This is a genomic window from Antribacter soli (assembly GCF_021568775.1).
GTDB lineage: Bacteria > Actinomycetota > Actinomycetes > Actinomycetales > Cellulomonadaceae > Antribacter > Antribacter soli.
In genome coordinates, this window is sequence record NZ_JAKGSG010000044.1 from 1 (window position 1) to 56,673 (window position 56,673).

Annotated in this window: 51 protein-coding genes and 1 other RNA gene (1 of these 52 only partly in view); 25 read left to right on the forward strand and 27 right to left on the reverse strand. The window is 72.0% G+C overall.

Going from position 1 to position 56,673, the window contains the following annotated elements; all coding sequences use genetic code 11:
- Positions 1–116: 116 nt before the first annotated feature.
- A complete protein-coding gene (locus L1785_RS16085; protein ID WP_236090298.1) occupies positions 117–710 on the reverse strand; it encodes a hypothetical protein in 594 nt (197 codons plus the stop codon).
- Positions 711–966: 256 nt separating this feature from the next.
- The gene (locus tag L1785_RS16090) at positions 967–1,566 is read right to left on the reverse strand and encodes a hypothetical protein (protein ID WP_236090299.1); all 600 of its coding nucleotides are present in this window, start codon (positions 1,564–1,566) and stop codon (positions 967–969) included.
- A gap of 202 nt (positions 1,567–1,768) precedes the next feature.
- Here L1785_RS16090 and L1785_RS16095 point away from each other — a divergent pair, with 202 nt between their 5' ends.
- Positions 1,769–2,839, forward strand: coding sequence for an AAA family ATPase (locus L1785_RS16095; RefSeq protein WP_236090300.1), 1,071 nt, complete (start codon positions 1,769–1,771; stop codon positions 2,837–2,839).
- A 52-nt stretch (positions 2,840–2,891) separates the two neighbouring features.
- Here the strand turns inward: L1785_RS16095 and L1785_RS16100 are convergent, their stop codons facing one another.
- The 3 genes from L1785_RS16100 to L1785_RS16110 form a co-directional block, all read right to left on the reverse strand.
- Positions 2,892–3,371 (reverse strand): SRPBCC family protein, encoded by a 480-nt coding sequence (locus L1785_RS16100; protein WP_236090301.1) that lies wholly within the window; start codon positions 3,369–3,371, stop codon positions 2,892–2,894.
- A gap of 244 nt (positions 3,372–3,615) precedes the next feature.
- Complete coding sequence (locus L1785_RS16105; protein ID WP_236090302.1) at positions 3,616–4,614, reverse strand: magnesium and cobalt transport protein CorA; 999 nt, start codon at positions 4,612–4,614, stop codon at positions 3,616–3,618.
- Between the two features lie 256 nt (positions 4,615–4,870).
- The gene (locus L1785_RS16110; protein WP_236090303.1) at positions 4,871–5,758 is read right to left on the reverse strand and encodes a hypothetical protein; all 888 of its coding nucleotides are present in this window, start codon (positions 5,756–5,758) and stop codon (positions 4,871–4,873) included.
- Positions 5,759–5,902: 144 nt separating this feature from the next.
- On the opposite strand from L1785_RS16110, the gene L1785_RS16115 reads away from it, so the two are divergent.
- A complete protein-coding gene (locus L1785_RS16115) occupies positions 5,903–6,526 on the forward strand; it encodes a VOC family protein (RefSeq protein ID WP_236090304.1) in 624 nt (207 codons plus the stop codon).
- A gap of 72 nt (positions 6,527–6,598) precedes the next feature.
- Here L1785_RS16115 and L1785_RS16120 read toward each other — a convergent pair whose 3' ends face one another.
- Complete coding sequence (locus tag L1785_RS16120; protein ID WP_236090305.1) at positions 6,599–8,068, reverse strand: family 43 glycosylhydrolase; 1,470 nt, start codon at positions 8,066–8,068, stop codon at positions 6,599–6,601.
- 12 nt (positions 8,069–8,080) lie between these two features.
- Positions 8,081–9,478, reverse strand: a complete 1,398-nt coding sequence (locus L1785_RS16125; RefSeq protein ID WP_236090306.1) for a glycoside hydrolase family 43 protein — start codon at positions 9,476–9,478, stop codon at positions 8,081–8,083.
- Positions 9,479–9,794: 316 nt separating this feature from the next.
- Here L1785_RS16125 and L1785_RS16130 point away from each other — a divergent pair, with 316 nt between their 5' ends.
- Positions 9,795–10,556 (forward strand): glycoside hydrolase family 43 protein, encoded by a 762-nt coding sequence (locus L1785_RS16130; protein ID WP_236090307.1) that lies wholly within the window; start codon positions 9,795–9,797, stop codon positions 10,554–10,556.
- A gap of 154 nt (positions 10,557–10,710) precedes the next feature.
- Here L1785_RS16130 and rnpB read toward each other — a convergent pair.
- Positions 10,711–11,089, reverse strand: an RNA gene (gene rnpB / locus L1785_RS16135) — RNase P RNA component class A.
- A 114-nt stretch (positions 11,090–11,203) separates the two neighbouring features.
- On the opposite strand from rnpB, the gene L1785_RS16140 reads away from it, so the two are divergent.
- From L1785_RS16140 to L1785_RS16155, 4 genes are all read left to right on the forward strand, one after another.
- The gene (locus tag L1785_RS16140; protein ID WP_236090308.1) at positions 11,204–12,019 is read left to right on the forward strand and encodes a YaaA family protein; all 816 of its coding nucleotides are present in this window, start codon (positions 11,204–11,206) and stop codon (positions 12,017–12,019) included.
- A 221-nt stretch (positions 12,020–12,240) separates the two neighbouring features.
- Entirely contained in the window at positions 12,241–13,488 is a 1,248-nt protein-coding gene (locus L1785_RS16145) for an MFS transporter (protein ID WP_236090309.1), read from the forward strand.
- A gap of 105 nt (positions 13,489–13,593) precedes the next feature.
- Complete coding sequence (locus tag L1785_RS16150; protein ID WP_236090310.1) at positions 13,594–13,899, forward strand: DUF3467 domain-containing protein; 306 nt, start codon at positions 13,594–13,596, stop codon at positions 13,897–13,899.
- 245 nt (positions 13,900–14,144) lie between these two features.
- Positions 14,145–14,525 carry an STAS domain-containing protein gene (locus tag L1785_RS16155; protein WP_236090311.1) on the forward strand — a complete coding sequence of 127 codons (381 nt, stop codon included), beginning with the start codon at positions 14,145–14,147 and terminating at the stop codon, positions 14,523–14,525.
- Positions 14,526–14,616: 91 nt separating this feature from the next.
- Here the strand turns inward: L1785_RS16155 and ppgK are convergent, their stop codons facing one another.
- Positions 14,617–15,375 carry a polyphosphate--glucose phosphotransferase gene (gene ppgK, locus L1785_RS16160; protein WP_236090312.1) on the reverse strand — a complete coding sequence of 253 codons (759 nt, stop codon included), beginning with the start codon at positions 15,373–15,375 and terminating at the stop codon, positions 14,617–14,619.
- 72 nt (positions 15,376–15,447) lie between these two features.
- On the opposite strand from ppgK, the gene L1785_RS16165 reads away from it, so the two are divergent.
- Positions 15,448–15,636, forward strand: a complete 189-nt coding sequence (locus L1785_RS16165) for an SPOR domain-containing protein (protein ID WP_236090313.1) — start codon at positions 15,448–15,450, stop codon at positions 15,634–15,636.
- Between the two features lie 45 nt (positions 15,637–15,681).
- Here the strand turns inward: L1785_RS16165 and panB are convergent, their stop codons facing one another.
- Positions 15,682–16,515, reverse strand: coding sequence for a 3-methyl-2-oxobutanoate hydroxymethyltransferase (gene panB, locus L1785_RS16170; RefSeq protein ID WP_236090314.1), 834 nt, complete (start codon positions 16,513–16,515; stop codon positions 15,682–15,684).
- Positions 16,516–16,661: 146 nt separating this feature from the next.
- Between panB and glnA (L1785_RS16175) the strand changes: the two genes are divergently transcribed.
- The 4 genes from glnA (L1785_RS16175) to L1785_RS16190 all read left to right on the forward strand — a co-directional run bounded on the left by glnA (L1785_RS16175) (position 16,662) and on the right by L1785_RS16190 (position 27,261).
- Entirely contained in the window at positions 16,662–17,999 is a 1,338-nt protein-coding gene (gene glnA, locus L1785_RS16175; protein WP_236090315.1) for a type I glutamate--ammonia ligase, read from the forward strand.
- A gap of 102 nt (positions 18,000–18,101) precedes the next feature.
- Complete coding sequence (locus L1785_RS16180; RefSeq protein ID WP_236090362.1) at positions 18,102–21,353, forward strand: bifunctional [glutamine synthetase] adenylyltransferase/[glutamine synthetase]-adenylyl-L-tyrosine phosphorylase; 3,252 nt, start codon at positions 18,102–18,104, stop codon at positions 21,351–21,353.
- Between the two features lie 240 nt (positions 21,354–21,593).
- A complete protein-coding gene (locus tag L1785_RS16185) occupies positions 21,594–24,341 on the forward strand; it encodes a VWA domain-containing protein (RefSeq protein WP_236090316.1) in 2,748 nt (915 codons plus the stop codon).
- Between the two features lie 148 nt (positions 24,342–24,489).
- Positions 24,490–27,261: a beta-L-arabinofuranosidase domain-containing protein gene (locus L1785_RS16190; RefSeq protein WP_236090317.1), complete on the forward strand. Its 2,772-nt coding sequence runs from the start codon at positions 24,490–24,492 to the stop codon at positions 27,259–27,261.
- 207 nt (positions 27,262–27,468) lie between these two features.
- On the opposite strand, the gene L1785_RS16195 is transcribed toward L1785_RS16190, so the two are convergent.
- The 3 genes from L1785_RS16195 to L1785_RS16205 form a co-directional block, all read right to left on the reverse strand.
- Entirely contained in the window at positions 27,469–28,389 is a 921-nt protein-coding gene (locus L1785_RS16195) for an expansin EXLX1 family cellulose-binding protein (protein WP_236090318.1), read from the reverse strand.
- Between the two features lie 197 nt (positions 28,390–28,586).
- Positions 28,587–28,874, reverse strand: coding sequence for a tyrosine-type recombinase/integrase (locus tag L1785_RS16200; protein WP_236090319.1), 288 nt, complete (start codon positions 28,872–28,874; stop codon positions 28,587–28,589).
- Between the two features lie 21 nt (positions 28,875–28,895).
- Positions 28,896–29,354: a hypothetical protein gene (locus L1785_RS16205; protein ID WP_236090320.1), complete on the reverse strand. Its 459-nt coding sequence runs from the start codon at positions 29,352–29,354 to the stop codon at positions 28,896–28,898.
- A gap of 237 nt (positions 29,355–29,591) precedes the next feature.
- Between L1785_RS16205 and L1785_RS16210 the strand changes: the two genes are divergently transcribed.
- Positions 29,592–30,365 (forward strand): class I SAM-dependent methyltransferase, encoded by a 774-nt coding sequence (locus tag L1785_RS16210; RefSeq protein ID WP_236090321.1) that lies wholly within the window; start codon positions 29,592–29,594, stop codon positions 30,363–30,365.
- A gap of 920 nt (positions 30,366–31,285) precedes the next feature.
- On the opposite strand, the gene glnA (L1785_RS16215) is transcribed toward L1785_RS16210, so the two are convergent.
- The 5 genes from glnA (L1785_RS16215) to L1785_RS16235 all read right to left on the reverse strand — a co-directional run bounded on the left by glnA (L1785_RS16215) (position 31,286) and on the right by L1785_RS16235 (position 36,340).
- A complete protein-coding gene (gene glnA / locus L1785_RS16215) occupies positions 31,286–32,710 on the reverse strand; it encodes a type I glutamate--ammonia ligase (protein ID WP_236090322.1) in 1,425 nt (474 codons plus the stop codon).
- Positions 32,711–33,016: 306 nt separating this feature from the next.
- The gene (locus tag L1785_RS16220; RefSeq protein ID WP_236090323.1) at positions 33,017–33,748 is read right to left on the reverse strand and encodes a DUF4191 domain-containing protein; all 732 of its coding nucleotides are present in this window, start codon (positions 33,746–33,748) and stop codon (positions 33,017–33,019) included.
- 110 nt (positions 33,749–33,858) lie between these two features.
- Complete coding sequence (lipA, locus tag L1785_RS16225; protein ID WP_236090324.1) at positions 33,859–34,860, reverse strand: lipoyl synthase; 1,002 nt, start codon at positions 34,858–34,860, stop codon at positions 33,859–33,861.
- Positions 34,861–34,865: 5 nt separating this feature from the next.
- Entirely contained in the window at positions 34,866–35,594 is a 729-nt protein-coding gene (lipB, locus tag L1785_RS16230) for a lipoyl(octanoyl) transferase LipB (RefSeq protein WP_308113353.1), read from the reverse strand.
- A 44-nt stretch (positions 35,595–35,638) separates the two neighbouring features.
- Positions 35,639–36,340, reverse strand: coding sequence for a TetR/AcrR family transcriptional regulator (locus tag L1785_RS16235; protein ID WP_236090326.1), 702 nt, complete (start codon positions 36,338–36,340; stop codon positions 35,639–35,641).
- A 117-nt stretch (positions 36,341–36,457) separates the two neighbouring features.
- On the opposite strand from L1785_RS16235, the gene L1785_RS16240 reads away from it, so the two are divergent.
- Positions 36,458–37,390: an NAD-dependent epimerase/dehydratase family protein gene (locus L1785_RS16240; RefSeq protein WP_236090327.1), complete on the forward strand. Its 933-nt coding sequence runs from the start codon at positions 36,458–36,460 to the stop codon at positions 37,388–37,390.
- 27 nt (positions 37,391–37,417) lie between these two features.
- Here L1785_RS16240 and L1785_RS16245 read toward each other — a convergent pair whose 3' ends face one another.
- On the reverse strand, positions 37,418–38,185 hold the full coding sequence (locus L1785_RS16245) for an HNH endonuclease family protein (RefSeq protein ID WP_236090328.1): 768 nt from the start codon (positions 38,183–38,185) through the stop codon (positions 37,418–37,420).
- Positions 38,186–38,386: 201 nt separating this feature from the next.
- On the opposite strand from L1785_RS16245, the gene L1785_RS16250 reads away from it, so the two are divergent.
- Positions 38,387–39,424: a Gfo/Idh/MocA family oxidoreductase gene (locus tag L1785_RS16250; RefSeq protein WP_236090329.1), complete on the forward strand. Its 1,038-nt coding sequence runs from the start codon at positions 38,387–38,389 to the stop codon at positions 39,422–39,424.
- A gap of 221 nt (positions 39,425–39,645) precedes the next feature.
- Positions 39,646–41,133: a hypothetical protein gene (locus tag L1785_RS16255; RefSeq protein WP_236090330.1), complete on the forward strand. Its 1,488-nt coding sequence runs from the start codon at positions 39,646–39,648 to the stop codon at positions 41,131–41,133.
- A gap of 102 nt (positions 41,134–41,235) precedes the next feature.
- On the opposite strand, the gene L1785_RS16260 is transcribed toward L1785_RS16255, so the two are convergent.
- From L1785_RS16260 to lpdA, 3 genes are all read right to left on the reverse strand, one after another.
- Entirely contained in the window at positions 41,236–42,189 is a 954-nt protein-coding gene (locus L1785_RS16260; protein ID WP_236090331.1) for a TIGR01777 family oxidoreductase, read from the reverse strand.
- Positions 42,190–42,259: 70 nt separating this feature from the next.
- Positions 42,260–44,032, reverse strand: coding sequence for a 2-oxoglutarate dehydrogenase, E2 component, dihydrolipoamide succinyltransferase (gene sucB / locus L1785_RS16265; protein ID WP_236090332.1), 1,773 nt, complete (start codon positions 44,030–44,032; stop codon positions 42,260–42,262).
- Positions 44,033–44,062: 30 nt separating this feature from the next.
- Positions 44,063–45,472, reverse strand: coding sequence for a dihydrolipoyl dehydrogenase (gene lpdA, locus L1785_RS16270; RefSeq protein ID WP_236090333.1), 1,410 nt, complete (start codon positions 45,470–45,472; stop codon positions 44,063–44,065).
- 211 nt (positions 45,473–45,683) lie between these two features.
- Here lpdA and L1785_RS16275 point away from each other — a divergent pair, with 211 nt between their 5' ends.
- Positions 45,684–46,040, forward strand: a complete 357-nt coding sequence (locus L1785_RS16275; RefSeq protein WP_236090334.1) for an oxidoreductase — start codon at positions 45,684–45,686, stop codon at positions 46,038–46,040.
- 131 nt (positions 46,041–46,171) lie between these two features.
- Here the strand turns inward: L1785_RS16275 and L1785_RS16280 are convergent, their stop codons facing one another.
- Positions 46,172–47,692, reverse strand: coding sequence for a leucyl aminopeptidase (locus L1785_RS16280; protein ID WP_236090335.1), 1,521 nt, complete (start codon positions 47,690–47,692; stop codon positions 46,172–46,174).
- 77 nt (positions 47,693–47,769) lie between these two features.
- On the opposite strand from L1785_RS16280, the gene L1785_RS16285 reads away from it, so the two are divergent.
- From L1785_RS16285 to L1785_RS16300, 4 genes are read left to right on the forward strand one after another with little or no spacing between them, the layout of a single operon-like run.
- Positions 47,770–48,129, forward strand: coding sequence for a hypothetical protein (locus L1785_RS16285; RefSeq protein WP_236090336.1), 360 nt, complete (start codon positions 47,770–47,772; stop codon positions 48,127–48,129).
- Between the two features lie 11 nt (positions 48,130–48,140).
- Complete coding sequence (locus L1785_RS16290; RefSeq protein ID WP_236090337.1) at positions 48,141–48,587, forward strand: hypothetical protein; 447 nt, start codon at positions 48,141–48,143, stop codon at positions 48,585–48,587.
- Positions 48,584–49,669, forward strand: a complete 1,086-nt coding sequence (locus tag L1785_RS16295) for a quinone-dependent dihydroorotate dehydrogenase (RefSeq protein WP_236090338.1) — start codon at positions 48,584–48,586, stop codon at positions 49,667–49,669. Before L1785_RS16290 ends, L1785_RS16295 begins: the two co-directional genes overlap by 4 nt.
- Before the next feature lie 23 nt (positions 49,670–49,692).
- Positions 49,693–49,875 (forward strand): hypothetical protein, encoded by a 183-nt coding sequence (locus tag L1785_RS16300; protein ID WP_236090339.1) that lies wholly within the window; start codon positions 49,693–49,695, stop codon positions 49,873–49,875.
- Positions 49,876–49,886: 11 nt separating this feature from the next.
- On the opposite strand, the gene L1785_RS16305 is transcribed toward L1785_RS16300, so the two are convergent.
- Positions 49,887–50,315, reverse strand: a complete 429-nt coding sequence (locus L1785_RS16305; RefSeq protein ID WP_236090340.1) for a GNAT family N-acetyltransferase — start codon at positions 50,313–50,315, stop codon at positions 49,887–49,889.
- Between the two features lie 31 nt (positions 50,316–50,346).
- Positions 50,347–51,138: a DUF8817 family protein gene (locus tag L1785_RS16310; protein ID WP_236090341.1), complete on the reverse strand. Its 792-nt coding sequence runs from the start codon at positions 51,136–51,138 to the stop codon at positions 50,347–50,349.
- Between the two features lie 54 nt (positions 51,139–51,192).
- Between L1785_RS16310 and L1785_RS16315 the strand changes: the two genes are divergently transcribed.
- Positions 51,193–51,717: a GNAT family N-acetyltransferase gene (locus tag L1785_RS16315; protein ID WP_236090342.1), complete on the forward strand. Its 525-nt coding sequence runs from the start codon at positions 51,193–51,195 to the stop codon at positions 51,715–51,717.
- Positions 51,718–51,753: 36 nt separating this feature from the next.
- Here the strand turns inward: L1785_RS16315 and L1785_RS16320 are convergent, their stop codons facing one another.
- Positions 51,754–53,361, reverse strand: a complete 1,608-nt coding sequence (locus L1785_RS16320; RefSeq protein ID WP_236090343.1) for an aminotransferase-like domain-containing protein — start codon at positions 53,359–53,361, stop codon at positions 51,754–51,756.
- Positions 53,362–53,423: 62 nt separating this feature from the next.
- Here L1785_RS16320 and yczE point away from each other — a divergent pair, with 62 nt between their 5' ends.
- Together yczE and L1785_RS16330 are read left to right on the forward strand one after the other, a co-directional pair.
- The gene (gene yczE, locus L1785_RS16325) at positions 53,424–54,233 is read left to right on the forward strand and encodes a membrane protein YczE (RefSeq protein WP_308113355.1); all 810 of its coding nucleotides are present in this window, start codon (positions 53,424–53,426) and stop codon (positions 54,231–54,233) included.
- A gap of 44 nt (positions 54,234–54,277) precedes the next feature.
- A complete protein-coding gene (locus tag L1785_RS16330) occupies positions 54,278–55,288 on the forward strand; it encodes an aldo/keto reductase family protein (protein WP_236090344.1) in 1,011 nt (336 codons plus the stop codon).
- 115 nt (positions 55,289–55,403) lie between these two features.
- Here L1785_RS16330 and L1785_RS16335 read toward each other — a convergent pair whose 3' ends face one another.
- A complete protein-coding gene (locus L1785_RS16335) occupies positions 55,404–56,021 on the reverse strand; it encodes a DUF3043 domain-containing protein (protein WP_236090345.1) in 618 nt (205 codons plus the stop codon).
- 64 nt (positions 56,022–56,085) lie between these two features.
- On the opposite strand from L1785_RS16335, the gene L1785_RS16340 reads away from it, so the two are divergent.
- On the forward strand, positions 56,086–56,673 hold the 5' end (the start) of the coding sequence (locus tag L1785_RS16340; RefSeq protein WP_236090346.1) for a dipeptidase. Its footprint extends 783 nt past the window's final position; 588 of the gene's 1,371 nt are visible here — the first part of the coding sequence; it begins with the start codon at positions 56,086–56,088; the stop codon falls past the right edge of the window.

Genomic DNA, 56,673 nt, shown 5'->3' on the forward strand with positions numbered 1-56,673 from the left:
CCCGCCCCGGGCCGGCCCGGGCCCGGCCATTCGGGGGGGTGCGGGCCACCCCGCCCCCCCCCCCCCCCGACGAACTGCCGATCACGGTCGGTCGGTCAGAGGGTGGACCTCTCCCGTCAGCCGATGAAACCGACGAGGTCTTCGCAGAGGTTCCGGCCGGTGGTCTGCCCGTTCTCGTCGGTGCCGCCGAGCTCGAAGTCCACCTTCACGTCGTCGTCCTCGTCCGACGGGGTCCCCTCCGCGTTGATCTCGACCGTGAACGACAGCTGCTCCGCGTCGCGGAACAGTCTCTTGCCGTCGGGGCCGCGGTACGACGTTCTTGCCGTGGTCTGCCCCTCGATCGAAAGCACGCCGCCTCCCAGCTCTCTGACGCGCGCGTCCTTGTCCATACCGCGAGTGGTGAAGGAGAAGGTCTGGCCGTTGTCGAGGTTGGTGAACGTGCCCTCGCGGCGGAAGGTGCTCGCCCCGTCGTGCGGCGAGCTGCCGCGGGTGTGCAGGCGGACCATCCCGGAGCGGTCCTCCTCGACCCGCACCGGGAACTCGACCTGCGGACACCACTCCTCGTCCGGTGTGTCCCACCGCTCGTGCGCGAGGAACTCGTCGTGCTGGGTCCATCGCTCGACGAACACGGCTGGTGCGGCTGCCGCGGGCGCGGCCAGCCACATCACCACCGCTGCGGCGGCCGCCGAGATCGTCAGTGATCGCTTCATGGGACTCGTCCCCGTACGTGGTTCCGGCCGCGCGCCGCTGCGCGGTCCTCTCCATGATGGAGGGCGGACCGGGGATCGGTGCCCACGGGGCGGGAGTTCACCCGGCTGGGAACCGCCGCCTGATCACCCCGCAGACGCAACCGACGGCGCTCCCGACCGCTCCCGCGGCGGGGGCGCTGTCCATGGTGTGGGTCGGTCGCGTGCACTCGGCCAGCGACCACCAGTCGAGTACACGCTGTGAGCAGACGTTCGAACGTCAGCTCTCGTCGCCGATGAACTCGATGAGGTCGTCGCAGAAGTTCCGGCCCGCGGTCTGGAAGTGCCCGGTGGCGCCACCGAACTCGAAGCTGACCTCCACGTCGTCCTCGTTCGACGGGGTCCCCTTCGTGTCGATCACGAGCGTGAACGACACCCGCCCTGCGTCGAGGAACAGCTTTTCGCCGTCGGGTCCATAGAACGTCGTCCTGGACGTGATCTGCACCTCGATCGAGAGCAGGCCGCCGCCGAGGTCGGTGACGTGCACATCCTTCTCCTGACCGCTGGAGATGAAGGAGAAGGTCAGGCCGTTGTCGAGGTTCGTGAACGAGCCCTCGCTGCTGAAGGTGCTCGCCCCGTAGAGCGGCGAGTCGCCGTGGCTGAGCAGGCGGAACGTCCCCGAGGCGTCCTCCTCGACCCACACCGGGAAGTCGACCTGCGGGCACCACTCCTCTTCCGGTGTGCTGAATCGCTCCTGCGCGAGGAACTCGTCGTGCTCGGTCCAGTGCTCGACGAACACCGCTGGTTCGGCGGCCGCCGGCGCGGCCAGCACCATCACCACTGCTGCTGCGGCCGCCGAGATCTTCAGTAATCGCTTCATGGGATCTTCCCTCCGAACAAAGGTCCGGCCGCGCGCCGTTGCGCGGTCCTCTCCATCGTGAACTCCTGCCCTGTCCGGTGGTAGGCCCGGACCGGGATCGGTGCCCACGAGGCGCGAGTTCACCCAACCGGGAGCCGTTCTCCACCGGCGGCTTGACGGGAAATGGCTTTCCCGGTGCGTTCCGGCCCAGTACGTTCCGGCCATGACGCTTCCCGTCCTATGGATCTGCGGCCCGCCCGGGGTCGGCAAGTCGACCGTCGCATGGGCGCTGTGCGAGGAGCTCGGCCCGCACGTTGCGTACGTCGACATCGATCAGCTCGGCATCTGCTACCCCGAGCCGCCCGACGACCCCGGCCGGCACCGGCTCCAGGCCCGCAACCTGGCCGCCGTGGTCGACGGGTACCGTGCCGCGGGGGCGAGCGCCGTGGTTGTCTCCGGCGTGGTGGATCCCGTGCGCGGACCCGACGCGGACCTTCTGCCGGGTGCCGACCTCAGCGTGGTCCGGCTGCGCGCAGACGGCACGGTGCTCGCCGCCCGGCTCGAACGGCGCGGCTCGGCTGACCTGGTCGAGTCGGCCCTCGCCGAGGCCGCCGGCGTGGAGCGGACCTCCTGGGCCGCGCACGTCGTCGACACGACGACCGCGGCCGTTCCCGCCGTCGTCGCCGACATTCGTAGCGCCGTGCCCAGCTGGCCGGGCGCCTCGGCTCCTGGCCCGGCCCCGGTCGCGCCGACGCCGGCGGACCTCGACGTGCTGTGGCTGTGCGGACCGACCGGCGTCGGCAAGTCCACCGTCGGGTTCCCGGCCTACCTGCGCCTGCTCGGCTCCGGCGCACGTGTCGCGTACCTCGACCTCGACCAGGTCGCTTTCTGCCCGCGGCTCCCGGGTGACCCGGGCGGACACGAGAACAGGGCCCGCATCGCCGCCGCGATCGCTGCCGGGTTCGCGGCGGTCGGCGCGTGGCGCCTCGTCGTCGTCGGTCAGGTGGACGACGACGCCCTCGGCGCGTACGACGCTGCGTTCGCGCCTCACCGGCGCACCCTGGTGCGGCTGCACGTCCGACCGGACGAGCTCACCGCACGGATCCTCAGTCGCCGCGACGGCGGCAGCTGGGCCCAGCCCGGCGATCCGCTCCGGGATCGCAGCGTCGAACACCTGCTCGCCGTCGCCGCGGAGGCGGCGTCCACGCGCCTCGGCCCTGGGCATGTGGTGGACACCACCGGCCGGAGCGCAGACGAGGTGGCCGAGGAGGTCGCAGCGCTCGTGCTCGGATGAGGACTCGTGGCCGGGGGTCAGGACGCCTCTCGGGCCGGGCCGGCGCGCGCGGTCATCCCCCCGTCAGGCTCGTCGCCATCTTGTCCAGGGTCTGCTCGAGGCCGGCGAGCGACATCTGGTACGTCATCTCGGAGGTGTAGCCGTACTCCGTGACGGTCAGCTCGGTGCTCTCCCCGACTCCGGGGGCGAGGGTCACGACGTGCCGAACGGGGACGGGGATCCCCGGTGGCAGGCCGAGGTCGGCGGGATCGACGATACGACCGGACGGGTCGCAGAACTCCATCGTGAACTCGAGCCGGACCTCGGGCTCCACCTGCTGGTAGGTCCACAGGTTGTGCAGCTCGACGCCGTCGGGGGACCGCATGCACACGTGCGAGCTGGCGCCCGCCCGCACGTCCATGTGCGCCTCAGGCGACGTCCAGCCGGCGGGGCCCCACCACCGCACGACCTCTGCCGGCTGGGTCCAGGCGTCCCACACACGGCCGACCGGAGCGTCTATCGTCCGTGTGACGACGACGTCCCGCACGGTCACCGCAGGCTCCCTGTCGCGGTCTGGGGGCGGTCCGTGGAGTGCCGGGCGCGGCGGCCCGCTTCGACGATCACCTGGGCGTCGATCATGGTGAGTGCATCTCTTCTCGCTCGCAATGCTCTGGGTCGCCCGGTCGAGCAGGCTCCTGACGATCAGAAGCCCTTCCCGCGCCGGCGTCAACACGGACCGGACCTTGCGACAGCGCGTCCGGCACACTCGCCGTCGTGAGGGAGATGCGGCGGTACACCTAGAGCCAGCCGCTGCGGCGGAAGAGCCAGTAGAGACCGGCGCAGAGACTGACGACGACGCCCACGACCGCGAAGTAGCCGAACCGCCACGTCAGCTCGGGCATGTACTCGAAGTTCATCCCGTAGATCCCGGCGATGGCGGTCGGCACCAGCGCGATCGCCGCCCACGCGGAGATGCGGCGCATGTCCGCGTTCTGCCTGACGGCGATCTTGCTGTGCCGCACCCCGACCCGGGCCAGGTCGGCCTGCAGCACGTCCGAGAGCAGCCGGTCGTGACCCTCGATGCCGTCCGAGGCCCGCAGGGCGTGGTCGTGCACATCGCGGAAGTAGGGCGCCGCAGCCTTGTCCACGACCGGTATCGATCCCTCCGCCAGTTGACGCAGGGGAGCGTTCAGCGGAAGCACCGCACGGCGGAACTCCGCCACCTCGCGCTTGAGCTTGTAGATCCGTTCCGCATGGTCCTCGCCGCCGTCACCGCCGAACACCTGGCTCTCGATCTCGTCGATGTCCTCTGTGATGGAGACGATGGCTTCCTCGTAGCCGTCGACCACCAGGTCAGCGGCTCGATAGACAACCGCGGTAGGGCCGTCGACCACCGGCTTCGAATCGCCGCTGTCGAGCTCGGCTCGTACCCGGCCCAGCACGTCGCTGTCACCGTGCCGGACCGTCACGACGAAGTCCCGCCCGAGGAAGAGCGCGATCTCGCTGACGTCGATCACCTCCTCGTGATCGACGTAGCGGACCGGCTTGAGCACCATGAACACCACGGAGCCGTACACCTCGAGCTTCGGCCGCTGATGCGCCTTCACCGCGTCCTCGACCGCCAGCGCCGGCAGCCCGAACTCCTCGGCGACCACGGCAATTTCCTCGGAAGTAGGCTGTTGCAGCCCGATCCAGACGAATCCCGAGGCTGTGCGCGCCGCCTCGGCGGCCTGGTCCAGCGGAACCCGTCCCGGACGGCGACGCCCGTCCACGTAGACGCCGCAGTCGCCGATCACGGCCTCGATGCCACGCTCGCGGACGCTGTCCTCCGAAGCTTCCGGGAGCCGGAGCCCGGCACCGGGCCGCCCCCGTGCGCGCCGGCCGAGCCGCCGCGCTCCATCAACGCGCCGCCCAGCAGGTTCATCGGCAGACGCTGCCCGCCCTGGCTTCCCAGTTCCAGCCATCACTGAACTGTACCGAGTCGGCCCTGAGCGCCTCATGCCAGGACGTCCGGTGACACCCCATGACCACATCACACCCGGTGCCGAACCTTCACTCGCCGGATCGGCGGGACTCCTCCCACGCCTTGAACGCGTCGCGGGCACGCACGGCCGCCTCCGCCACCGAGAAGGCCTGCCGCCACCCTCGCTCGTCGAGCTCGTCGTAGTGCCGGAAGTAGGCGAAGAACCAGCCGTCGGCGACCTCGGCGCTCACAGGCCGATCGGGATCGGTGAGCAGCGCGACCAGCTCGTCAGTCATGAACGCGCGGGCGCCGGCGTGCTCGTGGGTACGCGCGATCAGCGCGAACTTCTCGTCCTCGAAGGCGTCGGTGCCAAGGACCTCTGCAGGCCGCATCCCACCCGAGCGGCCGTGGTGGAAGGTGAGCCGCGGAGGCTCCACGTCCAGGTGGGCGGCGAGGAAACGCACCTGGACCGTCGCCTGACGCCCCCGCCATCGGGTGTGGGTGGCCAGCTCGAAGGACAGGCCACCGGCCGGCCACTGCACCCGGTGCATCGTGCGGGCGTGGGCCTCCGAGACGAAGATCGAGCCCGGCAACAGCTGCACCTGCGCCTCCGGCTCGACCGCTAGGTCGTTGGCCTGGGCGAACGCGACCAAGCGGACCAGCCGCCGAACGCTCCGGCGCTCGCCCAGGGCGACGAGCCCCGCGACCATCGCCCCCAGGAGCACCGAGCCGCCCACGAAGAACCCGCCCACGACCAGCGCGTCGGAGTCGCCCTCCACGAGCAGCACCACGATGGTGATCAGCACGATGACGGTCACGAAGCCGCCCACGAGGCAGCCGGCCGCCGCGCTCCCGGCTCGGGATCCGGCGACGTACCGCGCGGTCTCCGGGCCGAAGTCACCACGACGCGCGGCCTCGAGCACCCTGGCCGAATCGGCGTCGGTAGGGGTCGCCTGCAATGGGGTGTAATCGACCATATCCGGACTCATCCGTCACAGACTAGTGGCCGTCGAGATATGGGCACAGGCGGCGCCTGCGCCGTCGCGACGCCCGTCGAGGTGAGACGAGTCGGTCAGGAATCGAGAAGCACCCCATACCGCGCAGTCCCTAGCGTGGAGGGCATGGCACACATCGACTCCGTCACCCTCGAGGTGACCGACCCCACCACCGCACGTTCCTTCTACGACGCCGCCTTCGGTCTGGGCGACTCACTCCGCTTCCGCACCACCGACGCACCCACCACCGGTTTCCGCGGATACACCGTGTCCCTCATCGCGTCCCAGCCGGCGAACGTCAGCGCCCTGTTCGACGCCGCCGTCGCCGCCGGGGCCACCCCGATCAAGCCGGTCACCAAGTCCCTGTGGGGCTACGGCGGCGTGGTCCAGGCGCCCGACGGGAGCATCTGGAAGATCGCCACCTCCGCCAAGAAGGACTCCGGCCCGGCCTCTCGGGAGGTCGACCAGATCGTGCTCCTGCTCGGCGCCGCCGACGTGTCGGCGAGCAAGCGGTTCTACGCCGAGCGCGGACTGACCGTGGGCAAGAGCTTCGGCTCTTACGTCGAGTTCGACACGCCCTCCAGCCGGATCGGGCTCGGGCTGTACAAGCGGCGCGCCCTGGCCAAGGACGCCGGTGTGCCGTCGGAAGGTTCGGGGTCGCACCGGCTCACGGTGAGCGGCGACATCGGAGCGCTCACAGACCCGGACGGGTTCGCCTGGGAACCCGTCCCGGTGGGCAGCCAGGACTGACGAGCCACTTCCTCTCGATCGATCTGTGGGGGGAGGGTGCGCCGGGCCGGCGAGCGGCCCGGCGCACGCGGGTCAGCCGGCGAAGCGGAAGGTCGCGTCCGCGCGGCCCTGGTCGGTCGAGATGGTGTCGATCCGGAGCCGGTAGTTGTAGTGGCGGAGGTACCGGTCCGGGAAGTTGTACGACTGGAACGAGACCCAGGAGGAGCTCGCCAGGCCCGGCACCTGCTTGAACGTCGCGTCGGCCTCGAAGAGCTCGGTGCCGTCGTCGCGTGCCAGGACGAGCTGGTAGTCCTGATGCCGCAGGAAGTAGCCGGGGTAGTTGGCCGACTCGAAGGACACGTACCCGGTCCCGTTGTCCGCCAGGCCCTGGACCACGCGGAACCGCGAGTCGGCGACCGGGCTGACGTTCGCGTCGATCCGCGCCTCGAAGTTCGCATGGCGCACGTACCGGTCCTGCGCGTTGTACGACTGGATCCGCTGGTAGGTCACGACCGGCTCGCCGGACGGCACGTTCAGCACCGTGCTCGCAGCCACCGGCACACCGAAGTTCGGCGTACCGTCCGCGTTCCACGTGAACTTCTGGATCCGCGGCGTGCGGGTGCTTCCGCACCCCTGCGTGGACGAGGCGTTCGCGTGGTAGACGATCCAGCTCTCCGTGCCGTCCGGTGAGGTGAAGAACCCGTTGTGCCCCGGTCCGTAGACGCCGTTGGCGTCGTTGCGCTGGAACACCGGGGTCGCGTTCTTCGTCCACGACGACGCCGACAGCGGGTTGCTCCCGGTCAGGGTGAGCAGCCCGAGCTTGTAGTCGGGGCCCTGGCAGGCGCTGGCCGAGTAGGTGACGAACGTGCGTCCGTCGTGCTGCAGCGCCACGGGGCCCTCGTTCATCGGAGTGCCCTGCCGCTCCCAGGCGTGCGTCGGGGTCGAGATGGCGGTGCGAGCGCCGGTGACGGTCCAGGGGTTGCCCATCGCCACGATGTAGATGCTCGGGTCCGCACCGGTCCACTGGGCCGGCACCCCGGACCACAGGAAGTACAGCTGGCCGTTGATCGTGACGGGGCTGCCGTCGATGCCCCACCAGTCGTTGGCGCCGAACACCATGCCCTTGTAGGTGTACGGGCCCATGGGGTCGGTCCCTGCGCTCTCGGCGACGTGCACCCGCTGGGCCTCGATCGAGCCGGAACCTGCCGAGTAGTAGATGTACCAACGGGGGCCGTTCGGCCCGTCGATCAGGTGGAACTCCGGTGCCCACACGTTGCTGCCGCGGCTCGCCGGGAAGTCGTCGTACACCGGGACCGCCGCGGCGCCCTTGAGCGCCTCGATGGTCGGGGCCTTGCGCATCGTGATGGGCCCGCTCCACGGCGTGGTCATGAGGTAGTAGTAGCCGTCGTGGTACGTCATCCACGGGTCGGGGCCGGAGCTGTTCAGCGGGTTGGTGAACGTCGCCGTGGCGGCGCTCCCGGTGATGGCGGTCAGCGGGAGCAGGATCAGGGCGAGCAGCGCGGCGGCCGCGCGCACCAGGCGCCGGCGCAGGGTGCTGGTCATCGTCGTCCCCTCCTAGTACGTGATGTCGAAGGTCGCGTCCTGCTTGGCGGTGGTGGACGAGCCGGAGCCCAGGACGTCGATGCGCAGCGCGTACTCGTAGTGGCGGATGTACCGGTCCGGGAAGTTGTACGACCGGAACGAGGTCCAGGAGCTGTCCGCCAGTCCCGCGGTGGGGTAGAACGTCGCGTCGGCGCGGAAGGCCGAGGTGCCGTCGTTCGGGTCGAGCCGCAGGTTGTACGCGTAGTGCCGCAGGTACCTGCCCGGGAAGTTGACGGACTCGAAGGACACCCCGGCGGGGTCGGCCAGTCCGGGGACGATGCGCCACTGCTGGTCGGCGGTCGGGTCCATGGGGAACGGGTCGATCCGCGCGACGTTGCCCGCGTGCCGCACGTAGCGACCGGGGAAGTTGTACGACTTCAGCCGGTTCCACTCCGGGGCGCCCCAGCGGTCGACCAGTGCATCACGCTCGGCCGACGTGATCGGGGTGATCGTCACGTGCTTGGCGTTGATCGGCGGGGTGAACGCCCGCTGGTTCATCACCGACCACGAGTTGCCGTCGACGTTCGTGGTCTGCCAGCCGTAGACCACGGCGTTGGCCGGCGCGAACGAGTCGCCCCACAGCCAGACCGTGCTGCTCGTGTTCGACCTGACCAGCACCGGAGCCTCGATCGCGTCGCCCTGCCTCAGGCCGCTGCTGATCGTGGTGAAGCTGTTCGAGGCCCCGGTGGTCGAGCGCGCGACGTACAGACGATTGTCGTTGAGGTTCTTGTAGGACAGGTAGAACGTCGAGCCGTCGACCAGGACGTCGCCGTCCAGGACGTTGAACCCCGGGTCGAAGAAGACCTGCGGGGTGCCCATGTTCACGAAGTCGGTCGTGTAGTTGACCATCAGCACGTCGCGGGTGCCGTTGTTCGCGGAGTAGATCACCGCGTACTGGTTCCGGGACGGCACCCAGAACGCCTCCGGCGCCCACGAGTGCGTCGCCATCGAGTGCAGCTTGACCCGCCGGTAGCCGGTGAAGCTGGTCAGGTTCGTCGAGTCCCAGACGTGGATGTACTGGTTGTCCTGGTTGAAGACCCGCCCCGTGAGGTCGGTGGCGAGAGCGACGAAGGTGCCGTCCTGCTTGCGCAGGATGTACGGGTCGCGCAGGCCCTGTGTCCCGGCGGTCGGGGTGACGACGGGGTTGTTCTGGTTGAGCGGCATCCAGTCCAGGCCGTCGGAACTGACCGCCAGGTGCAGGGCGTAGCTGTCGCCGGACTGGTCGGGCGACTCCTTGAAGTAGCCCATGACGTAGGCGGAGTAGGTGGCGGCGGCTGCCGGCGGCGCGGTGAGGCTCACGGCGACGAGCGCGCCGGTGGCGGCCGTGGCCAGTGCGGTGAGCGCCGCGACAAGGCGGTGGCGCAGAGACATTGTGGTTCCCTCTGGGGTCGGGCGGGCCGCGAGCGCGCGACGCATCGGGCAGACGCTCCAACCCGATCTCGGCACTGTGCGTACCCGCGGTCCTTCGGCTGCGATGGCGAAGTGCGGTGCACGACGGCGGGGATGTGAACGCTAACAACTCGCCGACGCGCACAGTCTGTTGAGGACGGATCGACCTTGTCAAGAGTCGCTTTGTCCGTCTAGTCCGCTGGGCTGGATCGAAACGCATCGACTTCCGGACCGTCTTGTCGCAACTCTTGACGGTGGCGGATGTTAACGCTCACACTCGTTTCCGGTTGCAGCCGCTGTGCTCGGTGACCGGCAGGACGCCGATCGCCGAAGTTCCCGTGACAAGTTCTTCCTGATTGCCACCGACCTGCGGATCGCCAACGGCAAGGGCTGGAACGTCGCCCAGCACGCGGGGAGCACCTCGCTCGTGATCTGGGAGTCCACCGACCTGGTGAACTGGTCCGCACCCCGCCTCGTCGACGTGGCCGGGGCCATCCCCGACGCCGGCTGCGCCTGGGCGCCCGAGGTGATCTGGGACCCGGCGACCGGCCAGTACATCGTCTACTGGGCAACGATCTCCCCGCGCAACGGCGTCGACAAGGCGCGCATCTACTACTCGCGCACCACTGACTTCCGGACGTTCTCCGCCCCGGAGCTGTACATCGACCGGCCCGGCACTCAGGGCATCATCGACACCCAGATCCTCGAGGTCGAGGGCAGTGTCGGCGGGTACAAGTACGTCCGCGCCTCCGGCGACGGACAGATCACGATCGAGGGCAGCAACTCGATCCTCGGCACCTGGACCCGGCTGGGCGACCTGTCCGGCATCGGTCTGACGTGCGTCCACCATTGTGCTGCAGGACGCGCCGGAATCATCAGGAAGTCTGTTATTCCTGCATCATCAGGAAACCTGTTATTTCAAATGGTGCGGCGATGGGTGGTGGACCAAGGGATACCAATCAGTCCCGGACTCCGGGCCCGAGGAATTCAGCTGCCGCTCGGTGGCGTGATTTCCCCCGTGCACAAGGACGGGTGCCCCGGTCACCCACGGCGTTCTTGAAGACGCCGACCACTACTTCACCCACCTCGGCCCGGTGCCCGCAGCGAAGAAGGCCATCGAGCTGACCGCCACCACACCGCGCACTCAGCGCCTGGAGCGGCCTGGCCGCCCACACGAGACCGTGCGAGCGTTCATGGGGTCAGACCGTGTGAAGCGGACGAGTCGGTCTGTACGCCGGGTTCTGTCCCCGCGCGCGGTTGCCCACGCGCGGGTGACGGTCATCCATCTAGGACGTGCGTTGCCGCACGTCTCGAGCGGTCTACCCGGGAGCTCGGGCGGGCAGCCCTCGAACGCTCCCTGTCTGACCTTGCTCCAGGTGGGGTTTACCTAGCCGGACCGGTCACCCGGCCCGCTGGTGGTCTCTTACACCACCCTTTCACCCTTACCGCTCCCGGTTTCCCGGGAGAGGCGGTCTGCTCTCTGTGGCACTGTCCCGCGGGTCACCCCGGGTGGCTGTTGGCCACCACCTTGCCCTGAGGAGCCCGGACGTTCCTCGGCGCTGCTACCAGCGACGCGACCGTCCGACCGACTCGTCCGCCCCACCAGCCTACCGGTTCGGACAGGGGGTCCGAGAGTCGGGTCAGGCCGGACCAGGAGCGGGGAGGGTCCGGGCGGGGGACCGCCGTCGGCCACCGTAAAGTTGGCGCGTGCTCCTGCTCCTGCCGCCCTCCGAGGGCAAGACGCCCGCGCCCGACGGCTCCTCGCCGCTGGATCTCGCGGCCCTCTCGCACCCGGAGCTGACGAAGCAGCGCCGCGCGATCCTCGCCGAGCTCGCGGCGGTGAGCACCCGGCCCGACGCGACCGCGGTCCTCGGCGTGAGCGACGGCCTCGCCGCCGAGGTCGCCCGGAACACCGGCCTCGCGCTGGCCCCCGCCGCGCCCGCGGCGCAGGTCTACACGGGCGTCCTGTACGCCGCCGCCGGCCTCGCGTCGCTCGGCCCGGCAGCGGCAGCCCGCGCGCAGGCGTCCGTCCGCATCTTCTCGGGCCTGTGGGGCACGGTCGCACCTGGGGACCGCATCCCGGCGTACCGCCTGAGCATGGGCGTCACGCTGCCCGACGTCGGACCCCTCGCCCGGGCGTGGAAGCCCGCCCTGGCGTCGGCCCTCGACGAGCGGTCGGCCGGTGACGTCGTCGTCGACTGCCGGTCCGCCACCTACGTCGCCGCCTGGCGACCGCCCCGCGGCGCGGACTGGGTGGAGGTCCGCGTGCTGCGGGAGGTGGACGGGAAGCGGTCCGTCGTGTCGCACAACGCGAAGCACACCCGCGGCGTCCTGGCCGGCCGCCTCCTGCGGGCCACGACCGAGCCCACGACCGGCGAGGACGTGCTCAAGTCGGCGCAGGACCTGGTCGGCACGGTGGTGCTCACGGAGGTCTCGACGGGCCGGGACCAGACGCTGGTCGAGGCGTCGCTCCTCGACGCCCGCGGCCGCGGTCCGAGGACGCTGGAGCTCGTGCTCGCCTGAGCCGAAGGTGCAGTGGAGGGTGAGGGCCGAGGAACGAGGCCCTCACCCGAAGCGGAACCGCAGGCTCAGGCGATCAACAACGCCTTGAGCCGAAGGTGCAGGCGACGAACAACACCGCCTGGGCGTCATAGCGCGCCGACCAGGACCTGGGTGTCGAAATCAGCCGTCATTCCGGCACCCAGGTCCTGGTCGGCGGGCCCGCGGACTGGTTGGATGCGCGGATGGACCTGACGACCCTGCGCCCCGCGCGCGCCGCTGTCGCCGCGGCCTTCTTCGCGCAGGGCTTCGTCTACATCACCCTGACGACGCGGCTGCCCCGGTTCCAGAAGCTCTGGGACCTGGACGAGGTCACCCTGTCGCTCCTGCTGCTCATGATGGTTCTGCTGGCCGGGCTCGGTTCGGTGGTGACGGAACCGGCCGCCCGGCGCCTCGGGAGCGCGACCACGCTGCGCGTGGGACTGGTCCTGGCCGGCGTGGCGATGCCCGTCGTGGTGCTCGCGCCGACGGCGGGCGTGTTCGTCGGCGCTCTTGCGACGTACGGCATCGCCCTCGGCGTGATCGACGCCGCCTCGAACATGCAGGCCGTCGCCATCGAGCACCGCTACGGCCGGCCGGTCCTGCCATCGACCCACGGCTACTGGACGCTCGGCGGCGTGCTGGCCGCTGCGGTGGCCCTGCTCACCGGCGGGCTCCCGCCGGGCACGGGGGCGATCGCCGCGGTCGTGCCGCTCGCGGTCGCGTTCGCGCCGTTCCTGGCCCGGGTGGTCCCGGACGGCACGACGGCGGACGCCGCCATGCGCCCCGGCGCCGCCCACCCGGCCACCGACGCCGCCCCGGCCACCGACGCGAAGCCGGCCACCGCCATCGCGACGACGACCGACGACGCGACCGGTCCGGCGTCGGCCGGCGTGCCCTGGCGGCCCATCCTCCTGGTGGGGCTGGGTCTCATGGTCTTCTACACGGTCGACACGGCGGCGACGTCGTGGGGGCCCACGTACCTGGTGCGGTCGTTCGACCTGCCGCTCGGGCTGGTCGCCCTGGCGACGTTCCCGTACCTGGTCGCGACGATGATCGCGCGGCTGTCGGGCGACCGGCTCGTCATGCGGTTCGGCGTGGTGCCGGTGCTGCGGGCGGGCGCCGTGGTGGCGTTCGCCGCGCTCGTCACGGTCGTGGCGGCGCCCTCCTGGCCCGTCGCGGTCGCAGGTTTCACCGCGCTCGGCGCGGGCATGGCCGTGGTCGCGCCGCTGAGCTTCTCGGCGGCGGCGCGCATCGCGGGCGGGGGGCGCGACCGCGTCGACGCGGTGATCGCCCGGTTCAACCAGTTCAACTACGCGGGCGCGCTGGTGGGGTCCGTCGTGACCGGTCTGGTCGGCGCCGACAGCCTGCGGGTGGGGTTCGCCCTGCCCGCGGTGCTCGTGCTCGCCCTGCTGCCTCTGGCCAGGGCGTTCGCGTCGACTCCGCGCAGTTGATCGCTCCTGCGCGTGGCGCCGGACCGCCTCGGCACGCTAGCGTCGCAGGAATCTCTACAGGCTGCGTGGACGGACCCGCCCGTGGCCACACCTCGAGGAGGCGTCGTGCCGGACGAGATCCCGCAGGAGTTCCAGATCGACGTCCCCGACGACATGGAGACGGGGGTTCCCGCCGACTTCGCGTCGGTGTGGCACACCCCCACGTCGTTCGTGCTCGACTTCATCGCGGTGAAGCAGCCGCCGAGCCCCACGACGGACCCGGACACCGGTGAAGTGACCAACGTGGTGGTTCCGGGCAGGGTTGTGTCGCGCGTTCGGATCCCGCCGCAGCAGGTTTTCGAGCTGGCGAAGGCGCTCACGATGCAGCTGGACGCGTGGGAGAACGAGAGCGGCCGGTCACGTGAGCGTTAACAAATGTCGGATTGCCCGAAAGGCGATAAAGATCGGACAGGTATGAGTCCTGGTATTTGCCTCCCCATACCAGGGAATTTCCTGCAAAGAAACCCCCGGAAGCCTGTTCCGCTTGCGTTCTTTCCCGTTGTACGCTTCCCGTGATCGACGATGGTGTCGCATCTCCCAAAGCTGCTGGAGGGTCGGGGGGCCTGTAGTTCCAGCGGGCCGTTACCGGGGAGCACGTGAGACAGGGGCGATGTGCAGTGAGCTATAACTACCTTGCCGGGGGGCACACCGGGGGCATCGCGCTCGAGGAAAGACTCGACGCGAGCGTAGTGACGATGTGGGGCGAGATCGATGTCGCCCTACGAGGCGAGGCTGGTGCCGCCCTCGCCACCGCGTTGGAGCGCAACGTGCCCGTGGTGATCGACACGTCCAGAGTGACGTTCATCGACTCGACGGGCATCGCGTTCCTTGTACAGCTGTACACGTTCGGCACGCAGGAGGGGCTCAAGGTCCGCCTCCTCGACCCGCCGACCGTGGTCGGGGACGTGCTGGAGATGCTGGGCGTGGACGAGGTCTTCGCCGAGGGTCACCGGCCGCCCTACCAGGCAGGAGCCGGCGTCGCGCGCCGTGCCGGCTGACCCGCCTCTCAGAGACCTTTCCTATCGCGCGACGCCGGCCGCTCGCCCCGAGCGGCCGGCGGCGCTGTGCCGGGAGTTGCCGGGCCGAGGCCTACGCGTCTGCCGCGAGGCTCGCCGCGCCGACGATCCCGGCGGCGTTGCGCAGCTGGGCGGGCACGATCGGCGCGCGCAGGTGCAGCAGCGGCAGGTACTTCGCGTGGTGCTTGCTGACGCCGCCGCCCACGACGATCAGGTCGGGCGAGAACAGGTTCTCGACAACGCCGAAGTAGCGCTGGAGCCGCTGTGCCCACGCCTCCCACGACAGGTCCTCGCGCTCACGAGCGGAGTCCGCGGCGCGCGACTCGGCGTCGTGCCCGTCGATCTCCAGGTGCCCCAGCTCGGTGTTGGGCAGGAGCTCGCCCCCGACGAACAGGGCGCTCCCGATGCCGGTGCCGAGCGTCGCGACGAGGACCACGCCGTCGGCGTCGCGGGCGGCGCCGTACCGGAGCTCGCCGACGCCGGCCGCGTCGGCGTCGTTGACGGCCACCACGTGGCGCCCCGTCGCGCGGTGCACGAGCGCCGGCAGGTCCACGCCCGTCCACGACTTGTCGAGGTTGGCGATGAACCGCACGACGCCCCGCTGCATGGGCGCAGGGAACGCGACGCCCACCGGGACGTCCTCGGGCAGGTCGTACCCCTCGATCAGCTCGGCGAGCACCTCGGCCACGGCCTGGGGCGTGGAGTGCTCCGGCGTCGGGATGCGGGTGCGTTCGCGTGCGAACTGGCCCGTCGCGAGGTCGACGGGCGCACCCTTGATGCCCGACCCCCCGATGTCGATGCCGAACGCTGTCTGAGTGGTCTGCTGACGCATGCCGGGCAAAGCCTCATTTCGGTCGCGCGTGCCGTCGGGCACGTTCGTCGTGCCTGGTGCAAGGATCGTCTCATGAGCGACGAGCCCCAGTTCTGGTTCAACACGAAGACGGGCGAGGTCGAGGAAGGCCACCGGTCCTCCTGGACCCACCTCATGGGCCCCTACGCCACCCGCGCCGAGGCGGAGCATGCGCTCGACCGGGCGAAGTCCCGCAACGAGGCGTGGGAGGACCAGGAGGACGACTGGCGGTCCCGCTCCTGAGCGGCTCTGCCACGCCGCGCGGAACCGGGCTCCGCCGTCGGCCCGTCACTTCTCGAAGGAGTGCGCCTCGTCCGGGAACGTGCCGCCCTTGACGTCGGCCACGTAGTCGACGGCGGCCTGCTGCAGCGCCCGCCCGAGCTCGGCGAAGCGCTTGGCGAAGCGCGGCGACCAGTCGGTCATGCCGGCCATGTCCGTCCACACGAGCACCTGGCCGTCGCACTCCGGGCCGGCACCGATCCCGATCGTGGGGATGCGCAGGATCTCCGTGACCCGGGCGGCGACCTCGACAGGCACCATCTCGAGCACGACGGCGATCGCGCCCGCCTCCTCCACCGCCTTCGCGTCCGCGCACAGCGCCTCGGCCGCCGCGTCGCCACGGCCCTGCACGCGCGGCCCGCCGAGGAGGTTCTCCGACTGCGGCGTGAAGCCGAGGTGGCCCACGACGGGGATGCCGGCGTCGGTCAGGGCACGGATCTGCGCGGCCGAGCGTCGCCCGCCCTCGAGCTTCACGGCGGCGGCGCCGGTCTCCTTGAAGATCCGCACCGACGTCTCGAGGGCCTGCGCCGGGCCTGCCTCGTACGAGCCGAACGGCAGGTCGACGATCACGAGGGCGCGCTTCGCCGCCCGGGCGACGGCCCGCGCGGCCGGGATCATGTCGTCCACCGTGACCGGGATGGTCGAGGTGTGCCCGTGCATCACGTTGCCGATCGAGTCGCCCACGAGCAGCGTGTCCACGCCGGCGGCGTCGAGGATCGTGGCCGTGACGCCGTCGTACGCCGTCAGCATCGTGATCTTCTCGCCGCGTGCCTTGGCCTCGGCGAGATGGTGCACCCGCACCCTCTTGGGGGCGCCGGGAGCGGGCGAGGTGTGCGCGGACATGGTCCTCCTGCGGTGTCGAGCGGTGGGCGGCGGTGCCCTGCCCAGCCTAAGCCTGGCGAGGCGGGCCGGAACCGTCCTCGGGGTGTCACGCGCGTGACACCCGGAGGTAAACCCATCCGTAACGGGAGTGAGGCAGGATAGGCACCATGGACAGGCAGCAGGAGTTCGTGCTCCGCACGGTCGAGGAGCGCGACATCCGCTTCATCCGCCTCTGGTTCACCGATGTGCTCGGCGTGCTCAAGTCGGTCGCGGTCGCGCCCGCGGAGCTCGAGTCGGCGTTCTCGGAGGGCATCGGCTTCGACGGCAGCGCCATCGAGGGCCTCACCCGCGTGTACGAGGCCGACATGATCGCCAAGCCGGACCCGACCACGTTCCAGGTGCTGCCGTGGCGCGGCGACCGGCACGGCACGGGACGCATGTTCTGCGACATCCTCACGCCCGACGGCGAGCCGTCGCTGGCGGACTCCCGGAACGTCCTCAAGCGCGCGCTGGCCAAGGCGAGCGACAAGGGCTTCACCTTCTACACGCACCCCGAGGTCGAGTTCTACCTGTTCAACCAGCTCACCTCGCCGGACGAGAAGCTGGTCCCGGTGGACCGCGGCGGCTACTTCGACCACCTGGCACGCGGGTCCACACACGACTTCCGCCGAGCCGCGATCACGATGCTCGAGTCCATGGGCATCTCGGTCGAGTTCTCGCACCACGAGGCCGGGCCCGGCCAGAACGAGATCGACCTGCGCTACGCCGACGCCCTGACCACCGCGGACAACCTCATGACGTTCCGCACCGTGGTCAAGGAGGTGGCGCTCGAGCAGGGCGTGTTCGCGTCGTTCATGCCCAAGCCGCTGCCCCAGGAGCCGGGGTCCGGCATGCACACGCACATGTCGCTCTTCGAGGACGACCGCAACGCCTTCCACGAGCCGGGCGCCCAGTTCGAGCTGTCCAAGACGGCGCGCCAGTTCATCGCCGGCCTGCTGGTCCATGCGGGCGAGATCACGGCCATCACGAACCAGTACGTGAACTCGTACAAGCGCCTGTGGGGCGGCCAGGAGGCGCCGTCGTACGTCTCGTGGGGCCACAACAACCGCTCCGCACTCGTGCGCGTGCCGATGTACAAGCCGGGCAAGGGCAACTCGTCGCGGGTGGAATACCGCGCGCTGGACTCTGCCGCCAACCCGTACCTGGCCTTCGCCGTCATCCTCGCCGCGGGTCTCAAGGGCATCGAGGCCGGCTACGAGCTGCCCGAGTCCACCGAGGACTCCGTGTGGGAGCTGACCGACGCCGAGCGGCGCGCCCTGGGCATCACGCCCCTGCCGCACAACCTCGACGAGGCGATCGGCCTCATGGAGAAGTCCGAGCTCGTGGCCGAGACCCTCGGCGAGCACGTCTTCCAGTACTTCCTGCGCAACAAGCGCCAGGAGTGGGACGCGTACTCCGCGCAGGTCACGCCCTACGAGCTGGAGCGCTTCCTGCAGTTCCTCTGACTTCTCGACGACGTCGCCGGGGGGGGCGGGGGGCGCCCCCCCCCCCCCCCGCCGGGGGGGGGGGGGGGGGGGGCCGGCCCCCCCCCCCCCCCACCCACCCATCTGATCAGGGCGGGCTTCGCGGACCTCGCCCGCTCCGCCGCCCTGTGGGAAGACCCGGCGCTCACCGAGGTCCGTGACGGGCACGCGCGCGTGACGCCCGCGGGCGGGCCAGACGGCGACTCCGTCGCCCTCGAGGATGCGTCCGCCGGCCTGCTGCGCGCCCTCGGCGACACCGCCGACCCCGACCTCGCCCTCCTCCAGCTCGTCCGCATCGCGGCGGCCGCGCCCGGACGACTCCGCGCGTTCCTCGGCGCTTCGGCGGTGCCGTCAGAGCAGGCGGAGTCGTTGCCCGATCCCTGGGGCATGGGCCGCTCACCCCGGGCGGCCGTCTCCCGCCTCCTCGGGGTGCTCGGAGCGTCCTCGGCGCTCGGGGACGAGCTGGTCCGACGCCCGGAGCTCCTCGACGTCCTGGACGACGAGACCCCCGGCACGGCCGTCGACCCGGCGGATGTCCGGGCGGAGCTGCTACGCGCCGTCGACGCGGACCCGGCCTCCCGGACCCCGGTCGCGGGCACCGACCCCACCCCACCCTCCGAAGCGGGACGCCGGCCGGTGCACCCGGCCGAGCGTCCGCCGTCGTACACGGACCGCCTGCGCCGGGCCTACCGGGCGCGGCTGCTGCGCATCGCCGCCACGGACGTGACCGCCCCCGAGCCGCAGGTGGTGCTGCCGGCCGTCGCGGCGGCGCTCGCAGACCTCGCGGGCGCCGCCCTGGAGGGCGCCCTCGCGATCGCCCGCGCGGAGCAGCCGGACCACGCGGCCGGGGTGCGCCTCGCCGTCGTCGGCATGGGCAAGACCGGGGGGCGCGAGCTGAACTACATCTCGGACGTGGACGTGATCTACGTCGTCGAGCCGGAGGAGGGAGTCCACGAGGGCCACGCTCTGCGGGCCGGGGCGCGGCTCGCGACGGCGCTGGCCCGCGTCTGCTCGGGGACGTCCGCCGAGCCCGCGCTGTGGCAGGTCGACGCGGCGCTACGACCCGAGGGCAAGCAGGGACCGCTCGTGCGGACTCTCGCGAGCCACGTGGCGTACTACGAGCGCTGGGCCAGCACCTGGGAGTTCCAGGCGCTGCTCAAGTCGCGTCACGTCGCGGGCGACCCCGATCTGGGCCGCGCCTACCGCGAGGCGGTCGAGCCGTTCGTGTGGCAGGCCGTGACGCGCGAGAACTTCGTCGAGGACGCCCGCGCCATGCGCAAGCGCGTCGAGGACAACGTGCCGTCCGCCGAGGCCGACCGGCAGATCAAGCTCGGCACGGGCGGCCTGCGGGACGTCGAGTTCACCGTCCAGCTCCTCCAGCTCGTGCACGGACGCACCGACCCCGCCATCCGCTCACGCACCACGCTCAACGCGCTCGCGGCGCTCGCGGGCGGCGGGTACGTGGGGCGCGAGCACGCCGCGCGGATGGCCGAGTACTACCGGTTCCTTCGCTCGCTGGAGCACCGGATCCAGCTCTTCCGGCTGCGCCGGACGCACCTCATGCCGACCACGGAGGCCGACCTGCGCCGCCTCGCCCGCGGGCTCGGCCTGCCGGACGCGAACGCCCTCGACAAGCGGTGGCGTGCCGTGCGGCGCGAGGTGCGCACCCTGCACGAGGCCGTGTTCTACCGGCCGCTGCTGCCCGCCACGGCACAGCTGTCCGAGGACGAGCTCTCGCTGGCGCCCGAGGCGGCCGTGGCGCGCTTCGCCGCCGCCGGCTACCGGGACCCGGCCGGGGCGATGCGGCACGTCACCGCGCTCACGGAGGGCGTGACCCGGCGCGCCGCGATCCAGCGGCAGCTTCTGCCGGTGCTGCTCGGCTGGTTCGCGCAGGGCGCCGACCCCGACGCAGGTCTGCTCGCCTTCCGCCGTCTGTCCGACGAGCTCGGCTCCACGCCCTGGTACCTGCGGCTCCTGCGCGACTCCGAGGCCGCCGCCGCCCGGCTCGCGCAGGTCCTGGCGTCGTCCCGGTACCTCGCCGAGGCCCTCGCGCGCTCGCCCGAGTCCGTGCAGTGGCTGGCCGAGACCGCGTCGCTCGAGCCGCGCGGCGCCGCCCGGCTCGGCGCCGAGGCCGACGCCATGCTCACCCGCGCGACCGACGCCGCAGCCGCCACCGTGTCTCTGCGCGCCCTGCGCCGGCGTGAGCTCGCCCGCACCGGCGTGGGGGAGGTGCTCGGGCTCCTCGACCCGGTGCGGGCGACCCGGGCGATCTCCGATGCCGCCGATGTGCTCCTCGCCGGCGCTCTGCGGGTCGCCGAGCACCTCGCCCGCGAGCCCGCCGGGATCGCGCGCGGGCAGGAACCGGCACGGCTGCTCGTCGTCGCGATGGGGCGCCTCGGCGGTCAGGAGATGGGGTACGGCTCAGACGCCGACGTCATGTTCGTGTACGAGGCCGTCCCCGGGGCCACCGAGCGTGCGGCGTCGGACTACGCGCTGGCCGTGGCGATGAACCTGCGGCGGCTGCTGTCCGACGTCGGACCGGAGCCCGCCCTGCCCGTCGACGCCGACCTGCGGCCCGAGGGGCGGTCCGGGCCGCTCGTGCGGTCCTTCGCGTCCTACGTGGAGTACTACGAGCGGTGGTCGTCGCCGTGGGAGGCGCAGGCGCTCCTGCGGGCGCGTCCCCTTGCGGGGACGCTGCGGCCGGGCTCCGTCACGGCGCCGGTGCCCGACGCCGGACCGGTCGCCCCGGGCGGCGCCGTCGCCGAGGGCTTCGGGCCGGGTGTCGCGGGTGGCCTGTCGCTCGCGGAACGGTTCACCGAGCTCGTCGACCCGCTCCGGTACCCGTCCGGCGGGCTCGACCCCGCGACCGTGCGCGAGGTGCGCCGGATCAAGGCGCGGGTGGAGTCGGAGCGGCTGCCGCGCGGCGTGGAGCCGGCGCGGCACCTCAAGCTGGGTCGCGGCGGGGTGTCCGACGTCGAATGGACGGTGCAGCTCCTCCAGCTCCAGCACGGTGCGGACGTGCCCGCGCTGAGGACGCCCGGCACGATCGCGGCGCTGTCCGCCGCCCGGGAGGCGGGCCTGGTCGACGCGGCCGACGCCGCAGCCTTGCGGGACGCGTGGGTCCTGGCCTCGCGGCTGCGGTCCGCGATCGTGCTGTGGTCCGGGCGGACGACGGGGGCAGGAGTGGACGTGCTGCCCCACGACCGCATGGCGCTGTCCGGGATCGCGCGGCTGCTCGGTGACGTCGGCACGGGCGCCGAGCTGGAAGAGCTGTACCTGCGCACGGCCCGTCGCGCCCGGGCGGTGGTGGAGCGGGTGTTCTACGGCGCGGAGTGAGGTCCGTGTGGCGGGGCCTGCCGGCCTCTTGATCAGTCCGGTTCGAGAAGGCGATCAGGTATCGCTTCGCCCTCGGCCGCGATACCTGATCGCCTTCTCGAAGCGGACTCCGCCGGCTGCCGGGGTCAGCGCCGGGCGGCGCTCTCTCCCGCGACCTCGCACCACACTTCATCCGGGCAGGGTCGGACCGCACCCGATAGTCTCCCCAGGTCAGGGACGGATCCGGACGAAGGCGGATGCATGGGCAAGCAGATCGCGAGGGCCGTCGGACTCGCGCTGACTGCTGTGCTCGGCTCCGTCGCCGTGGAACGCGTCGACGGGGACCTCGGCGAGGCGTTCGCGTCCCCGCTTCTGTGGCTCGCCCTCGCCTGCACGCTGGCCGGCGAGCTGGTGGCACAGCTCCAGGAGTACTCCAGCCCGGGCGCCAGGGCCCGGTCGCGTCAGGAACGCTGGAGCAAGGCCGTTGTCGCGTTCGTGGACGACGGCGTCCCGGTCGGCCTGGGTTTCGTCGTCTCGCCCCGCCGGGTCCTCACGTCCTGGGACGTGCTGGAACGGGTCGCGCGGGACAAGAACCCGCTGTCCCTGTGGTTCACCGTGACGTTCCCGCACCTCGGCGAGGGGGACGGCGTCGTACAGCGGCAGGTGCGGTACCGCACCCAGGACGCGGGCAACGACGTCGTCGCCCTCGAGGTCCACGAGGCGGACCGGGTCCCGCGCAGCGTGCTGCCGTTCCGGTTCGGGCGACCCGCGGCGGGCACGGACGTCTCGTTGTTCGGCTACACCGACACCGGCGCGGGGCCGGCGGGGGAGACCTGGGTCGCGGGGCACGTGCGGGGGACGGTCGACGGCCGATGGCTCCAGATCGACGGCGACCACGGCGGGGTCGCCGGCCCTCGGCCCGGGTTCTGCGGTGGTCCGGTGGTCGAGGTGACGACGGGCCGCGTCGTCGGGCTCATGGTCGAGGCCGCGTCCCGGGACGGCCGGTTCGAGGCGCGCGCCCTGTCCTCCGCGGTGTTCGAAGGGCTGAACATCCCCGCGAGGCGGCCGCAACGGATCTCGCGCGTGGTCGTCGAAGCCGTCCTGCGCTGGGCCGGCAAGGCGCGTGACCAGGTGCGGGAGGCGCCCGCCCAGGTCGTCGGGTGGGGCAGGCGGCACCGGCCGACCGTCGTGGTCGGTGGCACCGTGGCGGCGTCCGTCGGGGCGACCCTTCTCCTGCTGAGCGCCCTGGGCATCCTGCGGCCCCCGGTGGCTCCCGGCCCGTGCGTCGTCGTGCCCGTGAGCATCTCGACGGAGAAGGACGACCTCGTGAAAGAGCTCGCCCAGCAGTTCAACGCCGAGGAGACCGTCGACGGCCGGTGCGTGGACGTGCAGGCTGCCGGGCTGACCTCCGGCGGGGCCATGGAGGCCCTCGCGGGCGCCGAGCGCTGGGACCAGGAGATCGTCGCCAAGACGATCGAGATCGACGAGACCCCGCAGCCGCCGCCACCCGCGGTGTGGATGCCGACCTCGACGATGTGGTCGGACCTGCTCGTCTCCGCGAAGGGGCTGGAGGGGGAGAACCTCGGCTCGGTGACGGCGAGCGTCATGGCGATTGCGGTACCCAGCGCGCCCGGCAACGCTGCCACGATGTCGTGGGCTGCGCTGAAGAAGGACGCCGAGAGCGAGGACTTCGTGCTCGGGCGCGACGTCCCGCTCTACTCGACGTCCGGGCTCGCCACGACCGTCGCGGTCTACGACGCGGCCGTCAAGGCTCTCCCGGGCGACAGCGAGGGGGTGACGGTCGACCTGGTCGAGAACCCCGACGTCGTGGGCTGGGTGCGGGACGTGGAGTCCTCGGTCGCGAGCTACGGCCAGGAGGCGACGCAGTACCTCGAGAACCTCTACTGCGGCCAGACGGCGCCGGTGGACGCGCTCGTGCTCCAGGAGCAGATGATCCACTCCTACAACCAGGGCAAGCCCGACGGTGCCGAGGCGGACTGCGACGCCCCGCCGGCAGACGAGGAGTACGAGCCCGTCGCGAGCCTCGACGCGCTGCAGCCGCTCGAGGGCACCGTGGTGCTCGACCACCCCTACCTGCTGATGCCCTGGATCGACGACGACCAGCGGGCGGTGGCCGAGGCGTTCTATGCGTACCTCACCGACGACGCGCAGCAGGACCGGTTCCTCGACGTCGGCTTCCGCCGGCCGAGCGACCCGCTGACACGCACCGACCAGCTCCGGACGACGACGGCGGCGGAGCAGTCCACGCGCATCACGGTCCCCGACGCGACCGTGCTGGAGGCGATGCGCGCGCAGTGGGACGGGGTGCGGAAGAAGGCGCAGGTGCTGCTCCTCCTCGACACGTCCCTGTCGATGGCCGGCGGGCCGCTCGAAGACGTCAGGGCCGCGTCCCACCGTGCTCTCGACCTCCTCGACCCGAGCGACGAGGTGGCGATCTGGACGTTCGCGGACGGGCCCGTCCCCGTCGCGGACTTCCAGCCCGTGGGCGACGGGGTGTCGTTGCACGCCGTGATCGACGGGCTGCAGTCGTCGGGGTCGGGGACGGCGCTCGTGAACGCGACCATCGCCGCACACGAGGCACTGGAGGCGAAGTTCCCGACGAGCAGCGACGACGAGAGGGTCCAGGCCGTCGTGCTGCTCACCGACGGCGTGAACAACCCGCCCGCGACCCAGGAGCAGGTCGACGCGCTGATCGGCACCATCGACGAGCCCGAGCGCGAGGTCCGCATCTACACGGTGCCGTACGGGAACGAGACCGACGAGTGCCTGCTCGGGGAGATCGCGGCGCGCACCGACGCGAAGTTCTACGGCGCGTCGACCGACCAGGAGAACATCGAGGACGTCCTGCTCGCCGTGTTCGGCAACTTCGGCAGCCCGGGCGGCGCGGCTGACCTGCCGAGCAGGGAGGCCAAGACGCTGACCTCACCCAGCTACGACTGCCCGGCCGAGCCGACGGCGGCGGCGACCGCGCCGGGGGCGGGGGGCTGAGGGGGATATCGCACGGCCCGCCGGGTATGGCCCAGTTGCCGTGTGAGCGCTAACATCCGCCATTGGAGCTCGACGCAGCGCTCCAGCGTCCGTCTCGGGACGCCAGCGGCGTATGAGGTTCCTGTCCTGCCGCTCATCTGGAGGTTCGATGAAGAATCAGCAGTTCAACACACCCTTGTCCGCCATCGCGTCCCTGGACGTGCGCCGGCGCACCGTGCTCCGCGGGGCCGCCGTCGCCGGGGCCGCAGCCGCCGTCGGCCCGGCACTCCTGTCGGCCCCCATGGCGTCTGCGGTCGTCCCACCTGCGCGCGGCGAGGTCGGTGCCGCGGCGTCGGAGTTCACCCTGGGCCAGGTCCGGCTCACGGACAGCCGCTGGATGGACAACCAGAACCGCACGCTGTCCTACCTGCGCTTCGTGGACGTCGACCGGCTGCTGTACAACTTCCGCGCCAACCACGGGCTGTCGACCGGCGGCGCCGCGGCGCTGGGCGGTTGGGAGGCGCCGGACTTCCCCTTCCGCACGCACAGCCAGGGCCACTTCCTGTCGGCGTGGGCGCAGGCGTGGGCAGTGCTCGGGGACACGGTGTGCCGCGACAAGGCCGCCTACATGGTTGCCGAGCTGGCCAAGTGTCAGGCGAACGACGCCGCCCGCGGCTTCGCCGCGGGCTACCTGGCCGGCTTCCCCGAGTCGGACATCGGCGTCGCGGAGACCGGCACAGGCAACGGCAACGTCCCGTACTACTCGCTGCACAAGACGCTCGCGGGCCTGCTCGACGTGTGGCGGTACATGGAGAACACGCAGGCACGCGACGTACTCCTGCGGATGGCCGACTGGGTCGACACCCGCACGGCCCGGCTGACGACCGCGCAGATGCAGACCACACTGAAGATCGAGTTCGGCGGCATGAACGCGGTGCTGGCGGACCTGCACTTCATGACGAACGACGCCCGCTGGCTGACCGTCGCTCAGCGGTTCGACCACGCCGCCGTGTTCGACCCGCTCGCGAACAACTCTGATCAGCTCGCGGGGCTGCACGCCAACACCCAGGTGCCCAAGTGGATCGGCGCCGCGCGCGAGTACAAGGCCACGGGCACCACGCGGTACCGGGACATCGCCCGCAACGCCTGGGCGATCACGGTCGGCGCGCACACGTACGCCATCGGGGGCAACAGCCAGGACGAGCACTTCCGGGCACCGAACGCGATCTCCACGTACCTGAGCAACGACGCCTGCGAGCAGTGCAACACGTACAACATGCTCAAGCTCACGCGCGAGCTGTGGTTGCTCGATGCGGAGAACGCGGGGTACTTCGACTTCTACGAGCGCGCCCTGCTCAACCACCTCATCGGGGCGCAGAACGCCGCCGACGCGCACGGTCACGTCACGTACTTCACCCCGCTGCAGCCCGGCGGCCGGCGCGGCGTCGGCCCGAAGTGGGGCGGTGGCACGTGGAGCACCGACTACTCCACCTTCTGGTGCTGCCAGGGCACTGGCCTCGAGACCAACACGAAGCTCATGGACTCGATCTACTTCCGCTCGGGCACCACGCTCACGGTGAACCTGTTCATGCCGTCGGTCCTGACGTGGACCGAGCGGGGTATCACGGTCACCCAGACGACGTCGTACCCGGTCAGCGACACCACCACGCTCACCGTGACAGGCTCGGTCAGCGGCTCGTGGGCCATGCGTGTGCGCATCCCGGCGTGGGCGACCGGCGCGACGATCGCCGTGAACGGCGTGGCGCAGTCCGTCGCCACCACACCCGGCACGTACGCGACCCTGACTCGGTCCTGGACCTCGGGTGACACCGTCACGGTGCGGCTGCCCATGACGGTGCGGGTCGAGTCGTCGAACGACAACGCGAACGTCGCCGCGATCTTCTACGGGCCGGTCGTCCTGGCCGGCAACTACGGCAGCACCACCCTGTCGAGCCCTCCGGCCCTGACAACCTCCTCGGTGACCCGCACCAGCAGCAGCTCGCTCGCGTTCACCGCGACCGCGAACGGCGCCACCGTCAACCTCGCGCCGTTCTACGACGCGCACGGCTTCAACTACACGGTGTACTGGTCCGTCGGTGGCGCGACCGGCGCGGGCTCCCCGTTCCGGCTGTTCAACGTCGCGAGCGGCATGGTGCTCGGCATCCTGAACGCGTCGACCGCGGATGGCGCCCTTGCGCTGCAGTGGGACGACAACGGCACGACGGACCACGACTGGGTGCCCGTCGTCTCGGGCACGGCTGTCAAGCTGCGCTGCATGAACGGCGGCAAGGTGCTCGGCGTGGAGAACATGTCCACGGCCGACGGCGCGCGCGTCCTGCAGTGGGGCGACACGGGCACCGCCGACCACCTCTGGACGATCCTCGACGACGGCGACGGCACGCACCGGGTGCGCAACAACCACACGGGCAAGCTGCTCGGCACCGCAAGCGGCTCGACGGCCCGGGGCGCCCAGGTCGTGATGGACCCGGACAACGGCTCGGCGGACAACCGGTGGCGGTTCGTCCCGACGGGCGCGCGGCGGATCCAGAACGTCAACAGCGGCCAGGTGCTCGGGGTGACCGGCATGTCCACCGCCGACGGCGCGCTCGTGATCCAGTGGGGCGACAACGGCACCGCCGACCACCTGTGGACCGCCGTGGTCGGCACCAACGGGTACTTCCGGCTGCGCAACCAGCACACGGGCAAGGTCCTTGCGGTCGAGTCGGGCGGCACGGCCAACGGCACCCGCGCCGTGCAGATGACCGACACCGGGGCCACGAGCCAGCAGTGGCGGCTCCGGTACACGTCCGGTGACACGTTCCGCATCCAGGCCGCAGGCGGACGGGTCCTTGGCGTCCAGAACATGTCGACCGCTCAGGGCGCGCAGGTGCTCGTCTGGGACGACAACGGCACGAACGACCATCTCTGGCGCTTCGTGTGAGCCTGCCCGTGAGGCCCCCGGACCCCACGGTCGCGGGCCTCACGGCCGCCCGACGACGCGACCAAGCTCACTGATCCATGGCTGCTTGAAAGCGGGCGAGTCGGTCTGTCCGCCGGGTCTGCGTTCCTGCGGAAACGCGGCGGTTCGGCGAGACGCGAGATCGGCCGGGAACGTTGGAGCTCCAACGTTCCCGGCCGATGGCGATCCTCAGTGCTGAGCGAACTGGACCCCGGTCGGCTGTACGACGTCCGCCCGCACGGCGAGCCCGCTGACGGTCAGCTGTTCGCCGTAGATGTCCGTGATCCTGATGTCGCCGCCGCACCCGCTGCCGTTCTCGGAGAGGAAGTAGTTGTAGCCGGTACGGGGCAACGGCCGCCAGCCGCCCCCGGTGCTGACCTCCAGCTGCGCGACCGGGTTCCGGTGGTCGATCACCTGGATGCCGCACCACCACTGGCTCGATCCGTCCTTGTACCGGATGGAGATCGTGTCGGTCGTACCGGGGCTCAGCAGGCTCCAGGTGATCGGGATCCGGCCGAGAACTGGATCGGCGAGCTCGGCGAATGCCTGCTTGCTGAGGTCGATCTGCCCGGGTGCGCAGGGAAGGGGGCACAGGTTGGTGATGCGCACCGTGACGGAAGCGCCGTTCGCCGCTTGGACGAGCACGTATGCGCCACACGCCCTGGAGGTCTCGTAGTCGGTCTCGTTCATCGCCGCGATCATCATGTCGTCGCTCGGGCCGAAGAGGCAGGCTCCGTTGCCGTCCGCGGCCTCGTAGTGGGTGGCGTCTCCCTCGTACGTGGTCTGGGGGCGAATCCGTCCTGCAGACTGGGCCGTGGTCGACGTCGCCTCCGGGGTCGTGGCGGGCGACGGCGACGCCGCCGGGGCGGATGCACTGGCCGACGGAGTGGGGATATCTGTCGGAGTCGGGGTATCTGTGGGGGTCGGGGTGCTCACCTGCGGGGTGGCGGCGGTGTCGGCCGCGGTTCGCGCGGTGTCGGCCGCGCCGTCGGAGAGCGACGCCATGACCGGGTACGAGAGAACGCCCACGACGGTCAGCGCGACCGCGGCGCCCCACATGAGCCGGTACCTGCGCCCGCTCTGCTGCGTGGCGTGCCTCACTATCTTCATGTTTGTCCGTTCGGAGGATCGAGTCGGCGGTGCGTCAGTGACCACAGGCCGCGCAAAGGGTACCAACGCCTCATCAAGGGTGGAGCATGAGGAACGGCGGCTGACGCTGCACAACGTCGCGAGACGCAAGTGCAGGTCAGCCGCCGTTTCGCGGCATCTCAGCGGGTCGCTGGGACCGACCGATCAGATGTCGTAGGTCAGCCGGATGAACCGTCGCTGACCTGGGCCGATACCCCCGTCTCGGCGGCGGGTTCCACATCGGTTACACCAAGCATCGCGTCCACCGCATTCCGGGTGCGGTCATCGCTACCCGGCAGGAGGTGCGTATAGGTGCGCAGAGTGAACCCGGCGTCAGCGTGTCCGAGGTAGGCCGATACCGCCTTGATCGGCTCGCCGGCGTGGAGCAGCGTCGACGCGTAGACGTGCCGGAGCATGTGACAGCCGTTCTCGCGAGCGAGCGGCACCTTGACCGTGACGAGCGCCACCCATCGATGCGCCTCCGACTCTCACACGCGCTCAGCGGAGCCGAGCGGCCATTCATCGGGTACCCCCAGCGTCGCCCGGGCACGAGCGGAAGCCGCGAGGAGTTCCGGCCCCGAGAACTTCACGGCACGGTGCACAGGATGCGGCGAGTCGTAGCGGCTCAGGATTTCCGCGACGCGCTTCTCCGGCGTCGTCGCGACGCCATCAGGCCCAGTGACCAGGTCGATCGACGTGACCACATCGAGCCACTTCGCAGACGGTTCAGGCATCCGGGCCAGTTGGTCGGACAGTCCGCGCTCGGCGGCTTCCCACACCGCACCCGTGTGCCACGCGACGAGCCCGACGACCTCCGTAGGAGCCCCGCACTCGGTCAGGTAGACAGCCCCGTCGAGCGGGTGGAACCCGGTCCGGGCCAAGTCAGGGGCATTGCCCACGTCATTGCAGCCACGCGGCCGCCCTGACGTCATCCGGAAGCCCAGCATCGGCGGCGAGCTGATCCGCGAGCCGACCGACGCTCTGCACGCGCAGCCAGCGCTGCCCGAGGTCCGCCAGCCACCGCCGCGCGACCTCCGGTGCCCGATCCGATTCCCACATAGATGCCATCCTTCCGCATGGGCAGATCGGGCCCCGCGGGCATGCGGACGGGTTGTCCTTGCGAAAAACCATTGGTGCCCGGCTCGCTCCGCCGATGGACTGACGTCCCACCGTGAGTCTGCCGCGTGACGGAGGTAGTGGTTGTGACGGATTATGACGTGCTTGCCGAGGTGTACGAATGGCTGATCTCGGATGCAAAGTTGCCTCCAGCCGAGTTCGCAGCGTCGTTCGATGACGTCCTCAGTCTCCTGCCGTCGAACGCTCACGTCCTCGACTGTTCGTGCGGAACCGGACAGTTGGCGGTTGGCCTCGCCGGTCGTGGCATGCAGGTTGTCGCAACTGACGCCAGCGAAGCGATGGTTCGTCGGACTGCGGAGTTGTCTGAGGAGTTCGGGGCATCCGTCCGGGCCGTGCGGGCGAGCTGGGAAGAGTTGCCCGACCATTTCGAGGACGACACGTTCGACATGGTGTTCTGCGTTGGCAACTCGCTTCACCATGCCGCGGGCGCGACAGGCAGGGGTGCTGCTCTGGAGTCGATGTCGCGGCTTCTGCGCCCTGGCGGGCGCTTGGTACTCACATCCCGCACTTGGGAACTCGTGAGGGCCAGAGGTTCCCGGCTCGACATCAGTGACCGACTCGTCCGCCGGAACGGTCGCGATGCCGTCGTGGTCTACCGCTGGGAGATTGCGCCGCATTGGGAGGAGGAGCACCACATCGAGATTGCGATCGCGCAAGTTGATGCGACTGGGTTGGTTCTTGTCCGCTCGGAACTGCTGTCCTGCTGGCCCTACCGGTACGAGGAACTCGAAGTCGAGCTGCACCGGGTCGGACTCCGGACGGAAGTGAGTACGTTCGATCTTGAGGCCGAGAACTACATGGTGGTCGCGAGCAAGGTATGACACCGGGCTCTCAGCCCCTGGCCGGACCGCGCGGTTGCTCGCAGAACGCTTGCGCCCTCTCATCGGTGCGTTCAGGCGGTCAAGGCAACGCAACGCCTCGGACGAGGAGTCCTGCTGCGTGCGTTTCGGCGAGCGGACACGGCGGCCCGCGTAGCGCGCCCAGGGTTCTGCGGCCTTCTCAGCATGGAGGAACGCGACTTGGTGGCTGTACCCGAGGGCGTCGGCAACCAGCGACGGAGGGCACTCGATGACGAGTTCGCCGATGGCTCGGTTGCGGGCACCGAGGAGGTTCACGCCGAGGTCGCGGAGCCGGTCCATGACGGTGTTCGGACGCGAACGGTTCGGGAACGTGAGTCGGGTGCGCCCCGAGCGGGGCGGACTGCCGAATTGACCTCTACCAGATCGAGGGCGCGGGTTCGCGGCGCCGGTCCCGCTCGTCGGCGGGGCCCCGCGACAGGGTCCCCCGCGACCTCGGGCGCTGGGGCGCCCTCGGCCGCACCCCCGTCGCACCCCACCGCCGGCAAGACCGGACACGCATCCAGACCAGCCTTGTTGGCAGACGGCCGTGGCAGCTCAGCCACCGGGCGGCAAGGCTCCCTTGAGAAGTTCGGGGGCCAAGTGGCTGCTTGCGTCGAGGATCGACCTGTTGCACTGCCGGCAGAACCGATGTCCAAGACGAGCCCCGCGCCGACGGATGACGGAGGATCAGGGACCCCGAGGTCCCCACCTGTGGCAGGGCCACCAACTCGCGTGGCTCTGCCAGCATGAACCCGCCAGGGACCGGGGAGCCACCTGTGGAATTACACACGAGTTACACGGGAGCATGAGAAACGGCGGCTGACGTTGCACAACGTCGCGAGACGCAAGTGCAGGTCAGCCGCCGTTTCGCGGCATCTCAGCGGGTCGCTGGGACCGACCGATCAGATGTCGTAGTACAGCTCGAACTCGTGGGGGTGCGGGCGCAGACGGATCGGGTCGATCTCGTTGGTCCGCTTGTAGTCGATCCACGTCTCGATGAGGTCCTCGGTGAACACGTCACCCTGCGTGAGGTACTCGTGGTCGGCCTCGAGGTTGTCGAGCACCTCGCCCAGCGAGCCGGGGACCTGCGCGATGTTCGCGTGCTCCTCGGGCGGCAGCTCGTAGAGGTCCTTGTCGACCGGCGCCGGCGGCTCGATGCGGTTCTTGATGCCGTCCAGGCCGGCCATCAGCATCGCGGAGAACGCGAGGTACGGGTTCGACGACGGGTCCGGCACGCGGAACTCGATGCGCTTCGCCTTGGGCGAGGTGCCCGTGACCGGGATGCGGATGCAGGCGGAGCGGTTACGGGCCGAGTAGACCAGGTTGACCGGGGCCTCGAAGCCGGGGACCAGTCGGTGGTACGAGTTCACCGACGGGTTCGTGAAGGCCAGCAGCGACGGGGCGTGCTTGAGCAGGCCACCGATGTACCAGCGGGCCATGTCGGACAGGCCGCCGTAGCCCTTCTCGTCGTAGAACAGCGGGTCGCCGTTCGCCCAGAGCGACTGGTGCGAGTGCATGCCCGAGCCGTTGTCGCCGAAGATCGGCTTCGGCATGAACGTGACCGACTTGCCGGCCTCGAAGGCGACGTTCTTGATGACGTACTTGAACTTCATCAGGTCGTCGGCGGCCGCGAGCAGCGTGCTGAAGCGGTAGTTGATCTCCTGCTGGCCGGCGGTGCCCACCTCGTGGTGCGCGCGCTCGACGTCCAGGCCCACGGCACCCAGCGAGGCGACCATGTCGTCACGCAGGTCGGCGAACCGGTCGGACGGGGAGACGGGGAAGTAGCCGCCCTTGTAGCGGGTCTTGTAGCCGAGGTTGCCGCCCTCCTCCTCGCGCCCGGTGTTCCACACGGCCTCGACGGAGTCGATGCTGTAGAAGCTCTCGCTCGCCGACGTGGAGTAGCGCACGTCGTCGAAGATGTAGAACTCGGCCTCGGGGGCGAAGAACGCGGTGTCCGCGATGCCGGTGGAGGCGAGGTAGGCCTCAGCCTTGGCGGCGATGTTGCGCGGGTCGCGGGAGTACGGCTCGTCCGTGAACGGGTCCACGATCGAGAAGTTCATGACGAGCGTCTTGCGCTTGCGGAACGGGTCCACGAACGCCGTGGTGACGTCCGGCACGAGCTTCATGTCGGACTCGTGGATCGCCTGGAAACCACGGATCGACGAGCCATCGAACATCAGGCCGTCCGTGAAGGACGACGCAGAGAACTGCTCGGTCGGGATGTTGAAGTGCTGCATGATGCCCGGCAGGTCAATGAACCGGACATCGACGAACTCCACCCCCTCGTCGCGGGTGAAGGCGATCGCCTCCTCGGCGTTCTTGAACATCAATGCGCTCCTTGCTCGCTCGATGCCCGGGTTCGGGTCGTCCCGAACCTAGGGGCCAGGGGTTTCTCTGGCGTTACCGAATGTTTCCCCCGCGTTACACGGAACTCACGCCGGTGTAACCGCTCGGGGAGCGTGGGGTACGGCGCTCGGCAGCGTTTCCCAGACTGCCAGATGGGGGCCGCGGTGGCCCGACGGCGTCCGAGGGCCGGACGGGAAGCCCCGTGGCCCCCCACCGGCGCCGACACGACGAAGATCACAAGCCGAAGGGGCGCATCCCCGGAGGGAGGCGCCCCTGTGTCAGCGTGCTCAGCGTCCGCGCATCCCGCGGCGGTCGGGACGGGCGCGGAGCGGGTCGACGCCCTTCGGGATGGGCAGCCTGGCGCCGCCGAGGGCGCGGAGGCGCTTGCCGATCTCGGCCGCCTCCGGCTTCGTCAGCGTGGGCTTGAGCTTCTGCACGGTGCGCGCCACCTTCGTCAGCGTCACCTGCCCCTCGCCCTCGCCGCACTGCACGATCGTCACGGGGACGTTCGGCAGGACGCGGGCGACGCGACGGCGTTCGTCGTCGAGCAGCTTGGCGACGCGGTGCGCCGGGCCCTCCGAGACGAGCACGACGCCCGCGCGGCCGACGCCGCGGAAGACGAAGTCCTGGTTCTTGTTGAGGGCGACCGGCTCGTCCTCGAACGCCCAGCCGCCGCGCACGGTGCCCAGCGCGGCGCGGGTGGCGCCAGGCTGCCCCGCGATCTGCGTGTAGGCGGCCTTCTCGGCCTTGCGCGACAGCACGAACATCGCGGCGAGCGCGGCGAACGGCACACCCACGATCAGCGCGTACCAGGGCTGGCCGAAAACCAGGCCGATGGCCAGCGCGACCGCGACGACCCCGACGAAGGCGCCCAGCAACAGCCAGGTGACGGACGGGTCCTGCTTGCGCGTCATCTGGTAGACGGCCCACACCTGGTGGTACCAGCGCTGCTTGCGGGGCTTCTTGGTGCCTGCGGACGCGTCGGTGCGCGCGCCGGCTCCGGACGGGGTTCGGGCCATGACGTCAATCCTACGTTGGGTGACCGGCACGCCTCGCACGAGCGCTGCGGCCGGATCGGGCTGTGGAGGTGGGACCGCCCGGGGCGCGGTACGCCCCGGGCGATGCCGGGTCAGCGGGCGAGCAGGCTCGCCGCCTCCTGGCGGGAGGTCGTCGGCTCGGCGAGGTGGGCGAGCTCGGCGGGGATGGCGCGGCCGTGCTTGGTCATCGCCTGGCCCCACAGGCGGCCGGCGCGGTACGACGAGCGCACGAGCGGGCCGGCCATGACGCCGAGGAAGCCGATCTCCTCGGCCGCCTGCGAGAGCTCCACGAACTCCTCGGGGCGCACCCACCGGTCGACCGGGTGGTGGCGCAGCGACGGGCGTAGGTACTGGGTGATCGTGATGATGTCGCAGCCGGCGTCGTGCAGGTCCTGGAGGGCGACGAGCACCTCGTCGATGGTCTCGCCCATGCCGAGGATGAGGTTCGACTTCGTGACGAGGCCGGCGTCGCGGGCGCGGGTGAGGACCGACAGGGAGCGGTCGTACCGGAACGCCGGGCGGATCTGCTTGAAGATGCGCGGCACGGTCTCGACGTTGTGCGCGAGGACCTCGGGCCGGGAGTCGTTGACCTGGTCCAGCAGCTCGGGGATCGCGTTGAAGTCCGGGATGAGCAGCTCGACGCCGGTGCCCGGGTTCATCGCGTGGATCTGGCGCACGGTCTCGGCGTAGAGCCACGCGCCGCCGTCGGCCAGGTCGTCACGCGCGACGCCGGTGATGGTGCTGTACCGCAGGCCCATGGTCTTGACGGACTCCGCGACGCGGCGCGGCTCGTCGGCGTCGAAGTCGGCGGGCTTGCCGGTGTCGATCTGGCAGAAGTCGCACCGCCGGGTGCACTGGTCGCCGCCGATGAGGAAGGTCGCCTCGCGGTCCTCCCAGCACTCGAAGATGTTGGGACAGCCCGCTTCCTCGCAGACGGTGTGCAGTCCCTCGCTCTTGACGAGGCCCTTCATGTCCCGGTACTCCGGGCCCATCGTCGCCCGGGTCTTGATCCACTCGGGCTTCTTCTCGATCGGGGTGGCCGAGTTGCGCGCCTCGATACGCAGCATGCGACGGCCTTCGGGTGCGAGCGTCATGCGGTTCAGAGTACGGCAGCGGCCGTGGCCGTCGAGGGCGCCCGGACCGGCTCCGGCGTGGGGTTCGTCACCGTGAGCAGGGGAACAAGGCGGCGCTCGAGGGCGTTCGCCAGCAGCGGCCTGACCTCGTCGACCGTCACCTGGCGGTCGAGCTCCGCGCTGAGCGACGTGACGTCGGCGTCGTCGATCCCGCAGGGCACGATCTGCTCGAACGCGGCCAGGTCGGCATCGCAGTTGAGGGCGAGCCCGTGCATGGTGACGCCCTTCGCGACGCGGGCGCCGATCGCGCAGATCTTCCGTTCGCGGCGCGGCGCGGAGTGCCGCCCGACGGCGGTCGCGTCGGCGGCGACCCACACCCCGGAGCGGCCCTCGACGCGGATCGTCTCCACGCCGAGCTGCGTGCACACGTCCATCACGGCCTCCTCGAGGGTCCGGATGTACGCGACGACGTCGATCGGGCTGGCCAGCGAGACGATCGGGTACGCGACCACCTGCCCGGGCCCGTGCCACGTGATCTTGCCGCCGCGGTCGACGTCGACCACCTCGGTGCCGTCCGTCGGGTACTCGTCGCGGCGCGTGCGCCGGCCCGCCGTGTAGACGGACGCGTGCTCCAGCAGGAAGACCGTGCTCCCGCGCTCGCCGGTGCGCACCTCCTCGTGGGTGCGCCGCTGCAGGTCCCAGCCCTCGTGGTAGTCCACGTGGCCGGTCAGGTGCTCGATGTCCACGGACGCCACCCTACGCCGCCGGGTGGCGGGCCAGCGGCGGGGTCAGTGGCGGGTCAGGTGCCCGGCAGCCCGATCCAGGCCGCGAGGCTGCGGACGGTGTGGTCGAACAGCACGTCACGCAGACGGACCACCGTGTCGAACGTGCCGAAGACCTCGAAGCTCACCATCCCGTAGAGCGTCGCCCAGAGCGCGACGGCGCGGACGACGACGGCGTCCGGGACCCCGGGCATCATGGCCCGGACCGCCTCGAGGTCATCGGCGAGCGGCGCGGGGGCGGGCGGGCCGCCGTCGGGCAGGACGAGCCTGCCGGACGCCCACGCGTCCGAGAGGATGCGGCCGTACACCACCGCGTCGCGGGCCGCCGGGCCGACGGTGTCGTCCGGGGCGCGGTACCCCGGCACCGGGGAGCCGTGCAGGAGCGCGTATTCGTGCGGGTGGGCCAGGGCCCACGTCCGGACGGCGTGGCACACGGCGACCCAGCGGCCCGTGACGTCGTCCGGGTCGACGGCGGCGTCGGCCTGCTCCACGGCCTCGCCGACCGCGTCGTACCCGTCGATGATCAGCCGGGTCAGCAGGTCGTCCCGGCTGGGGAAGTAGCGGTACACCGCTGACGACACCATGCCCATCTCCCGCGCCACGGCGCGCAGCGACAAGCCGGCCGCGCCCGACGTCGCGAGCTGCCCCCGGGCGATGTCGACGATCTCCTGCGTCAGCTCCGCGCGGGCACGCCTGCGGGCGGTCTGGCTCGAGCTCATCGCGTCAGCCTACAAGAGCGGTGCCCAGATGCGAGAGCAGTGCTCTTGACATGGCGCGCCACGAGGAGAGAGCATTGCTCTCGAAAGGAAGCACCAGTCACGCGAGAGAGGTCGGCCATGAGCAAGCACGTCGTCGTCGGAGCAGGGCAGGTCGGGGCGCACGTCGCGCTGCGGCTCGCGGAGCAGGGGCACGAGGTGGTCCTCGTCAGCCGCTCGGGCTCCGGGCCGGACCACCCGGGGGTGCGGCGCGAGCGCGCCGACGCGTCCGACGGCGCGGCAGTCGCGGCCCTCGCGCGGGACGCGGACACCCTCTACAACTGCGTCAACCCGGCCTACCACCGCTGGCTCACCGACTGGCCCCCCGTCGCGGCCGGGCTGCTCGGCGCGGCGCAGACCACGGGCGCCGGCTACGTGATCCTCGGGAACCTGTACGTGTACGGGCCGCCGTCGGGCCCCATGGGCGAGGACCACGCGATCGCGCCGTCGAGCGCCAAGGCCGCCGTGCGGGCCCGGCTGTGGGAGGAGGCGCTCGCGGCCCACGAGGCCGGACGCGTCCGCGTCACCGAGCTGCGCCCGTCCGACTACTTCGGGCCCGGCTGCCGGGACCAGTCCCACCTGGGCGACCGTTTCGTGCCGCCGCTGCTCGCGGGGCGTCCGACCCGCCTCGCAGGCGATCCCGACCAGCCGCACTCGTGGTCCTACGTGCCCGACGTCGCCGCCGCCCTCGTCGCGGCGGGCACCGGCGACGACGCCTGGGGCCGGGCCTGGCACATCCCGACCGGTCCCGCCGTCACCTACCGGGCCATGGCGGAGCGGCTGTGCGAGATCGCAGGGGCGCCCACCCCGCGTGTGGGGTCGATCCCGGGCTGGCTCGTCGAGCTCGGGGGCCTCGCCTCGCCGATGATGCGCGAGCTGCGGCACGTCCGGTACCAGTTCGACCGGCCCTTCGTCCTGGACTCGGCCCGCTCGGAGGCGGCCCTCGGCCTCACGCCCACGCCGCTCGACGACGCCCTCGCGGCAACGATCGCCTGGTGGCGCGACCGCCTGTGACGTGGCGCGGCGGCCTGCCCCGCAGGGTCAGCGCGTCGGGAGAGGCTCCGCCGGGCAGCTCAGGAGGACGTCCTCCATGGCGTCGTGCTCCGGCTGCGTGACCCACAGGCCGTACTCGGCCTTCACCGCGACCTGCCGGGCGACGTACTGGCACCGGTAGGCCTGGTTGTCGGGGAGCCACTCGGACGCGTCCTTGGCGCCCTTGCCCATGTTGGCCGGGCCGTCGGACGCGAGGAGATTGAGCGGGTCGTTCGCGAACTGCACGCGCTTGTCGCGCTCCCAGTCCTGGGCGCCGGTCGTCCAGGAGTTCATGAGAGCGACGATGTGGTCGATCTGCACGTCACCGGACTCCTTGCCGCGGCGGAAGTCGATCGTCTCGCCTGTGTACGGGTCCTGAAGCGTGCCGGACGCGACCTCGCACGACGAACCGGACGAGTACGTGATGTCCTGCAGGTCGCGGGCGAGGATGTCGTTGCGGGTGTCGCAGCCGTTGTCGTCCGCGTCCTGCCAGGCGCTGCCGAAGTCGCGCTCCCGGTCGTAGCCGTCCTCTGTCACCGGCTCCTGCACGGGCAGGGTGTCGAGCGCGGCGAGGGCGGTGCCCTCCGCGCCGGTGGCGGGCGGCGCCTCGCTGCCGAGCGAGCGCGCAAAGATGTTGCCGCCAACGATCAGGACCGCGACGAGGACGAGGACGAACTGCAAGAGCTTGCGCTTGCCGACGCGGGTACGGGCCCGGCTCCCCGCCGGCTTCCGGCGCTTGCCGGCCGTGCGGTCCCTGCTGTCCGATGTGATCGTCAAGACCTTCTCGTCCCGTCTCAAGGTGACAAACGCGGTGTTGCGGCGCAATTGTGCCAGCGTGGCGGGAAGCGTCAAAGCCTCCACATACCGGGCACATCCTGGCACAGCCGGACAGGGATCCGGACCGGTCGGACAGCACGTCCGACGGCGGTCGAGGGCCCCCGCAGGGTGGTGCGCTCCGGCGTCGGGCACGATGGGCAGATGACATTGCGGATAGGCATCGTCGGGTACGGCGGAGCAGGACGGCAGATCCACGCGCGCCTCGCGCGGGAGGCGGGCATGACCGTGACCGCGGTCGTGACGCGCGACCCGGGGCGGCGCGTGCAGGCCGCCGGCGACTGGCCCGGCGCGCGGTTGCACAACGACCTCACGAGCCTGCTCGCCGACCCCGGCGCGTACGACGTCGTCGTCGTCGCCAGCCCGACCGGCAGCCACGCCGAGCATGCCGCCCAGGTGGCGGCCGCCGGGGTGCCGTTCGTGCTCGACAAGCCGATCGCCACCACGGCCGCGGACGCGCGCCGCGTCGTCGCCGTGGCGTCGTCGGCCGGCACGCCGTTCACGGTGTTCCACAACCGGCGCTGGGACCCCGAGCAGCTCACGCTGGCCGCGCTGCTGAAGAGCGGCGAGCTGGGCGACGTGCACACCTTCGAGCGGCACTGGGAACGCTGGCGGCCGCGCCCGCAGCAGCGCTGGAAGGAGAACGACCTGGCAGCCGGCGGCCTCCTGCTCGACCTCGGCCCGCACCTCGTCGACTCCGCGACGCAGCTGTTCGGCCCGGTGGAGTCCGTGTCCGCGGAGCTGCGGTCCCTGTCGACGCCCACCGAGGACGACGTCTTCATCGTGCTGCACCACGTCCCCGGCTGGGGTGGGGCGTCGTCCCGGCACGGCGTGGTGTCGCGGCTCTGGGCGGGTTCCCTGGTCGGGGCGCCCGGACCGCGCACGCGGGTCCTCGGCTCCGGCGGTGCATACGTGGTCACCACGTTCGAGGGCGACGCCTCGTCGTTCGAGGTGTTCGACGAGGACGCCCCCGACGGCACCCTCGGCTGGCTCACCCGGGGGCGCGAGCGCACGCCCGTGCCCGCCGCACCCGGCGAGCACGCCGACTTCTACCGCGCGGTCGAGGAGTGGCTCACCGGGGAGGGTCCCGTCCCCGTCGACCCCGCCGACGCCGTCCGCACCGCCGAGGTGCTCGACGCGGCCCGCGTCTCGGCCCGCGAGGGACGCACCATGCTGGTGTGAGGCTGGGCCCGGGTGTGAGGCCGGAAGTCCGCTTCGAGAAGGCGATCAGGTATCGGCATCGCCGCCGAGACGGAACGTGATCGCCTTCTCGAAGCGGACCCGGAGGCAGCACCGGGGAGGTGCCCGGCGGACCGGCGCGGCGATCCGGACGCAGCGCGACGGCGGACCGGGCCTGTGGATCATCCCGAGCGAGAACCGCTGCGGCGGGGTGGTATTGATCCGTGCAGCAGACCGACCCCGCGGCCCCGGCCGTGCCCCGCGCCCCGGCCGTCACCGCGGAGGTCGTGCGCGTCCTGATCCCCGCCGAGGCCCTCGCGCGCGACGCCCTCGTGCAGCGGCTGGACGCGCTCGCGGCCCTCGACCACCCGCACGTCGCGAGGGTCCTGGGGCTCACCTCGCACGGTGCGGGCGCGCTCGAGGTCCGCATCGCCCGGCCCGACGCCGCCGACCTGCCGACGGCGCTCGTCGCCCGCGCGTCGCTCACGCCGGCAGAGGCGTCGTGCGTGGTGGTCACGGTCGCGCAGGCGCTCGCGGTCCTGCACAGCGCCGGCCTGACGCAAGGCTCCGTCGACGCAGGCGACGTGCTGCTGCGGCCCGACGGCACGCCGTTCCTGCGTCCCCGCCTCGATCTGTCCGGCCCCGTGCCCACCGACCCGGGGACGTTCGCGGCCCAGGCCGCCGATGACGTGCGCTCGCTGGCGGCCATGGTCGCGGCGCTCCTGCCGCGCGGCACGGCGCCCGCCCTCGAGGCGGAGCTCGCGCGGGCTCTCGCCGCCGACCTGCGTGACCGGCCCGAGGCCGGCACTCTCGCGGCCCGCGTGCACGCGGCGGTGCCACCCGAGCCCGTCCGGGTGCCGGAGCCCGCCGCGCTGGTGTCGGCGGCGCTCACCGGACAGCAGCCCGTCGTCGCGCCCGGTCCGCCCGGGCGGCGGCGGGCCACCCTGCCGTTCGCGCACCCGCGTGGCGTGGCTGGTGCGCGGGAGGGCCGCGGGGGACGGGTTCGGACAGCCCTCGCCCGCACGGCGGGGTCGGTCGGCGCGGAAGGGCCAGCCGGTTTGGCAGGCCCGGCCGGATTGGCAGGCCCGGCCCGGCCGGCGGGGCCCCGGCGGGCCGGGGGCGGGCGGCCGCCGCAGGTCGGCCACATGCTCGTCGCAGTGGTGGTGGGCGTCGTGTCAGGGCTGGGTGCGGGGGCGATCGGCTCGATGACCCTGGCCGGCGCGGCCGGGCCGGCCCAGGCGGGGCCCGCGCCCGACGCAGCACGGCAGGGCGGGGCGTCGACCGACCCGGTGCTCGACCCGGCCGACCCCGAGACCGCAGCGGCAGTCCTGACCGCACGGCGGATGGCGCTCCTGGCCGGTGCGACGAGCGACCTGACCGCCGTCGACGCACCGGGCTCGGCCGCACTGGCGGCCGACGCGGCGCTCCTGGCGGACATGACCGCTTCCGGCACAACGATCGTCGGAGCGACGGCCGAGGTCATGTCCGCCCAGGGCGTCGGTCACTCCGAGCGGGACGGTACCGCGTCGCGCAGCCGGGACGGCGCTGAGACGCCCGGCGAGGTCGACGTCGTCGTGGGGTACGAGGTCGCCGCGCACACGCAGGTCGGCGCGGACGGCCGGGAGACCCGGGTGCCGGCGTCGGGCCCGCTGACGGCGACGCTGACGCTCGCCTGGACCGACGCGGGCTGGCGGGTGATCGCCGTCGGCTGAGCCGGAGGTGCAGCGCAGGGTGGGGGCCGAGGAACGAGGCACCCGCCCGCAGCGGAACCGCAGGCCCAGCCGACCAGCAACACCGGCTGAGCCGATGGTGCCTCAGCCCGCCGCGATCCTGCGGGCCGCCTCGTCCAGCGTCGGGTGCTGCCAGCGGAACCCGGCGTCGCGCAGTGCGGTGGGCTCGGCGCGCTGGGACGAGAGCAGACCTTCGGTGAACTGGCCGATCGCCACCCGCAGAGCGATCCGCGGCACCTGGAGCACTGCGGGCCGGTGCATGGCGCGGGCCAGCGCCCGGATCACCTGGGCGTTCGTCGCGAGGTCCGGGGCGACCGCGTTCACCGGCCCCGCGATCGGCCGCTCGATCGCGAACCGGATCGCGGCGAGCTCGTCGTGCAGCGTGATCCACGGCCACCACTGGCGCCCGGAGCCGAGCGGGCCGCCGAGTCCCAGCCGGATCAGGGGGAGGAGCCGCCCGAACGCGCCGCCGCGCGGGGCGAGCACGGTCCCGCTGCGCAGGTGCACGACCCGGATCCCCGCCTCGGCTGCCGGCGCGGTCGCCTCCTCCCAGGCGCGCACCACGCCCGCGAGGAAGTCGTCGCCGCGTGAGGACGCCTCCGTGAGGAGCTCGTCGCCGCGGTCGCCGTAGGCGCCGATGCCCGTGGGCTGCACCAGCACGCCCGGCGCGTCGAGGGTCGCGAGAGTGGTCGCGAGCAGGCCCGCCGTCGTGACGCGCGAGCGCAGGATCTCCCGCCGGTACGCGGACGTCCACCTGCGGTCACCGATCCCGGCGCCCGCGAGGTTCACCACGGCGGCAGCCCCCTCGAGGGCAGCGGGGGAGAGCTCGCCGACGGACGGGTCCCAGGGCACGTCGACCGTCGAGCCGGCAGGCTCCGCCCCGCGCGATCCCTGGAGGGGCGCGGTGGACGCGGGAGGGGCGCCCCGGCGTCGGCCACCCGGGCGGACCAGGCGGCGCACCCGGTACCCCCGCGCGACCAGGTCCGCGACCAGCGCGGACCCGATGAAACCATGCGAACCCGCCACGACCACGTCCATGCGGTCGACCCTAATGCCGGAGGCTCCCCGGTCCGTGACCGGGGAGCCTCCGTGCGTCGTGAGGCGGCTGTCAGACGCCGACCTCGGACTCGAAAGCGCCCTCCTCGATGCGGGCCTTGATGGCCGTGAGGAAGCGGGCGGCGTCGGCGCCGTCGACGAGGCGGTGGTCGTACGAGAGGAACAGGTACGCCATCGAGTGGATCGCGATGGTCTCCTCACCGTCCGCGCTCGTCACCACGACCGGCTTCTTCGTGATAGTGCCGGTGCCGAGGATCGCGACCTGGCCGCCCGGGACGATCGGCGTGTCGATGAGCGCGCCGCCGGAGCCGGTGTTCGTGATGGTGAACGTGCCGCCCGACAGCTCGTCCGGGCCTACCTTGTTGGCCCGCGTGCGGCCGGCGAGGTCCTGGATCTGGCGCGCGATGCCCGCCAGGTTCAGGTCGCCCGCGTTCTTGATGACCGGGACCACGAGGCCGCGCTCGGTGTCGACCGCGATGCCGACGTTCTCAAAGCCGTGGTAGGTGATCTCGCCCTTCTCGGGGTCGATGCTCGCGTTGACCTTCGGGTACGCCTTGAGCGCCTCGACGGCGGCCAGCGTGTAGAACGGCAGGAACGTGAGGTTTGCGCCCTCGCGCGCCTTGAATGCGTCCTTCGCCCTGGCGCGCAGCTTCGCCACCTTCGTGACGTCGACCTCGACCACCGTGGTGAGCTGTGCCTGCGTGTGCAGCGCCTCGACCATGCGCTCCGCGACGATCTTGCGCAGGCGCGACATCTTCTCGGTCGTGCCGCGCAGCGGCGAGACCTCGAGCTTCGTCGCGGGGGCCGACGCCGGGGCGGGTGCACCGCTCGCGGCGGGGGCGGGGGCCGCCTTCGCCTCGGCCGCCGCGAGGACGTCCTCCTTGCGGATGCGGCCGCCGACGCCCGTGCCCGTGAGGGTCGCGACGTCGATGCCCTTCTCCGCCGCCAGCTTGCGGACCAGCGGGGTCAGGTACGAGCCGGAGACGCGCTCCGCCACGTGGGCGGGGGCGGGGGCGGCGGGAGCGGGTGCCGGGGCGGCGGCCGGGGCCGGTGCGGGGGCCCGGGCAGGTGCGGGAGCCGGAGCCGCTACGGGCGCAGGCGCAGTGGCGACGGGCTCGGGGGCCGGGGCGGGCGCCGGGGCCTCCTGGACCGCCGGAGCCGGAGCGGCCGGGGCCGGAGCGGCGGCACCGGAGCCGATGACGGCGAGGACCGCGCCGACGGCGACGGTCTCGTCCTCGCCGACACGGATCTCCTGCAGGGTGCCGGCGACCGGCGACGGGATCTCGGTGTCGACCTTGTCGGTGGAGACCTCGAGCAGCGGCTCGTCCACGGCGACGTCGTCGCCGACGGACTTGAGCCAGCGTGTGACGGTGCCCTCGGTGACGGACTCGCCGAGCGCGGGGAGCTTGACCTCGGTACCGGAGCCGCCGGACGGCGCGGCAGCAGGGGCCTCGGCAGCGGGGGCCTCGGGGGTGGGCGCCGTCTCGGCGGCGGGCTCCTCGGCCGGGGCCGGGGTGGGGTCGGCCTCCGCGACGGCGGCCGCGGGCTCCGGCTGGGCGGGGGCGGCGGGCTCGGCCGGGGCGGCAGCGCCGCTGCCGATCACGGCCAGGGTCGCGCCGACCTCGACGGTCTCGTCCTCACCGACGAGAATCTGCTCGAGCACGCCCGCGAAGGGCGAAGGAATCTCGGTGTCGACCTTGTCGGTCGACACCTCGAGCAGCGGCTCGTCGACGGCGACGGTGTCTCCGACCTGCTTGAGCCAACGGGTGACAGTGCCCTCGGTGACGGACTCGCCGAGGGCCGGCAGCTGCACGTTCTCAGACATGACCTGTGGGGTCTCCTTTGTGGTTCGTGGTCAGTTGTGGGCGTGCAGAGGCTTGCCGGCCAGAGCCATGTGCGCCTCTCCGAGTGCCTCGTTCTGGGTGGGGTGTGCGTGGACGAGCGAGGCGACGTCCTCAGGGAACGCCTCCCAGCCCACGATCAGCTGGGCTTCGCCGATGAGCTCGCCCACGCGCGAGCCGATCAGGTGCATGCCGACGACGGGGCCGTCCTTGCGACGGACGAGCTTGGCGAAGCCCTGGGTGCCCAGGATCTTGCTCTTGCCGTTGCCGGCGAGGTTGTACTCGAGGGTCTCCACGGCGTCCGCGCCGTACAGCTCGGCAGCGCGCGCCTCGGTGACGCCGACGGAGGCGACCTCGGGCTCGCAGTACGTGACGCGCGGGATCGTGTTCTCGTCGAGCGGGGTGGGCGCGAGCCCGGCGATCGACTCCGCGACGAAGATGCCCTGGGCGAAGCCGCGGTGGGCGAGCTGCAGGCCGGGGACGATGTCGCCGACGGCCCACAGGTTGCCGCCGCCGGGGGTGGCGACGCCGGTCCGCAGGTGCTCGTCGGCGATGACGAAGCCGCGGTCCACGGTGACGCCCTGTGCCTCGAAGCCGAGGCCGGCGGTGCGGGGGCCGCGCCCGACGGCGACGAGCATGAGGTCGGCGTCGAACGTCTTGCCGGACTCGAGGGTCACGTGGACGCCCGAGTCGTCCTGCTTCACCTGTGCGAAGCGGTCGCCCAGCGAGAACCCGATGCCGCGCTTGCGGAACGCGCGCTCCAGGGCCTTCGACAGGGCGACGTCCTCGTTCGGGACGAGGTGGGGCAACGCCTCGACGATCTGCACGTCCGCGCCGAACGACTTCCACACGCTCGCGAACTCGACGCCGATCACGCCGCCGCCGAGCACGACGACGGAGCGCGGCACGCGGTCCAGGTGCAGGGCCTGGTCGGACGTGATGACGCGGCCGCCGATCTCGAGGCCGGGCAGCGACCGGGCGTACGAGCCGGTCGCCAGCACGACGTGCTTACCGGTGTACCGGGTGCCCGCGACCTCGACGGCGTCGGGCGCGACGAGCCTGCCGTGACCCTCGATCATCGTGACGTTGCGCGAGGCGACAAGACTCTGCAGCCCCTTGTACAGGCCGTCGACCACCGAGTCCTTGTAGGCGTTCACCCCGACCATGTCGATGCCGGTGAGCTGGGCGCGCACGCCGAAGCGCGAACCCTCGCGAGCCGCGTCCGCGATCTCCGCCGCGTGCAGCAGGGCCTTCGTCGGGATGCAGCCGCGGTGCAGGCAGGTGCCACCGAGCTTGCCCTCCTCGACGAGGGCCACGCTCAGGCCGAGCTGGCCCGCACGCAGCGCCGTGGCATAGCCGCCGCTCCCGCCGCCGAGCACCACGACGTCGAACGTCGTTGTACCGGCCGTTGCCGTCGTAGGCACTTGCGCAGCTCCTCGTCCTCGTCAGCGCATCTGTCGGTGCCGCACGGCAGCCGTCGCCGCGCAGACCACACGACATCTTGACACTTCGTACGCCCTCGCCCCAATCGCACGGGGGCTCGTTGCGGTGTGAGGAACAGGACAGCGGCGACGCGGAGTGACGAACGTCACGGCCTGCCGGATTCGTCCAGGAGCCTTGGGTACCCTCTGGGTCATGTCTCGCCCGTCCAGGTACTCGCTCGCGCGCTTCTTCCAGCGCCGCCCCGTCGACGCGGCGTCGCGCCGGGAACCCCAGCCGGCCGACGCGCGCCGCGAGACCGAGGCTCACCTGCGCGACTTCGTCATGACGCGGGTGGGTGTCGAGGCGTACGTCGAGCCGCCCAACGCGCAGATCTCGACGACGCTGCTGCTCATCGCGTCCACGGGGGAGTGGACGCGGCGCCGCGTGCCGGACGAGCGCAGCGCGTACGACCTCGGCGCTGCGCTCGGCGTGCCGGTCTACAACGTGCGGTTCACCGGCTACCCGCAGCGGATGCGGGACTGGACCAGCGCCCAGCGCAAGAAGGGCTGAGTCTCGGCCGCGTCATCCTGCCGAGACAGTCGCAGCAGCGTCTTCCCGCCGAGATGGTCGGACCGTCGGACGGACCGACTATCTCGGCAGCGACGATCCGCCGAGGTAGTCGGTCCGTCCGGACGGCGCGACTACTTCGCGGCCGTGGCCGCGGTGGCCTTCGCCTCGAGGAAGCCCAGCATCGTGCGCACGCCCACGCCGGTGCCGCCCTGCGGCGTGTAGCCGTGCGCACCCTTCTCGTTGTACGCCGGGCCGGCGACGTCCAGGTGCGCCCAGGGCGTCGAGCCGACGAACGACCGCAGGAACACGCCCGCGGCCAGCATGCCGCCCCAGCGCTCGCCCACGTTCGCGATGTCGGCCACCTTGGACTTCAGGCCCGCGGCCAGCTCCTCGGGGAGCGGCATCGGCCAGAACAGCTCGCCCGTCGCGTCGGCGGCGGCCTTGACGGCGTCGCGCACGTCCTCGGTGCCCATGACGGCCGAGACGCGGTTGCCGAGCGCGACCATCTGCGCGCCGGTCAGGGTGGCGATGTCGAGCACGACGTCGTGCCCGTCCTCGACCGCTGCGACGAGGCCGTCGGCCATGACGAGGCGGCCCTCGGCGTCGGTGTTGAGCACCTCGACCGTCTTGCCGCCGTAGATCGTGATGACGTCGCCCGGGCGCTGCGCGTTGCCGCCCGGCATGTTCTCAGCGATGCACAGGTAGCCGGTCACGGCGACGGGCAGGCCGAGGCGCGCGGCGGCAAGGACCGTGTGCAGCACGGCCGCGGCGCCCGCCATGTCGGACTTCATCGCGTCCATGCCGGCGGCCGGCTTGATCGAGATGCCGCCGGTGTCGAACGTGATGCCCTTGCCGACCAGCGCGATCTTCGAGACCGGCTTCGACGGGGTGTAGGCCACCTTCACGAGGCGCGGGCCGCGGACCGAGCCCTGGCCGACGGCGGTCAGGCCGCCGTAGCCGCCCGAGGCAAGCTGCTTCTCGTCCAGGACGGTCACCTTCACGCCTTTGACGTCCTTGGCCGCGGCCTTCGCCAGGTCGGCGAACGCCGCCGGGAAGAGGTCGTTCGGGGCGGTGTTCACCAGGTCGCGCACGCCGTGCACGGCGCCGGCGATCACGGCGGCACGGTCCACGGCGGCCTTCGCGCGCGCGGACTTCGTCAGGGGGGTCACCACCTCGAGCGCCGCGACCGGCGCCTTCGGGCCCTTCGTCGCGTCGCCGTTCTTGGCGCTGCGGTACCGGTTGTACGCGTAGGCGCCGAGCAGCGCGCCCTCCACGACGGCGGCCAGCTCGTCCTCGTCCGACGCCGGCAGCGCGACGACTGCCGAGTCCAGGCCGGCGAGCTCGCGGGCGGCGGCGCCGGCCGCGCGGCGCAGCGTCTCGGGCGCGAACGTCCCGTCCTGGCCGCGCTCGCCCAGACCGGTCAGGACCAGCACGTCGGCCTTGAGGCGCGGGCCGGCGGGCAGCTTGCGCACCTCGTCGCGCGCGCCGGAGATACCGAGCTGGGGCGCCAGGGTCTCGAGCTCCGTCGCCAGGTCGGCGGGCAGCTGATCGGCGACGACGGCCACGCCGTCGGACGTCTGGGCCGTCGCGACCACGAGCACGTCGGCCCGGACGCTGGTGGGATTCTTGCTGGAGAGGGTCACTTCCGTCACGAGGCCGATGCTATCCCGCAGCACCCGTCGCGCCCCCCGATTCAGGGCCCGACCGGCCGTGCCGGTAGTCTGCCTGCGTGGTCCTTCCCCTCCTCCTGCTCGTGGTCGCGCTCTGCGTGGTCCTCGCCGGGTGGGCCGGCTGGTTCGTGGCGCGGGACCGCGCCGTGATCCTCCGCCAGCTCTGGGGCGGGGCCGTGATCGAGGGCCTGCTGATCGTGCAGGGCGTGGTGCAGGGCGTGATCGGCGCCAGCGGTGACGGCCCGGCCGACCCCCTGCTGTTCTGGGGCTACTTCGCGACGGCGCTGGTGATCCTGCCGTTCGCGGCTGCGTGGGCGTTCGCCGAGCGGACGCGATGGAGCTCGGTCGTGCTCCTCGTCGCGGCACTGACCGTCGCCTTCCTGGAGTGGCGGCTCTGGCAGATCTGGGCGGGAGCGTGACGGTGTTGGCGATGGCAGGAACGGCTGGACGGACGGGGCGCGGCTTCGGGCGCGTGCTCGTCTCGGTGTACGGGATACTCGCGTTCGCCGCGACGGGCCGGTCCACGTACGAGCTCGCGACCAAGTTCACCGAGGCGCCCGTCGCCTACTCGCTGTCGACGCTCGCCGCGCTCGTCTACATCCTCGCCACCGTGGCGCTCGCCCTCGGCGGGCGCCGCCCCGGCTGGCGCGGCATCGCCTGGGCGGCCGTCGGGGTCGAGGCGGCCGGCGTGCTGACCGTCGGCACCCTCTCCCTGCTGGACACAGGTGTGTTCGGCGAGTCCACCGTGTGGTCCGGGTACGGTCAGGGGTACGGCTACGTCCCCCTCGTCCTACCCTTCGTTGGCCTGTGGTGGCTGTGGCACACGCGCCCCCCGAGCACGCCCCGGCTCCCCGATGCGACGGAGGTCCCTGCATGAGCCTGCTCTACTCGCTGCTGTTCAACGGCGTCTTCCGGCGCATGGATCCCGAGCGCGCGCACGAGCTGGCCTTCGGCCTGATCGAGCGCGCGGGTTCGGTGCCCGTGCTCCGGGACGTGGTCCAGGGCGGGCTCGCGCCGTACCTGGGCCGCGGCATCGGCGGACCGGGGAGCGTGCGGGTGTTCGGGCGGGTCGTGCCGGCGCCGTTCGGCCTGGCGGGTGGCTTCGACAAGAACGCCCGCGCCGTGCGGGGGCTGACGATGCTCGGCTTCGGCTTCGTCGAGATCGGCACCGTCACGGCGCACTCGCAGCCGGGCAACGACATGCCGCGCATGTGGCGCGAGCTCGACCTGCGCGGCATCCGTAACCGCATGGGCTTCAACAACGAGGGTGCTGCCGCGGCTGCGGAGCGCCTGCGAGCGCTGCGGTCCACGAAGGCCGGGCGCGCAATCGTTGTCGGCGCGAACATCGGCAAGACGAAGGTCACGCCCGCCGCCGAGGCGGCCGTTGACTACGCCACGTCCGCCCGGCTCCTCGCCCCCTGGGCCGACTACCTCGTCGTCAACGTCTCGTCCCCGAACACGCCCGGCCTGCGCGACCTGCAGGCCACCGAGTCGCTGCGGCCCATCCTCGAGGCCGTGCGCGCCGCGGCGGACGAGGCCACGCGCGTCGGCTCCGGCGGGCGCCGCGTCCCGCTCCTGGTCAAGATCGCGCCCGACCTCGCGGACGACGACGTCGACGCCGTCGCCGACCTCGCCCGTGAGCTGCGCCTCGACGGCGTCGTCGCCGTCAACACCACCATCGGGCACGACCGCGGGCCCGGCGGCCTGTCCGGCCCGGCGCTGCGCACGCGCGGCCTGCAGGTCGTCTCCCGCCTGCGCAAGCGCCTCGGCGAGGGTCCGGTCATCATCGGTGTCGGCGGCATCACGACCGCCGACGACGTCCGCGCCTACCTGCGCGCCGGAGCCGACCTCACCCAGGGGTACACGTCGTTCGTCTACGAGGGGCCGCTCTGGGCGTCGCGCATCAACCGTGCGCTCACCCGCTCGGCGGGCTCCGCAGCCAGCGGGAGGCACGAGTGATCCGGCCGCAGTGGGAGTGGGCCTTGGACGACGCCGAGGGGCGCCGCCTGACCGAGCCCGTCACCCCGGTGTTCACCACCCAGTACGACGCCGAGCTGTGGCTCGGCGAGCACTGGCGCTCGCTCGCAGGCGCCGGAGCGGTGGTGGCCAGCCTCCTGCACGACGGCAACCAGGCGACCCCCTCGGTGGAGCTCCGGACGCCGTAGGCCGGTGCCGCTCAGTCGCGGAGCGTCCTCTTGAAGAACGTCGCCGAGTCCTCGTAGCCCAGCGCTCGGTAGAAGTCGCCGGCGCGGCGGCTCGCCAGCGAGACGTAGGCCGCGCCGCGCTCCGCCGCCCAGGCCTCCGCGCCCGCCATGAGCGCGGCGCCGGCGCCGCGGCGCCGGTGGCTCTCGGCGACCATCACCTCCTCCACCCAGCACACCGGCCCGTTCGCGAGGAACGTCCCGTGCACGTGTGCCAGCAGGTAGCCGACCATCTGGGGGCCGTCGCCCGCGACGAGGAGGTGAGCTCCGGCGTCGGGCAGGAGGGTCGCGAAGGTGGCCTCGAAGGCGGGCCGCTCCGGGCGGAAGCTGGTGGCGAAGTCACGGGCGAGCGGCCACACCGCGTCGACGTCGCCCGCGACGGCGGGCCGGATCAGCAGGCTCATGCGCCGCACCCTACGCCGAGCCGGTGACGGGTCAGATGTCGAGGGAAGCGCTCGCGGCGACGGCGGCGTCGACCGCCTGGCGGTCGTCCGGGTCCAGCGCGTCGAGCGCACCGGGTTCCGCCACGGCCGCGGCCAGCGCGTCCTGCGCGGCTCGGGCGGCGGCCGCGTCCTCGAGCCGCACCGCCAGCTCCGCCAGGTACGCGAGCGCGGGGGCCCGCTCCGCGAGCGGCGCGTCGGGCGCGCGGTCGAGCGCTCCCGCCAGGATCTTGCGGGCCTGCGTCTCGTCGCCGTGCGAGTCGGCGAGGACCACCGCGCTGTCGAGCGCGCGGATCACGCGCCCCTCGCCCGACGGCGCCCACGACGTGGTGGCGCCCTCGCCGGCGGCGACCGGGACGTCGTCGGCCAGGTCGGGGGCGCGGCTGACCCGCACCCAGTTGCCCGCCGGGTCCACCAGGCTGAACCCGGACAGCCCGGCGTTGTCGGAGCGGCGCCGGGGCCGCGTGATGCGCGGGACGCCCGACAGCGGCAGGCGTCCGTACCGCGCCCGCAGGCCGTCCGCGAAGAGCTCGTGCAGCGGCGCGGTGTCCGCGACGGCGATCGCGCACGTCGAGTGGTTCTGGTCCCGGTCCCAGCCCGGCATGCCGTAGTAGTGCAGCTCGACGCCGCCGCGCTTGAGGGCCACGTACGGGTTGGGACGCGTCTGCCGGTACACGACCTCGAGCCCGAGATCGGTCCAGAAGGCCACCAGCTCGTCGACGTCGCCGCAGGGCAGCATGGGGATCATCCGGGCGGTCGCGGTGACGTCGTCGGCGGGGCTGCCCATGAAGGTCACCCTACCGACGGCGGCGGGAGCGCGCGCCGGTGTTACCGTCGCAAGGTGCCCGAGCTCGTCTACCCGACCGTCCGGCTGCGCGGCTCCTGGCTCGAGGCGTTCGCGGAGTGGGAGCCCGGCGCGCACCTGGACGGTGCCGGGCTGCGGGCAGGTGACGACGTCCTGACGGAGCCCGGTTTCGCGGCCTGGGTGGACCGCCTGCGGGGCGCCGCCGGACCCTCGGGCGCCGCCGGCGACGACTCGCCCGTCACCTACTGGTGGGTCGCGGAGGGCAGCACATACCTCGGCGCGGTCGAGCTGCGCCACCACCTGGACGCGTTCCTCCTCGACGCGGGAGGGCACGTCGGGTACAGCGTGCGTCCGTCTGCCCGACGCCGCGGCGTCGCGACCTGGGCGCTCGGCGCCGTGCTCGACGAGGCGAGGTCCCGTGGCATGCACCGGGTGCTCGTGACCTGCGCGGCCCGCAACACCGGTTCGGCGCGTGCGATCGAGCACAACGGGGGCGTCCTGGAGGACGTGCGGCGCACGGCGGTGGGCAGGGTGCGGCGGTACTGGATCGAGCAGCCCTGACGCGGACGCGCCAGGGCGCCGGCCCGGCGGCCCCGCTCAGCCGCCGACCCGCTCCCACGCCCGCGCGAGCCGCGGCACCGCGAGCGCCAGCTCGTCGGGCGTGCGCGTGTAGGTGAGGCGGAACCGGTCGCGCGCGGAGCCGTCGGGGGTAAAGACGGGACCAGCGTTGACGAGCACGCCTTCCGCGGCGGCGGCAGCGGCGAACGCCTGGGCAACGGGCCGGCGGAGGCCGACCCACAGGCACAGCCCGCCCGGGGGCGCCTCGACCTGCCAGACGGGCACCGCCTCGCGCAGGAGGCCGACGATCAGGTCCCGCCGCTCTCGCAGTCCGGCGAGCCGGCCGGGCAGCACCTCGGCGCGGCGGCCGAGGAGCTCGACGACGGCGAGCTGGTCCAGCACGGCCGTCGAGATGTCCATCGACTGCCGTGTGCGGGCGAGCCGTTCCACGACCTGCGGGTCGGCGCGGACCCAGCCGATCCGCAGCCCGCCCCAGAAGGTCTTGGACGCCGACCCCACGCTCACGAGGTGCGGCGACGTCCCGTCGCCCGCGAACGGCCCGGTCACGGCTGAGCCCGGGTCGAGAGCGAGCTCGGTCAGCGTCTCGTCGCCCACCACCGTCACGCCGTAGCGGTCGGCGAGCGCGCGCACGGCGGCGCGCGCCTCGCCGTCGAGGGAGCTGCCGGTCGGGTTGTGGAAGTCGGGCACCAGGTAGACGAGCCGCGGCCGGGTCTGCCGCACCGCCGACTCGAGCTGCTCGACGTCGCCCGCCCGGAAGCCCACGAGCCGGGCACCTGCCTGCCGCAGCGACTCCATCGCGTGGTAATACGTGGGCGACTCCACCACCGCCGGGCCACGCGGCCCCACGAACGTCTGGGCCAGCAGCGTGATGGCCTGCTGCGCGCCGGTGGTGACGAGGATCTGGTCGGCCGTGGTCGGCATGCCTCGCTCGCGGTACCGCGCGGCGACCGCCTCGCGCAGCGGCTCGATCCCGTGGTGCGCGTACCCACCGGTGCCCAGGTACGCGGGCAGGGCCTCGAGCGCCCTCGCGAACGCGTCGTACAGCGCGGGCGGTGCCGCCGGGGTGGCCTGCGCCAGGTCCAGCAGAACGTCTTCCCGCGGTCCGACGGCGGACGCTCGCCCGGGTGCACCGGCCCGCCCCTCGGGGGGCTCCGCCCGGCCCAGGCCGGGGTGCTCGTCCGGCGACGCGCTCTGCAGGGGCGAGCGACCGGCGTCGGGCAGCGGGTCCGCCATGCCCGGCAGGTGCGGGCCCGGACCGGGTCCGAACGGGTCGAGGGCGGGCGCGTCGCCTGCGACGGGGCGGGCGAGCGGCGGGCGCCCGCCGCTGCGCGGGAGGACCGCGACGGTGCCGGAGCCGACCCGGCTCACCGCGAAGCCGAGCTCGCGCAGCCGCCCGTACGCGGCGGCGGTCGTGGTGCGCGAGACGTCGAGCGCCGCCGCGAGCTCGCGCTCGCTCGGCAGACGCGTGAGCGGCGCGAGCGTGCCCGCCAGGACGGCGGCGCGCAGCGCGTCGGCCAGCGCGAGGTAGGCGGGCCCACCGGCGTGCCACTCGCCGAGCAGGCGGGCCGCTCCGGCCGGGGAGAGGTGGCGCAGCACCTGGGGGGCGACGGACACGGAGGAGGCCATGGGGCCACTGTGCGCGAATTGGCTATAGATGGCAAGGCCAATGCTGGGTGATGGTAGGCGGCATGACCGAGACCCTCGCTCCCGTCGCTGCTCCAGCCGCCGAGCCCGCTGTGACCGTGCCGGCGTCGGCCCCGCGCCCGGCAGCGCCCGCGGACCCGTTCGCCGGCCGTGCCGCCGCGATCGAGCGCGGGCTCGCAGGCATGGTGCCCCCGGCCGCTGGGCGCGGGCTCCTGGACGGACGCGGGCCCGCCGCGCCGGCCGTCGCGATGTCACCGGCTCGCCGCGGGGTCCAGCTCCCGCTCGGCCTGCTGGGGTACGCCGTGTCCACCGCGATGCTCCTGCACTCGGGCTACGGCGGCATGCCGTGGGACGTGCTGCACCAGGGCCTGGTGCGCTCGTCGGGCCTGTCGTTCGGCACGGTGATCGCGGCGGTGTCGGTCCTCGTGCTGGCCGTCTGGATCCCGCTGCGCCAGCGGCCGGGCATCGGCACCCTCGCGAACGTCGTGGTGATCAGCCTCGCGATCGACCCGGCGCTCCTCGTCCTCGGGCGGCTCGTGCCGGACCCGGGCGTCGCGGCGTCCGTGGCGCTCGCGGTCGGCGGCGTGGTGCTCAACGGCGTGGCCACCGCTGCGTACATCGGCGTGCGCCTCGGGCCGGGGCCGCGGGACGGCCTGATGACCGGTCTCGTGGCGCGCACCGGGTGGTCCGTGCGGCTCGTCAAGACGGGGATCGAGGTGTCCGTGGTGGTCTCGGGCGCCCTCCTCGGCGGCACGCTGGGCTGGGCCACCGTCGCCTACGCGCTCGGTGTCGGCCCGGTGGTGCAGCTCGCCGCCCGGTGGCTGGCTCCGTCGGGCCTGGCGGCGCGCCGCTGACCCCCGGTCGATTCGATTCGAACGTATGTCATAGGGTGTGGCTTATGCCCAACTACCGATACCTCGGCAACAGCGGCCTCAAGATCTCCGAGATCACGTACGGCAACTGGCTCACGCACGGCTCGCAGGTGGAGAACGACGTCGCGACGGCGTGCGTCCGTGCCGCCCTCGACGCCGGCATCACCTCGTTCGACACCGCGGACGTCTACGCGAACACCAAGGCCGAGCAGGTGCTCGGCGACGCGCTGAAGGGCGAGCGCCGTGAGTCGCTCGAGATCTTCACGAAGGTCTACTGGCCCACGGGTCCGGCCGGCCCCAACGACTCGGGCCTGTCGCGCAAGCACATCATGGAGTCGATCAACGGCTCGCTCACCCGCCTCGGCACCGACTACGTGGACCTCTACCAGGCCCACCGGTTCGACACCGAGACCCCGCTCGAGGAGACGATGCAGGCGTTCGCCGACGTCGTCCGCCAGGGCAAGGCCCTCTACATCGGCGTCAGCGAGTGGACCGCGGACCAGATCCGCCAGGGCCACGCGCTCGCCAAGCAGCTCGGCTTCCAGCTCATCTCGTCTCAGCCGCAGTATTCGATGCTGTGGCGCGTGATCGAGGACGAGGTCGTCCCGGCCTCGGAGGAGCTCGGCGTCTCGCAGATCGTCTGGTCGCCGATGGCGCAGGGCGTGCTGTCCGGCAAGTACCTGCCGGGTCAGCCGGTGCCGGAGGGCTCGCGCGCGACCGACCCCACGGGCGCCCGCATGATCGGCCGCTTCATGACCGACGAGGTCCTCACCGCGGTGCAGAAGCTCAAGCCGGTGGCCGACGAGCTGGAGCTCACCATGGCCCAGCTCTCCGTCGCGTGGGTCCTGCAGAACGACAACGTCGCCGCCGCGCTCGTCGGCGCCTCGCGCCCGGAGCAGGTCGCGGAGAACGTCAAGGCAGCGGGCGTGGTCATCCCGGTCCACCTCATGAAGCAGATCGACGACGCCCTCGGCGACGTCGTCGTGCGCGACCCGGCCAAGACGGCCGAGAACTCGCCGGCCACGCGCCCGAGCTGACGGACCACTCCGCAGCGGCCCCGGCCGCTCGAGGTATGGAAAGGGCGGGAATCCGAGCTCGGATTCCCGCCCTCTCCATATCCACCGCGGTGCTGCGGTACTACTCGCGCGGTTCTCAGACGGGGTACTCGCCGTGCTTCTTGCTCATCGCGCGCGGCAGGCGCGACCGGCGGATCTGGTAGGCGCGCGTCACGGCGTACATCATCGTGCCGCCGGGCACCTCGCCGAACTTCGCGAGCAGGCGCTTCTTCAGCGTCCGCCACAGCAGCACGGCGTCGATGAGCGTGAGGCCCAGGTAGCCGTACAGGCCGAGCAGCACGAGGACGCCGATCTCGGGCCGCGACTGCGTGAAGAACGTCGCGAACAGGAACACGAACGCGATCGGCAGGAAGAACTCGCCGAGGTTCCAGCGTGCGTCCACGTAGTCGCGCACGTACCGGCGCAGCGGACCTTTGTCCTTCACGGGCATGTGCTTCTCGTCACCGGTCTGCATGGCCTGGTAGGTCCGCTCGCGGTCGATGCGGCGCTGCTCCCGTGCGGCCTTCGCGGCGGCCTTGCGGTCGGTCGGCACCAGGGGTCGCTTGTTCGCGGCCTCGGCCTCCTTGCGCTTCGGCGTGGGCCGTCCCTTGCCCGACGCCGCACCGGCCGTCTCGGACGAAGAGGTCACCTGGTCGGGGGTCACGCCGGGGGAGGTCACACCGGCCGGGGAGTCCGTCTTGCTACGGGAGAACACCACTCGATTCTAGTCGCACGCCGGCGGACCTCCGCCGTCGGAGCGCGGAGGTAGCGTTGAGCGGGTGACCAACGAAACCCAGGTGGGCGTGCTCCGGGAGCGCGTAGCCCAGATCTTCCCCGCGCTGCAGTCCGACCTCGAGGCGCTCGTGCGCATCCCGAGCGTGTCGGCGGCGGCGTTCGACCAGGCGCACGTGGCCGCCGGCGCGCAAGCTGTGGCCGAGCTCCTCGCGGGCGCGGGCCTGCCCGAGGTGCAGGTGCTGCGCGCGAACAAGCCGGACGGCACGCCGGGTGCGCCCGCCGTCGTGGCACGCCGGCCCGCCCCTGAGGGCGCCCCGACCGTGCTGCTGTACGCGCACCTCGACGTGCAGCCGCCGGGCGACCCGGCGGCGTGGAACACCGACCCGTTCACCCCGACGCAGGTGGGGGAGCGGCTCTACGGTCGCGGCGCGGCGGACGACAAGGCCGGCATCGTCGCGCACCTCGGCGCGCTGCGCGTGCTCGGTGACGAGCTCGGCTGCGGCGTGACCGTCTTCGTGGAGGGGGAGGAGGAGGACGGTTCGCCGTCGTTCCGCGCGTTCCTCGAGGAGTACCGCGACCTGCTCGCCGCCGACGTCATCGTCGTGGCCGACTCCACCAACTGGAAGATCGGC

Excerpts from the sequence above, each read along its gene's own strand:
- L1785_RS16085 (WP_236090298.1), bottom strand. The coding sequence starts at position 710 with ATGAAGCGATCACTGACGATCTCGGCGGCCGCCGCAGCGGTGGTGATG.
- L1785_RS16090 (WP_236090299.1), bottom strand. The coding sequence starts at position 1,566 with ATGAAGCGATTACTGAAGATCTCGGCGGCCGCAGCAGCAGTGGTGATG.
- L1785_RS16095 (WP_236090300.1), top strand. The coding sequence starts at position 1,769 with ATGACGCTTCCCGTCCTATGGATCTGCGGCCCGCCCGGGGTCGGCAAG.
- L1785_RS16110 (WP_236090303.1), bottom strand. The coding sequence starts at position 5,758 with ATGGTCGATTACACCCCATTGCAGGCGACCCCTACCGACGCCGATTCG.
- L1785_RS16115 (WP_236090304.1), top strand. The coding sequence starts at position 5,903 with ATGGCACACATCGACTCCGTCACCCTCGAGGTGACCGACCCCACCACC.
- L1785_RS16120 (WP_236090305.1), bottom strand. The coding sequence starts at position 8,068 with ATGACCAGCACCCTGCGCCGGCGCCTGGTGCGCGCGGCCGCCGCGCTG.
- L1785_RS16125 (WP_236090306.1), bottom strand. The coding sequence starts at position 9,478 with ATGTCTCTGCGCCACCGCCTTGTCGCGGCGCTCACCGCACTGGCCACG.
- L1785_RS16145 (WP_236090309.1), top strand. The coding sequence starts at position 12,241 with ATGGACCTGACGACCCTGCGCCCCGCGCGCGCCGCTGTCGCCGCGGCC.
- ppgK (WP_236090312.1), bottom strand. The coding sequence starts at position 15,375 with ATGCGTCAGCAGACCACTCAGACAGCGTTCGGCATCGACATCGGGGGG.
- L1785_RS16165 (WP_236090313.1), top strand. The coding sequence starts at position 15,448 with ATGAGCGACGAGCCCCAGTTCTGGTTCAACACGAAGACGGGCGAGGTC.
- panB (WP_236090314.1), bottom strand. The coding sequence starts at position 16,515 with ATGTCCGCGCACACCTCGCCCGCTCCCGGCGCCCCCAAGAGGGTGCGG.
- glnA (WP_236090315.1), top strand. The coding sequence starts at position 16,662 with ATGGACAGGCAGCAGGAGTTCGTGCTCCGCACGGTCGAGGAGCGCGAC.
- L1785_RS16185 (WP_236090316.1), top strand. The coding sequence starts at position 21,594 with ATGGGCAAGCAGATCGCGAGGGCCGTCGGACTCGCGCTGACTGCTGTG.
- L1785_RS16190 (WP_236090317.1), top strand. The coding sequence starts at position 24,490 with ATGAAGAATCAGCAGTTCAACACACCCTTGTCCGCCATCGCGTCCCTG.
- L1785_RS16195 (WP_236090318.1), bottom strand. The coding sequence starts at position 28,389 with ATGAAGATAGTGAGGCACGCCACGCAGCAGAGCGGGCGCAGGTACCGG.
- L1785_RS16205 (WP_236090320.1), bottom strand. The coding sequence starts at position 29,354 with ATGCTGGGCTTCCGGATGACGTCAGGGCGGCCGCGTGGCTGCAATGAC.
- glnA (WP_236090322.1), bottom strand. The coding sequence starts at position 32,710 with ATGTTCAAGAACGCCGAGGAGGCGATCGCCTTCACCCGCGACGAGGGG.
- L1785_RS16220 (WP_236090323.1), bottom strand. The coding sequence starts at position 33,748 with ATGGCCCGAACCCCGTCCGGAGCCGGCGCGCGCACCGACGCGTCCGCA.
- lipA (WP_236090324.1), bottom strand. The coding sequence starts at position 34,860 with ATGACGCTCGCACCCGAAGGCCGTCGCATGCTGCGTATCGAGGCGCGC.
- L1785_RS16235 (WP_236090326.1), bottom strand. The coding sequence starts at position 36,340 with ATGAGCTCGAGCCAGACCGCCCGCAGGCGTGCCCGCGCGGAGCTGACG.
- L1785_RS16240 (WP_236090327.1), top strand. The coding sequence starts at position 36,458 with ATGAGCAAGCACGTCGTCGTCGGAGCAGGGCAGGTCGGGGCGCACGTC.
- L1785_RS16250 (WP_236090329.1), top strand. The coding sequence starts at position 38,387 with ATGACATTGCGGATAGGCATCGTCGGGTACGGCGGAGCAGGACGGCAG.
- L1785_RS16260 (WP_236090331.1), bottom strand. The coding sequence starts at position 42,189 with ATGGACGTGGTCGTGGCGGGTTCGCATGGTTTCATCGGGTCCGCGCTG.
- sucB (WP_236090332.1), bottom strand. The coding sequence starts at position 44,032 with ATGTCTGAGAACGTGCAGCTGCCGGCCCTCGGCGAGTCCGTCACCGAG.
- L1785_RS16275 (WP_236090334.1), top strand. The coding sequence starts at position 45,684 with ATGTCTCGCCCGTCCAGGTACTCGCTCGCGCGCTTCTTCCAGCGCCGC.
- L1785_RS16290 (WP_236090337.1), top strand. The coding sequence starts at position 48,141 with ATGGCAGGAACGGCTGGACGGACGGGGCGCGGCTTCGGGCGCGTGCTC.
- L1785_RS16295 (WP_236090338.1), top strand. The coding sequence starts at position 48,584 with ATGAGCCTGCTCTACTCGCTGCTGTTCAACGGCGTCTTCCGGCGCATG.
- L1785_RS16305 (WP_236090340.1), bottom strand. The coding sequence starts at position 50,315 with ATGAGCCTGCTGATCCGGCCCGCCGTCGCGGGCGACGTCGACGCGGTG.
- L1785_RS16310 (WP_236090341.1), bottom strand. The coding sequence starts at position 51,138 with ATGGGCAGCCCCGCCGACGACGTCACCGCGACCGCCCGGATGATCCCC.
- L1785_RS16320 (WP_236090343.1), bottom strand. The coding sequence starts at position 53,361 with ATGGCCTCCTCCGTGTCCGTCGCCCCCCAGGTGCTGCGCCACCTCTCC.
- yczE (WP_308113355.1), top strand. The coding sequence starts at position 53,424 with ATGACCGAGACCCTCGCTCCCGTCGCTGCTCCAGCCGCCGAGCCCGCT.
- L1785_RS16330 (WP_236090344.1), top strand. The coding sequence starts at position 54,278 with ATGCCCAACTACCGATACCTCGGCAACAGCGGCCTCAAGATCTCCGAG.